This window comes from Kitasatospora sp. NPDC032757 (assembly GCF_055579305.1).
Genome location: NZ_JBVINN010000004.1, coordinates 377,788 through 435,458 on the forward strand (window position 1 = coordinate 377,788; position 57,671 = coordinate 435,458).

Here is a 57,671-nt window from a genome sequence, read left to right on the forward strand (position 1 = left end):
AAAAGAGCGGTCATCCGTATCCACCTGGGGAGAAATGTGAGGAGAGTCCTGTTCCCCGCCCCGGGGGGGGCCCCCCCCCCCCCCCGCGTTCAGGGCAGGTCTGCGGTCACGGCCCGCTCAGGAGCGGCCGCGCAGCCCGCGCAGGTGTTCGGCGACGGGGGCCAGCGCCTCGTACATCGCGTCGAGCTGCTCGGGCGTGAAGCGGTCGATGAAGTGTGCCCGCACGCTGCGCACGTGGTCCGGGGCGACCTTCTGCATGGTCGCCCAGCCCTGCTCGGTGAGGTGGGCGTAGAGCCCGCGCCGGTCGCCCGGACACTCCTGCCGCAGGACCAGCCCGGCCGTCTCCATCCGCGTGATCTGGTGTGAGAGCCGGCTCTTGGACTGGAGGGTGGCGGTGGCCAGGTCGGTCATCCGCATCCGCCGCTCGGGAGCCTCCGAGAGGACGACCAGGATCTCGTAGTCGTTGATCGCGAGGTTGTGCGGCTGGAGCTCACGGCCGAGCTGGTAGTCCAGCAGCTTGGCGACCTCCAGGTGGGCACGCCACAGCCGTTGCTCCCGGGCGGTCAGCCAGGGAGTCTCCTCCTCCGGGCCCGAGGGGGAGACGTCCGCGGCGTCGGCTGTGTGCGTATCCATGCGGACAGCATACCGTATTTAGTTAAATCTTGTACAAGTTCAGAGTCCGAAGCGCCGTCCGAGGTCGCCCAGGTTACCGAGCCCCGGCACGTTGACGTTGGGCAGCTGGCTGCCGTGGCCGGACGCGTGCTGCGACGGCACCCCGCCCATCGGCACGCCCGCCTCGGCGTGCACCTGGCCCACCGCGCGCTCGGCCATCAGCACCTCGGTCGACTGCAGCAGCACCTGGCCGGCGCCGATGAACTCGAACTGGTGCTCCTCGCCGGACGCCCCGCCCAGCCCGGTCAGCCGGCGGATGCCGCCGATCACCCCGTGCATGTAGTCGTGGTCGTAGTGGTGGCACGGCGCGGGGCAGTCCGCCCAGCCGACCAGCGCCTGCGGGTCCACCCGGATCGGCGGCTCGACGAAGTGCACCGGGCCGTTGGAGGCCGCCACGAACTTGCCGCTGCCGATCAGGGTGAGGAACCCGGGGATGATCGACTGCTTGAGCCGCAGCGTCGGCTCGTACGCCAGCAGGTTGCCCGAGCGGACCGTCAGGTTCCCCTCCTCCAGGTCGTAGGAGTTGAGGTCGAAGGCCCGGTCGGCCAGCAGCAGCTTGCCCCGGCCCTCGGCGACCACCCAGTCCGCCGCGTGCATCGGCGAGTTGAAGTGCTGGCCGAGCATCCGGTCGATCGCGCCGGCGCCGACGCCCTTGAAGGAGATGTCGCCGTAGTAGGCGATCATCTTGCCCTTCTGCAGGAAGTACGACCCGTTCAGGTTCACCGAGAAGGCGTACGGGTTGACGTTGTCGTTGACCGGCAGGCTGTGCGCGTCGTGCACCACCGGGCCGGAGCCGTCCTGCGCCTTGGGCAGCGGGGCCTGGGCGCCGCCGAACTGCTCCTGGGCGTACTGCTGCTGCGGCTGCTGTGCGGGGTAGCCCTGCTGGGGGTAGCCCTGCGGCGGCGGGGGCGGGTAGCCCTGGCCGGGCTGCTGGCCGTAGCCGGGCGGCGGGGCGGCCGGGAAGCCGGGCTGGGTGGGCTGGTTGTACGGCGACGGCTGGCCGTACGGCTGCTGGCCGTACGGGTCGTTCGGCTGCCCGTAGGGGGGCTGCGGCGGGTAGGACATCAGAGCTTCTCCTCGCTCGCCTGCACGAACACGGTGCCGTTGCCGGACAGCTCCAGCTGGAAGGCCTCGCCGGAGCCGCGTCCGATCATGTCGCGCCAACCCAGCGCGGTGGACAGCTTGTTCTGGACCTGGCCGCGGTGCGCGACATAGGCCTGGGGGTCGACGTGCACCGGCTGGTGCGGGGTGATCGGCAGCTCGAAGACGCCGCCGTGCGCCATCACCGCCACCGCGCCGTGGCCGTCCAGCTTGGTGGTGAACAGGCCCTGGCCGGTCACCTGGCCGCGGACCATGCCCATCACGCCGCCCTGCGAGCCCATGAACATGGTGGACTGCTGCAGCGAGCCCTCGAAGGCCAGCAGCCGGTCCGCCTCGACGTACAGGGTGTCGCCGGCCAGCTCGATCACGTGCACGTGGTGGCCGCCGTGGCCGAACATCACGGTGCCCTGGCCCTCGACGGTCATCAGCGGGGTGTCCTCGTTGGCCACCCGCCGGCCGATCATCGACATGACGCCGCCCTGCCCGCCGGTGATGTTCGGCGTGAACCGGACCTCACCGGTGTACGCGAGCATCGCGCCGCGCTGGCTGAACAGCCGCTGGCCGGGGACGACCCGGGCCTCGATCATCTTGTTGTTGATCCTGGTGAACGGCATCAGACGTCGCCCCCGACGGTCAGCTTCTCGGACGGCTGCACGTACACCAGGCCCTCGCCGGTGAACTCCACCTGGACGGCCTCGCCACCGCCCTCGCCGATGAACGTGCTCCAGCCGGCGCCGGACTTCAGGCTGCGGTTCAGGTTGCCGGTGTGCGCCACGTACGCCCCCGGGTCCACCCGCAGCGGCATGCCCTGGGTGACCCGCAGGATGATCGCCGGCCCCTTGGAGGTGACGGCGGCCCAGCCGCTGCCCTCGACCTTGGTGGTGAACAGGCCGTTGCCGGAGGAGATGCCGTTCAGACCGGTGAAGGTGGTGCCGGTCCGCAGCGTGCCCTCGGTGCAGAGCAGGTTGTCGGACTCGACGTAGAGCGTCTCACCGTTCAACCGGACGAGGTTGATCTCGGTGGCCTTGTCGGCGAAGTAGCAGGTGCCCTGCCCCTTCACCTCCATGACCGTCATCTGCTCGCCGGTCAGCCGGCGGGTGACCATGCCACGCAGGCCGTCACCGCCACCGCTGAGTTTCTTGAAGCTCATCTGGCCGCTGTACGCGACCATCGAGCCGTTTCTGGCTTTCACGCCGTCGCCCGTCATGTCGACGGCGAGCGTCTTGGACCCCTGGAGTCGAAACTGTGCCACGGGCGCAATGTAGCCGTATCGGGCGCGCGACGGGGAGGGGGCGTCGGCGTTCTGGTACGGGTCTGCGACAAATGCCCGGATCAGACCCGGGTCTGCACGCCCTGCGGGACGGCGCCCGCGGCCTGCTCCACCTCCAGCAGCGAGGCCGAGTGGCGCTCGGCCTCGAAGGCCACCACACCGCCGCGCAGCCCGAAGAGGCGCTTGGAGAGCAGGATCCAGAGCACCGCGACGATGTTCAGCACCAGCGTGCAGATCTTCAGGGCGCTGACGTGCTCGGTCAGCTCGTACACCTCCAGCGGGAGGAACGCCGCGGTGGCCACCACCGTCAGGTACTCGGCCCAGCGCCGGCCCAGCCAGAGCCCGTACGCCTCGACGATCTCGATCAGCGCGTAGACCAGGAGTGCGCCCGCGACGATCAGCAGGGTGCTGTGCTTGTAGTCGAAGGTCTTGCGGATGGTGTCGGCGATCGGGGAGTGTTCGAGGTCCCAGTGGAAGTGCTCGGTCACGGGCCGGAACACCGTCAGGTTCTCGTCGAAGACCCGGCGCACGGCGTCCTGGCTGTTGGAGAACTTCCAGACGCCCCAGGCCACCACGACGATCAGCAGCCCGCGCAGCAGCCGCTCGACGGCCAGGAAGCGGAGGATGAAGACGTCCCGCAGGGCCTTGCCTCGCGGCACCAGCGGTGCCTCGTCGGCCGGTCCGGAGCCGTGCGGGGCGCCGAGCGAGAAGTCGCCGCAGCGCAGGCAGCGCCAGGCGTCGCCGAGCGAGGTCGCGGCGTGCAGCCGGCGGTTCAGCTCGGGCTCGGTCGGCGCGTAGGTGACGTGCCCGCGCCGGGCGCAGGTCCTTCGGTCCCAGTCCAGCTTGAACATCGGTGGTACCCCCGTGGTGCTGCGATGCGGACGGCGCCCGGATCGCCGGGCCCGGCAGCAGGATAGGGGTGGTGGCCGGCCCGGCGCCGCGACCGGGGGCGATCTGCTGCACGGCTGTGACATCCGGCACGGGGGCGCACCCCGGACGCGGGCCCGGGCATGTGCTCGGTGATAATGGCGGGGATGCTTGTGAGCCGGTTCACAAGCAATCTCCGACTCCGGTATGAGGTACCCCATCGTGAACAGCAGCGCCGTCCACCGCCTGCGCCTGGTCTCCGGCCCCGAGGGCCTCTCCTTCCTCCTGCTCCTGGTCTGCTCGGTGCTCAAGCGCACCACCAGCTTCGACGCCGTCCCGGTGATGGGCATGGTCCACGGGATCCTGTTCATCCTCTACGTGGTGTTCTGGATCATGGCCTGGCAGGCGCAGAACTGGGACGTGAAGCGCGGCGTCCTGCTCTTCGTCCTCTCGGTGCTGCCCACCGGCGGGTTCTTCGCCGAGCGCATCCTGAAGAAGGAGGAGCTCGGCGGAGCGGCGCCGGTCCGCGAGCCCGCCGCGGCCTGAGCCGCACGCCGTCAACGGCCGACAGGCTGCCGGGGCCTCCTCTCCCAGAGGGCCCCGGCAGCCTGTCGCCTTTCCGGAGGTGGTTCAGGGGCGGCCCGGCCTCCCCGGGCCGGTTCTCGGGCGGTGAGGTCCCGACCGGCCCGCTCGTGCCGCGCGCGCGGCCGGCCGGACGGGGGCCCGGCCCTAGTTGACGTTGACCGCGCTCCAGGCCGCGGCCACCGCCTTGTACTCGGTGCTGGTCGCGCCGTAGAGGTCGGAGGCCGCCTTCAGGGTCGCCGTGCGGGCGGCCTTGTAGTTGGTGGTGGAGGTGAAGTAGACGGTCAGCGCGCGGTACCAGATGGCCGCGGCCTTGTTCCGGCCGATGCCGGTGACGGTGGAGCCGTTGGAGGTCGGGCTGTTGTAGCTGACGCCGTTGATGGTCTTGGCGCCGCTGCCCTCGGCCAGCAGGTAGAAGAAGTGGTTGGCCACGCCCGAGGAGTAGTGGACGTCCACGTTGCCGACCCCGGAGTACCAGGAGTCCTTGGACGCGCCGTCCTTGGAGGGCTTGTCCATGTAGCGCAGCGGGGTGCCGTTGCCGTTGATGTTGAGCTTCTCGCCGATCAGGTAGTCCGGCACGTCCACCGGCAGGTTGGCGTACCACTCGACCATGGTGCCGAAGATGTCCGAGGTGGCCTCGTTGAGGCCGCCGGACTCGCCGGAGTAGACCAGTCCGGCGGTGGCGGAGGTGACGCCGTGGGTCATCTCGTGGCCGGCGACGTCGATCGCGGTCAGCGGGTGGGTGTTGCCGGAGCCGTCGCCGTAGGTCATGCAGAAGCAGGAGTCGTTCCAGAACGCGTTGACGTAGTTGGAGCCGTAGTGGACCCGGCTGCTCGCGCCGACGCCGTTGTTCTTGATGCCGCTGCGGCCGAAGGTGTTCTTGTAGAAGTCCCAGGTCGCGCCGGCGCCGAACTGGGCGTCGACCGCGGCCGACTGGGTGTTGGAGGCGAGGCCGTTGCCCCAGACGTTGTCCGCGTCGGTGTACAGCGCGTTCCCGGACGCGGCGTTGCCGGTCCACTGGTTGCCCCGCGAGCCGTCCTTGAGCTGGTAGGTCGAGCCGCTCTGGGTGGTGGTCAGGGTGACCGAGCCGACGTTGACGCCCTTGCCGCTGCCGGTCGCGGTCTGGAACTCCTCGTGGGTGGAGAGCACCTCGCCGGTGGCCGCGTCGGTGACCAGCCGCTGGCTGCTCGGGGTGCCGTCGGCGCGCTGGCCCTGCACCACCGTCTGGTACGCGAGCCGCGGGCTGCCGTCGGCCGCCCAGACCACCAGGGTGGCCGCGCCGGCGCCGTCGACCCGGCTGATCGCCGACTCGTCCTTGTCGGCCGCGATGCCGACGGTGGCCCGGACGGCACCGAGCGCCTGGGCGGACGCCTTGTCGGCGGAGAGCGACGGGGTGAGGCTCGGCAGCGTCAGCTGCCCGGTGAAGGCCCGGTCCACCGAGGTGACGGAACCGTTGGCCTTCTGGTGCACCACCAGGTCGCCGCCGATCACCGGCAGGCCGCCGAGCGTCCGCTCGTAGCGCAGGTGGCGGTCGCCGTTGGCGTCCAGCACGGCGTCCTTGACGACCAGCCGCTCCTGGCCGCCGAGCGCGAGCGACTGCGCGAGCGGGGCGGCCTCGCCGCCGGCCAGGGCGATCAGCGCGTCGCGCTGCTGGGTGACGGAGGGGGCGGAGGCCTGGGCGGGTGCGGCGGCGACCTGGATGGCGCCGGCCAGCAGGGCGGTGGCGGAGAGTACGGCGCCGGCTGTCAGCTTTCGCTTCACGTACGGGGTTCCTTCCGGGAAACCGCGTGTGCGCGGTCACGCCGCATACCGGGGCGCCGGGGTTGGCGCCGTGGGGCGGTAGGGCGCTGACGTGCTGCTCCCGTGCGGTTTTGGACGGCCGGTCGGTGGGTGGGGGTGACGGCCGTCGAACGGGGCTTGGACATAAGCATGACAATCCGACAGGTGGAAAGGACAGGGCGCCGCCGGGGATTGGCCAGGTCTCGCCACTCGCCGGTACGGGTGGTCCGGGTGCGGCGGATGTCCGCTTCGGGCGTTTCGCCCCGCTGGCGGGATCCCGCCAGCGGCGGTCCTTGCCGGGCCCGCCGCCCCTTGCTACGCGGGCCCGGACGCGAGGGTGCGCCCCCGCCTCCGGACGAGCGCGTGCGCACATGCTCGTCCGGACGTGCCGGTGCGCACGCCTCCGGACGCGCGAACGCCCGGGGCCTCCCCTCCCAGTGAGGTCCCCGGGCGTCCGCAGGGCTGCCAGGCCCCGGGCGTGTTGCGTCAGTTGACGTTGACGCCACTCCAGGCGGCCGCCACCGCCTGGTACTCGGCGCTGGTCGCGCCGTAGAGGTCCGCCGCCGCGCTCAGCGTGCCGGTGCGGGCCGCCTTGTAGTTGGTGGTGGAGGTGAAGTAGACGGTCAGCGCGCGGTACCAGATGGCCGCGGCCTTGTCCCGGCCGATGCCGGTGACCGTCGAGCCGTTGGAGGTCGGGCTGTTGTAGCTGACGCCGTTGATGGTCTTGGCGCCGCTGCCCTCGGCCAGCAGGTAGAAGAAGTGGTTGGCCACGCCCGAGGAGTAGTGGACGTCGAGGTTGCCCACGCCGGACGACCAGGAGTCGGCCGAGCCGCCGTCCTTGGAGGGCTTGTCCATGTAGCGCAGCGGGGTGCCGTCGCCGTTGAGGTCGATCTCCTCGCCGATCAGGTAGTCCGGCGTGTCGGTGGCGAGGTTGGCGTAGAACTCGACCATGGTGCCGAAGATGTCCGAGGTGGCCTCGTTGAGGCCGCCGGACTCGCCCGAGTAGTTGAGGCCGGCGGTGGCCGAGGTGACGCCGTGGGTCATCTCGTGGCCCGCCACGTCGATCTCGGTCAGCGGGTGGGTGTTGCTCGCGCCGTCACCGTACGACATGCAGAAGCACTGGTCGCTCCAGAACGCGTTCACGTAGTTCTTGCCGTAGTGAACGCGGCTGGTGGCGCCGACGCCGTTGTTCTTGATGCCGTTGCGGCCGAAGGTGTTCTTGTAGAAGTCCCAGGTGGCCGCCGCGCCGTACTGGGCGTCCACCGCGGCGGACTGGCCGTTGGAGACGGTGCCGGTGCCCCAGACGTTGTCCGCGTCGGTGTACAGGGTGCCCGAGCCGGAGGTCCGGCCCTTGAAGTCGACGGTGGACTGGCCGCCGCGGGAGGCGTCCTTCAGCGAGTAGCCGCCGGAGACGCTGGTGGTGGTCAGCGGGACGGAGCCGACGAAGACGCCCTTGCCGCTGCCGGTCGCGGTCTGGACCTGCTCGTGGGTGGAGAGCACCTCGCCGCTGGCGGCGTCGGTGACCAGCAGCTGGCTGCTCGGGGTGCCGTCGGCGCGGACGCCCTCGACGGTCGTCCGGTACGCCAGGCGCGGGTTGCCGTCCGCGGCCCAGACCACCAGCTCGGCGGCGCCGGTCTGGTGGACCTCCTTCAGCGGGGACTCGTCCTTGTCGGCGGTGATGCCGACGGTGGCCTGCACGGCGCCGGAGGCCTGCGCGGCCGCCTTGTCGGCGGGGATCTGCGGGGTGAGGCTGGGCAGCGCGATCGTGGCGCCGACGGCCTTGTCCACGGCCTTCACGGCGCCGTCGGCGGCCTGGTGGACCACCAGGTCGCCGCCGAGGACGGGCAGGCCGGCGAAGGTGCGCTCGAAGCGGAGGTGACGGGTGCCGTTGGCGTCCACCACGGCGTCCTTGGCGACCAGCTTCTCCTGGCCGCCCAGCGCCAGCGCCTTCGCCAGCGGGTCGGCCTGACCCTTCGCCACGGCGAGGACGGCCTCGCGCTGCTGCGACGCCTGCGCCTGGGCCGAGGGGGCGGGGGTGGCCTGGGCGGCGGTGCTCACCTGGATGACGCCGGTGAGGAGCGCGGTGGCGGAGAGTACGGCGCCGGCTGCGAGCTTTCGCTTCACGTACAGGTCCTTCCGGGAAACCGCGTGTGCGCGGTCGCACCTCGTCCCGGGGTGCCGGGGTTGGCACCTGAGGGGCGGAACGGGCGCTGACGGGCTGCTCCGTGCGGTCGAGCGGCGAGCCACCGGTGAGTGGGGCGGTGGCTGCCGGACGGGGCTGGCCGAAAGCATGACAATCCAACAAGTGAAATGACAGGTCTTGTTCATCAATTGGCCAGGTCTCGCCAGTCCGGCGGATTGTGAACAGAGCGACAAATCAGTCAAATCGCCCCGTCTTGCAGCGGGTTACCGCCCGAACCGAGGCCTGATGGCGGGCCGGGCGCCGGGTCGGGAGCCAATGCCGAATCACCGTCGGCGGGTTGGCGGGCGTTCACACCCCTGCAATGTCCTGGTACGGACCTGGCCGCCCCAGTGGCGGGATCCCGCCACGTGTCTCACTTGTCCACCATCAGGACGCCTGATAGCGGCGGCCCCACCCGCCGGTACGGTAAGGAGGTGGCCAAGCCCCTCGCACTCGACTTCGACCCGATCGCCCGCGCCGACGAGCTCTGGGCCCGCCGCTGGGGCGGGGTCCCCTCGATGGCGGCGATCACCTCGATCATGCGCGCCCACCAGATCCTGCTCTCGCGGGTGGATACGGTGCTCAAGCCGTACGGGCTGACCTTCGCGCGCTACGAGGCGCTGGTGCTGCTCACCTTCAGTCGGACCGGCGAGCTCTCGCTCTCCAAGATCGGCGAGCGGCTGATGGTCCACCCGACCAGCGTCACCAACACCGTCGACCGCCTGGAGCGGGCCGGCCTGGTCGCCCGCCGGCCCAACCCGCTGGACGGCCGCGGCGTGCTCGCCTCGATCACCGACCGCGGCCGCGAGGTGGTCGAGGAGGCGACCCGGGAGCTGATGGCGATGGAGTTCGGCCTGGAGGAGTACGACGCCGGGCAGTGCCGCCAGGTGTTCGAGCTGCTCCGGCCGCTGCGGGTGGCGGCCGGCGACTTCACCGAGCCGGACGCGACCGCGACCGAGCCGGGCGCGACCGCGACCGAGCCGGACGGGGCCACGGCCGAGTAGCGCGCGGCCGCGGCCGGGCAGGCCGCTGCACGGCGCACCCGTAAGCGGCGGCTACCCTCGTGGGAGCGGTGCGCGGATCCGGGCGTACCGGCCGATCCCTGCCGAGCGAGGCGATGAAGAGTATGAAGGCGAACCCCCTGCTGGGCTGGTACCGGGCCCTGGCCATTGCGACCGGTGTGGCGCTGCTGGTGTTCTGCGGCTTCATGGTCGCGAAGTACGGCTTCGACACCGCCGAGGACGTCACCACCTACGTCGCGATGCTGCACGGCTACCTCTACATCGGGTACTTCGTGGTCACATTCCTGCTCGGCCAGAAGCTCAAGTGGCCGCTCGGCCGGATGATCCTCACCCTGGCCGCCGGCTGCATCCCGTTCGCCTCCTTCGTCGCCGAGCGCCGGGTGGTCCGCGAGGCCGCCGAGCAGCTCCCGGCCGGCGGTGCCGCCCGGCAGACCGCCGGCGTCTGAGCCCGGCCCCCGGCGTCCGATCGCAGAGCCTCCGCGAGCGCCCCTTCCTCGACCCGGGGGAGGGGCGCTCCGGCATTTCGGCCCGGCTTCCGTCGACAAGTACTAGGACGTCCGAGTAAATTAGTAGGACGTCCTAATAGCTGTGCCGTCCCGATGACGTGGCGGCCGTACGGAGCGGAGTTCGGGGTCATGGACGCCGAGGAGATCGAGCGCGGACGGCAGCGCTGGCAGCAGCGGTACGACAGCGCCCGCAAGCGGGACGCGGACTTCACCACCCTCTCCGGGGACGAGGTCGAGCCGGTCTACGGCCCGCCCGCGGGGCAGCCCGTCGAGGGCTTCGAGCGGATCGGCTGGCCGGGCGAGTACCCGTACACCCGTGGTCTGCACGCCACCGGCTACCGCGGCCGGACGTGGACCATCCGCCAGTTCGCCGGCTTCGGCAACGCGGAGCAGACCAACGAGCGCTACCGGATGATCCTGGAGGCGGGCGGCGGCGGCCTCTCGGTCGCCTTCGACATGCCCACCCTGATGGGGTACGACTCCGACGACGCCAAGTCGCTCGGCGAGGTCGGCCACTGCGGCGTGGCCATCGACTCGGCCGCCGACATGGAGGTCCTGTTCAAGGGCATCCCGCTCGGCGAGGTCACCACCTCGATGACGATCAGCGGCCCGGCCGTCCCGATCTTCTGCATGTACCTGGTCGCCGCCGAGCGCCAGGGCGTCGACCCGGCGGTGCTCAACGGCACCCTGCAGACGGACATCTTCAAGGAGTACATCGCCCAGAAGGAGTGGCTCTTCGCCCCGGAGCCGCACCTGCGCCTGATCGGCGACCTGATGGCGTACTGCGCCGAGGGCATCCCGGCGTACAAGCCGCTCTCCGTCTCCGGCTACCACATCCGCGAGGCCGGGGCCACGGCCGCGCAGGAGCTGGCGTACACCCTGGCCGACGGCTTCGCCTACGTCGAGCTGGGCCTCTCCCGCGGCCTGGACGTGGACGTCTTCGCGCCCGGGCTCTCCTTCTTCTTCGACGCGCACCTGGACTTCTTCGAGGAGATCGCCAAGTTCCGCGCCGCCCGCCGGATCTGGGCCCGCTGGATGCGCGACCGCTTCGGCGCCAAGACCGACAAGGCGCAGTGGCTGCGGTTCCACACCCAGACCGCCGGCGTCTCGCTGACCGCCCAGCAGCCGTACAACAACGTGGTCCGCACCGCCGTCGAGGCGCTCTCGGCGGTGCTCGGCGGCACCAACTCGCTGCACACCAACGCCCTGGACGAGACCCTGGCGCTGCCCTCCGAGCAGGCCGCCGAGATCGCCCTGCGCACCCAGCAGGTGCTGATGGAGGAGACCGGCGTCACCAACGTGGCCGACCCGCTGGGCGGTTCCTGGTACGTCGAGGCGCTCACCGACCGGATCGAGGAGCAGGCCGAGGCGATCTTCCAGCGGATCCTGGACAAGGGCCGCGAGGACCACGAGATCGGCCCCATCACCTCCGGCATCCTGCGCGGGATCGAGGAGGGCTGGTTCACCGGGGAGATCGCCGAGGCGGCCTTCCAGTACCAGCAGTCGGTGGAGAAGGGCGACAAGCGGGTCGTCGGCGTCAACTGCCACCCGCGCAGCGTCACCCCCGAGCTGGAGATCCTGCGGGTCAGTCACGAGGTCGAGCGCGAGCAGGTCCGCGTGCTGGCCGCGCGGAAGGCCGGCCGGGACGAGGCGGCGGTGCGGGCCGGGCTGGACGCGATGCTGGCGGCGGCGCGCTCGGGCGCGTCGATGATCCCGCCGATGCTGGACGCGGTGCGGGCCGAGGCCACCCTGGGCGAGATCTGCAACGCGCTGCGCGAGGAGTGGGGGATCTACCGCGAGACCGCCCGGTTCTAGGGCGCCTGCACGGCGCGGTCCCGGTTCCGGGGCGCGAGCACGCAGAGAGCCGCCCCGCACGTCCTCACGTGCGGGGCGGCTCCGTGCTGCGCCTGCGGGGGCCTGCGCGCTCAGCCCCCGGTCAGGCTGGGGAAGGGCCCGAGCAGCAGGTTGGTGAAGCGCCGGGTCCAGTCGGCGGTGATCGGCTCGCCGCTGACCAGCACCCGGTGCTCGACCGTCCCCGCGATCGTGTCGAAGATGATGTCGATCTCCTCGCCGGCGCTCACCTCGTCGTCGTCCGGGGCGAGCTCGCCGCGGGCCTGGGCCGCGGCCCGGCCCTGCCGGACGAGCCGCTTCTGCGGGTCGACGATCGCCTCCCGGATCCGCCGCCGCAGCTGACGGTCGCGGGTGCCCTCGGCGAACAGCGCGAGCAGCGCGGCCTGGGTCTCCGGACGGGCCAGCAGGTCGGCGAACTGGGAGACCACCGCTTCGATGTCGGCCCGCAGGCTGCCGAGGTCGGGCATCACCAGCTCGTCGAAGAGGCTGGCGACGGCGTCCACCACCAGCTCGTTCTTGGACGGCCAGCGGCGGTACAGGGTGGTCTTGGCGACCTTGGCGCGGGTGGCCACGTGGCCCATGGTCAGCCCGCCCCAGCCGAGTTCGGCGAGGGCTTCGCGGGTGGCGTCCAGGATGGCGAGGTCCGCGGCGGCGCTGCGCGGTCTCCCCTTGGCCCGGGTGGTGGTGCCGTCGGGGCCCTCCGGGGCCTGTGGGGGGTCTTCCCGGGGGGCCGGGCGCGCCGGGGTCAGGGGGGGCTGGGCGGCCGACACCGGGCCTCCTTGCGATTTACTGGTAAGTAACATGGGTGGGACCGGTAACGGTAGCGACTCCCCGCCGTCCAGGTCAGCCTGGCCACCCGGGAAAGTGGGACAGCTCACGTCCCGGGAACGCCGGATGGGGTTGCGGCGGGGGCCCTCGGTCCAGTTACGCTACGACTCGTAGCGAAAGCAGTGACAACCAGGCGCCGCGACCCCGTGGGACGGGGGCGGCGCGGGTGCGGGTGGGGACCCGCGCCGAACGGTTCAGGCTACCGGGGGACGGGCCGTCCGCCTCGGGATTCGGTACCGCGCAGCCCGCGCGGGGCGAGTTTCCGGAGGTTGGTGCCCGCCAGCAGCGCGGACGGGGGAGGATAGTGCCATGCAGCCACGGAATTCGCGTCTCAACAGCTCCGCTCTGCGCGGTGCGGTCGACCTCGCCGCAGTGAAGGCAGCCGGCGAGGCTGCCCAGAAGGCCGAGCAGGCCCGGGCCGAGCGGGCCCGTCAGGCGGCCGCCGCCGAAGCATCCGGCGTTGCGGCCCCCCAGGCCCCGTACGAGCTCGTCATCGACGTCACCGAGGACACCTTCGAGGCCGAGGTCGTCCAGCGCTCCACCGAAGTGCCGGTGGTCATCGACTTCTGGGCCGAGTGGTGCGGGCCCTGCAAGCAGCTCAGCCCGATCCTGGAGCGCCTGGCCGAGGAGTACGCCGGCCGGATCGTGCTCGCCAAGATCGACGTCGAGGCCAACCAGCTGATCGCGCAGCAGTTCGGCATCCAGGGCATCCCGGCCGTGATGGCCGTGGTGGCCGGCCAGCTGGTGCCGCTGTTCCAGGGCGCCGAGAGCGAGGCCAACGTCCGCAAGGTGCTGGACCAGCTGATCCTGGTCGCCGAGCAGCGCTTCGGCGTGGTCGGCGGCGCGGGTGCGCCGGCCGGCGAGCCGGGCGAGGCCGCGCCGTTCGTGCCGGAGGACCCGGCGCTGGAGGCCGCGCACGAGGCCCTGGACCGCGGGGACCTCGGCGGCGCGATCCAGGCGTACCAGAACGTGCTGGCCGATCAGCCGGGCAACGCCGAGGCCAGGCTCGGCCTGGCCCAGGCGCAGCTGCTGCGCCGCGTGGAGGGGCTGGACCTGCAGGCCGTCCGGGCGGCGGCCGCGGCCGCCCCGAAGGATGTCGGGATCCAGCTCCAGGCGGCCGACCTGGACCTGGTCGGCGGTCATGTCGAGGACGCCTTCGGGCGTCTGGTGGACACCGTCGGGCGCACCTTCGGCGAGGACCGGGACACCGTCCGGCTCCGGCTGCTGGAGCTGTTCGAGGTGATCGGCGCCGACGACCCGAGGGTGACGGCGGCGCGCACGGCGCTGGCCCGGGTCCTCTTCTGAGCCCGGTCGGAGCGGTTCTGCCGGTACGTACTGGCACGGCGGGTGACCTGCGGTGTCGCTGGAGATTTGGCGACAATCCGGTCATCGCGTAAGAGGTTTACCAAATCTTGACAACGCCCGTGGGCGGTCACTTCGCGTGATCGCCCACGGGTGTTTCGCTGGTGTTTCCGGCGGATTTCGCCGTCACGATTCCTTCATTTCGTCACTCAGGGTGCTCGACGGTCCATTTTCATGATCGTTGTCATTGGATGTTGGATTACCCGTCAGTAATGAACCCCTTGTGCTTCGCCCGGGATTCAAGCAGCATCGGCGACGCCCGGTCCCAGACTTCACCCCGCCGACAGCCGGTCGGCGGACGCAGCGAGGGATCCCCACCGGGCAAGCCGCCGGCCCCGGCCGTCGGCAGGGAGGGCAGGGGGGTATCCGCGGTCCCACGGCGGTTCCTGTCCTTCGATCCGGCCGCGCGGCCCGCGCGGTCGCTGGTTGTCGCTCGGGGGTGATCGCCGATGTCGTCGGTCCTGCCCGCCGCCCCGCCGGGGTGGTCGGTGAAGGGACGGGAGTGCCGCTGTGTGCCGGCCGCTCCCGCGTCCGACGACGCCCAAGGCGCTCTCCGCTACCGAGGACGTAGCTCTCTCCCATCCCAGGCCCCCACCGGTGCGGGACGCACCGCCGGGCGCCGGAGATGTACGTCCTAGAAGGAGGACTCGCATGTCCCAGACCTACGGCAAGACCCGCTGGAAGCGCTTCGCCCTGGTGATGGTGCCCGGCCTCGCCGCCACCGCCGCGGTCGGCGTCGCGATGGCGAACAACGCGCTGGCGGCTTCGTTCAGCGTCTCCGGCCAGAACTTCAAGGTCTCCACGCAGGAGCTGCACGGTACGAACTTCGCGCAGTTCGGTTCGATCGACGCCGAGTCCAACGGCACGCCGCACCCGGTCGCCGTCTCGGCGTTCGACGAGGCCACGATCAAGGGCCTGTGCCAGTCGGTGGTGACCGACCCGAACATCATCCCCGGCCTGCCGTGGAAGCTGCCGAAGATCACCCTGCGCCTCGAGGCCGGCCAGAGCGACGACGTCGCGAAGCAGGTCTCCGCGAAGAACCTGCTGATCGACCTCGACCAGCTGAGCGCGGACGCCACCTTCACCAACATCAACATCGGCCAGGACGCCTCCACCCTGAAGGGCAGCGCCACCCAGGGCTGGAAGTCCAAGCTCGGCACCGGCCTGCCCTCGGGCGGCACCGGCTTCGCCCAGGCCGCCGACAAGGCCGACCTGTCGAACGTGCAGCAGACCGCCTGGGCCACCTCGGCCGGCACCTTCAAGCTCCAGGGCCTGAAGCTCGCGCTGCACACCGACGGCGGGCACGAGTGCTTCTGAGTCGCTGACCGGCGGCGGGTCGTCCTGATCCGCCGCCGACCACGGCACCCGGGGGGTCGGGGGCGGCGCATGCGCCGCCCCGGGCCCTCCCCCTCCCGTTTTTCGCCTCGTTCACACCATCGAGGAGCTGCACCGTGTCCAGCGCCCTTGCCGAGCTGCGGCCCGCCGAGCACGAGAACACCGTCCACTGGGTGCTTCGGGTGTTCCGTCACTTCCGCCGGTCCCGCCCGTTCTGGGGCGGCCTCATGGCCATGATCGCCGGCGTCCCGATCATGTACTTCCCTTACGCCAAGCTGTCGTTGAACGGCATGACCGTCACCATGGCGACCACGGCCGGTGCCGGGTCATTGATCATCGGGGTCCTGCTGATCGTGCTGGGCCTGACCGCCTGGTTCCAGCCGGCCGTCCGCTTCTTCGCGGGCGTCGCCACCATGCTGCTGACGCTGGTCTCGATCCCGGTCTCCAACCTGTCCGGCTTCGGCATGGCGCTGCTGCCGGGCCTGATCGGCGGCGGGCTGATGCTCGCCTGGGCACCCAACCCGCCCGAGGAGGCCGCCGAGGCCGTCGCCACCGCCGAGTCGACCGCCACCGAGCCGGCCACCGCCACCGGGGCCCCGGGCGAAGCGGCCACGGTCATTGCTCCCGTCGCCCCCGCCGTGGAGGCCGCCACCGCTCCGCTGCCGGCCGTGCCGGGCCAGGGCGGCCCGTCGGCCCCGGCCCAGCGCAGCGCCCCGAAGCACGCCGGCGACCCCGAGGAGGCCCGGTGACCGCGCCACAGGGCCAGCCGGACCAGCAGGGCCAGCCGGACCAGCAGGGCCACCAGGACCGCCCGGCCCTGCCGGAGCAGCGCTCCGGACGGCACGCGGCGCGCCGCGTGCCGGTGCGGGTCCGGCTGAGAGGCCGCGCGCTGGCGATGGCCGCGGTGCCGACCGCACTGCTGATGGCCGCCACCTACACGCCGAACGCGGCGATCGCCGAGACCGCCGCCGGCAAGCCGTGTGCGACGGCGCCGGACGCCGCCCCGCAGCCACCGGTCGTGGCGGAGACGCCGGTGCCCAAGAGCGAGCTGCCCCCGCCGCTGCCCGGTCCGTCCGTGCCGCTCCCGGAGAGCCCGGCGGCCGCGGCGACGAGCACGCCCACGACCGTCCCGACGACCCCGGCCGTCCCCACGACCGCGGCGACCACACCGGCCCAGGCGCCCGCGTCGACGCCGGCCGGTGCCCCCGTGCGGTCTGCGGCCACCGGCACCTCCGGCGGGGTGGTCCAGGCGGGCCTGATCGGCGACATCGTCGGCGGGATCACCAACCTGATCCACCCGAGCGGTTCGCCGAGCCCGTCGGCCTCGGCCGGCACTGCGAGCCAGGCCCCGGCCGCGACGACCGCGCCCGCCGCGGGCAACCGCGCGGTGGCCCCGGCCGCCCCGGTCGCGGGTACCCAGGCGCCGGCCGCGGGCGCCCAGGCACCCGCCGCGCCCGCGCCGTCCACCGCAGCCCCGGCGCCCAAGACCGCCCCGTCGGGTGCGTCGAGCCCGTCGGCCGCCGCCCCGGCGAGCGGCCGGGCGAGCACGGCCGCCAAGCCGTCCGCCGGCGCCAAGGCCTCCGGTGCGGCCACGCCGTCCGGCTCGGCGACGCCGTCCGGCTCCTCCTCGCCGAGTGCCGACCCGAACTGCCTGGTGCCGATGAAGGGCCTCGCGGCCGGGAGCGGGGCGGACAACCCGATCCTGGTGCCGGACCAGAACTGGACCCTGCAGACCAGCCGGCTGACCCTGAACCACGCCGTCCTGATGGGCGTGGTCAAGGTCCAGACGCCGACCACCACCAAGCGCGTGCTGAAGTTCGTGGTCGACAGCGTGGACATCGAGAACCTCGACATGTCGACGCTCGAGGGCAACGGCAAGACCTTCCACGTGAAGGGCGCGCCCGGCTCGGTCTCCACCATGCGCCAGGGGCCGGTCACGATGTACGTCGAGCGGATGTCCGGCCACCTGTCCCAGGTGCTCGGCATCCCGATCCCGATCGACCTGGGCGAGCTCACCCTCACCCCGGACGGGCCGCTGCCGCAGTGGCTGTACGACCTGATCGGCAAGCTGGAGATCCCGCTCTGGATGCAGATGACCGGTGTCACCGCGGTCCAGTCCGGCCAGTTCGGCGGCACGCTGAAGATCCCCGGCATGCAGCTCTACAACGACGACAAGCCGTACGTCGGCAACAAGTAGGCCCGGCGGACATGCCCGTGGGGCGGCACCTCCTCGACGGAGGGACCGCCCCACGGGCGTTTTCCGGGGCCTTACTCGCTCCGGGTGCCCAGGTGGTGCACCTGGACCATGTTGGTGTTGCCGGGGATGCCGGGCGGGGAGCCGGCGGTGACGATGACGGTGTCGCCCTCGTTCAGCTCGCCGATGCGGAGCAGCTCGCCGTCGACCTGGGCCACCATCGCGTCGGTCGAGCCGACCTGCTCGGTGACGTGCGCCTCGACGCCCCAGCTCAGCGAGAGCTGGTTGCGGGTGGCGTTGTCCGGGGTGAACGCGATCACCGGGATCGGCGAGCGGTACCGGGAGAGCCGGCGCGCGGTGTCACCGGACTTGGTGAACGCGACCAGGGCCTTGCCGTTGAGGAAGTCGCCCAGCTCGCACGCGGCGCGGGCGATGGAACCGCCCTGGGTGCGCGGCTTGCGGCCCGGGTTGAGCGGCTGGAGGCCCTGCGAGAGCAGCTCCTCCTCGGCCTTCTCGGCGATCCGGCTCATGGTGCGCACGGTCTCGACCGGGTACTTGCCGACGCTGGACTCGGCGGAGAGCATCACCGCGTCGGTGCCGTCCAGGATGGCGTTGGCGACGTCGGAGACCTCGGCGCGGGTCGGGCGCGAGGCGTGGATCATCGACTCCATCATCTGGGTGGCGACGATGACCGGCTTCGCGTTGCGGCGGGCCAGGGTGATCAGCTGCTTCTGGACCAGCGGCACCCGCTCCAGCGGGTACTCGACGGCCAGGTCGCCGCGGGCCACCATGATGGCGTCGAAGGCGAGGACGATCTCCTCCATGGCCTCGACGGCCTGCGGCTTCTCGATCTTGGCGATGACCGGCACGCGGATGCCGACCTCGTCCATGACCGCGTGGACGTCCTTGATGTCGGCCGCGTTGCGGACGAAGGAGAGGGCGACCATGTCGACGCCCAGCGCCAGCGCGAAGCGCAGGTCGTCCTTGTCCTTCTCGGACAGGGCGGGCACGTTCACGGCCGCGCCGGGCAGGTTGATGCCCTTGTTGTTCGAGAGCACGCCGCCCTCGACGACGACGGTCTTCACGCGGGGGCCGTCGACGCTGACGACCTCCAGGGCGATGACGCCGTCGTTGATCAGGATCGGGTCGCCGGGCTTGACGTCGCCGGGCAGGCCCTTGTAGGTGGTTCCGCAGATGTGCTGGTCACCGGGGACGTCCTCGGTGGTGATGGTGAACTCGTCGCCGTTGTCGACGGTCACCGGGCCGTTGGCGAAGGTCGCCAGACGGATCTTGGGACCCTGGAGGTCGGCCAGGACGCCGATGGCCTTGCCGGTGTCCTCCGAGACCTGGCGGACCTTGCGGTACCGCTCCTCGTGGTCCGCGTGGGTGCCGTGGCTCATGTTCAGTCGGGCGACGTTCATGCCCGCCTCGACGATGGCCTTCAGCTGTTCGTAGGAGTCCGTCGCGGGACCCAGGGTGCAGACAATTTTCGCTCGGCGCATATCGATCAGTCTATCCGTTCGTGTTATAGGTGCATTCGGCACGAAACGTGAGGAATCGCCGACGAAGGATCCCGAGGACCGAGACGACGGGGTGTCAGTACCCGGACTTCACCGGCCGGGCTGCCGGTGCACCAGGGCGAAGGCCTGTCGCGCGATCTCCAGCTCCTCGTCGGTGGGCACCACGGCGACCGCCACCCGGGAGTACGCGGGCGAGATGATCCGCGCCTCGCCGGAGCGCACCGGGTTCAGCTCGGGGTCCACCGCGATGCCCAGCTCCTCCAGTCCGGCGGTGGCCGCCGCCCGCACCGGCGCCGCGTTCTCGCCGACACCCGCCGTGAAGGCGATCGCGTCCACCCGGCCCAGGATCGCGTAGTAGCCGCCGATGTACTTGCGCAGCCGGTGGATGTACGTGTCGAACGCCAGCCGCGCGTCGGCGTCGCCCTCCTCCGCGCGGCGCATGATCTCGCGCATGTCGTTGTCGCCGCACAGGCCCAGCAGGCCGCTGCGGCGGTTGAGCAGGCTGTCGATCTCGTCGATCGAGAGGCCGCCGACCCGGTGCAGGTGGAACACCACGCCCGCGTCGATGTCACCCGAACGAGTGCCCATGACGAGGCCTTCCAGCGGAGTGAGGCCCATCGAGGTCTCCACGCACCGGCCGCCGGCGACCGCCGAGGCGGAGGCGCCGTTGCCCAGGTGCAGCACGATCACGTTGACCTCGGCCGGGTCCTTGCCGAGCAGCCGGGCGGTGGCCCGCGAGACGTACTGGTGCGAGGTGCCGTGGAAGCCGTAGCGGCGCACCCGGTGCTCGTCCGCGACGGCCCTGTCCATGGCGTACCGGGCCGCGTACTCCGGCATGGAGGCGTGGAAGGCGGTGTCGAAGACGGCCACCTGCGGCAGGTCCGGGCGCAGCGCGCGGGCCACCTCGATGCCGGTGATGTTCGCCGGGTTGTGCAGCGGGGCGACCGGGATCAGCCGGCGGATCTCCCGGAGCACCTCGTCGGTGATCACGGTCGGTTCGGTGAACCGCAGGCCGCCGTGGACCACCCGGTGGCCGATCGCCGCCAGCTCGGGGGAGTCCAGCCCGACGCCGTCGGCGGCCAGCTCCTCGGCGACGGCCTTCAGGGCGGCGGAGTGGTCGGGGAAGACCTGGGCGGACTCCCGCCTCTCGCCGGCGCGCGGGGTGTGCAGCAGCCGGCCGCCCGCCTCGCCGATCCGCTCGACCAGGCCGGAGGCGAGCCGGGCGCCGTCCAGCATGTCGATCAGCTGGTACTTCACCGACGACGAGCCGGCGTTCAGGACGAGAACACGCGTGCCTTCACTCACCGTTGGACTCCTTGCGCTCCTGCGACTGGATGGCGGTGATCGCGACCGTGTTGACGATGTCCTCGACCAGCGCGCCGCGCGACAGGTCGTTGACGGGCTTGCGCAGGCCCTGGAGGACCGGGCCGACCGCCACCGCGCCGGCCGAGCGCTGGACCGCCTTGTACGTGTTGTTGCCGGTGTTGAGGTCCGGGAAGATCAGCACGGTGGCCCGGCCGGCCACCGGCGAGCCGGGCAGCTTGGTGGCCGCCACGTGCGTGTCCACCGCCGCGTCGTACTGGATCGGGCCCTCGACCAGGATGTCCGGCCGCAGCCGGCGGACGATCTCGGTGGCCTTGCGGACCTTGTCGACGTCCGCGCCGGAGCCCGAGGTGCCGGTCGAGTAGGAGAGCATCGCGACCCGCGGCTCGACGCCGAACTGGGCGGCGGTGGCGGCGGACTGGATGGCGATGTCGGCCAGCTGCTGGGCGTCCGGGTCGGGGTTGACCGCGCAGTCGCCGTAGACCAGCACCCGGTCGGCCAGGCACATGAAGAAGACGCTCGACACGATGGCCGCGCCCGGCGAGGTCTTGATCACCTCGAAGGCGGGCCGGATGGTCGCGGCGGTGGAGTGCACCGCGCCGGAGACCATGCCGTCGGCGATGCCCTCCTGGACCATCAGGGTGCCGAAGTAGCTGACGTCGGTCACCACGTCCAGCGCCAGCTCGACGGTCATGCCCTTGTGCGCGCGCAGCCGGGCGTACAGCTCGGCGAACTGGCGGCGCAGCGGGCTGGTGGCCGGGTCGACGATCCGGACCTGGGCGCGGTCGGCGGCCGGGTCTCCCCCGGCCCGGCGGCCGGGAGGTGCCCCCTCCGCGGGGAGGCCGATGCCGAGCGCGGCGGCCTTGCGGCGGACGGCGTCCACCTCGCCGAGCAGGGTGAGGTCGCAGATGTTGCGGCGGAGCAGGATCTCTGCGGCCCGCAGCACCCGCTCCTCGGTGCCCTCGGGCAGGACGACGTGCCGACGTGCCGATCGGGCCCGCTCCAGCAGCTCGTGCTCGAACATCATCGGGGTCACCCGCTCGGACCGGCCGACCTCGATCCGGGTGGTCAACTCGGCGGTGTCCACGTGCAGTTCGAAGAGGCCGAGGGCGATCTCGGCCTTTCTCGGGCTGGCCGCGGAGAGCTTTCCCTCCAGGTGGGTGAGGGCGGCGGCGGTGATCCAGCTGCCCTCGGGGACGACCGCGACGGGGGTACCGGGGGCGAGCCGGGCGGCCAGCGCCATCACGTTCGGGCCGGGGTGCTGGCCGAGCGTCAGCAGCACGCCGGCGATCGGCGGGGCGCCGGCGGCGTGCGCGGCCAGCGAGCCGATCACCAGGTCGGCGCGGTCCCCGGGGGTGACGACCAGGGCGCCTTCGGTCAGCGCGTCCAGGAAGGTCGGCAGCATGGCGCCGCCGAAGACGAAGCCGCGGACGTCCCGGGCCAGGCCGGCCGCGTCGCCGATGAGCACCTCCGCGCCGGTGGCCTCGACCAGCTGCGCGACGGTCGGCGCGGCCAGCGCCGGCTCCTCGGGGATCACGTACGCGGGGATCGGCAGCTTCTCGGTGAGCGTGCGCTGGATCGGCTGCTTGGCGCCGGGGGCGACCCGGTTGGCGATCATCGCCAGGGTCTCGCAGCCGAGGTCGGTGTACGCGCGGTGGGCGTTGCGGACCTCGGCGATCACGGCCTTGGCGTCCTCGGCGTGCCCGCCGACCACCGGGATGACGGCGGCGCCGAACTCGTTGGCGAGCCGGGCGTTGAAGGCCAGCTCGTCCGGGATGTTGGTGTCCGCGAAGTCCGTGCCCAGCACCAGCACGGCCTGGCAGCGCCGCTCCAGTGCGCGGAACCGGTCGACCAGGGTGGAGACCAGCTCGTCCTGCCCGTGGGCGGCCTGGAGCGCGGCCGCCTCCTCGTAGGTGAGCCCGTACAGCCCGGCCGGCGGCAGGTCCAGCCGGTAGCGGGTGCGGAGCAGCTCGACCACGTGGTCCGAGCCCGCTTCGCCGGGCGCGTGCGCGTGCACCAGCGGGCGGAACACCCCGACCCGGTCCACCTGGCGGGTGAGCAGTTCCATGACCCCGAGTTCGACCGCCTGCCGGCCGTCCCCCCGGTTGATCCCGGTCACGTACACGCTGCGCGCCACGGCGGCTGTCTCCGTCCCGTTGTCTCAGACAGTGGTCATGTCGACCATACCTTCGCATCGCGAACGCCCGTTCGCGAGCAGAGCCGACCGCCGGGGGCAAGGGACGAAGGTCACCGTGGGGCGGGGCCGGAGGCCGGGATCAGGTGTTGTCCGGGCCGTCGAACTCCACCGTGACGGCCTCCGGGCGCTCGGTGATGTAGAGCTCGGTCACGCGTTTGTCCAGAAGCCAGCCGTGCGGGTGGCACAGGCTGTTCCTCGGGCCCGCCGTCCAGCCGTCGGCGGCGAGCCCGGCGCGCAGCCGGCGGGCGATCTCGGCGGCCGGTAGGCCTTCGGTGCTGCCGATGGAGAGGTCCCGGATGCAGGCGTGCAGGCTGCAGCTGCGGTCGGGGCCGGAGTCGCTCTCGATGGTCAGACCGGGAGGTAGTCGGAGTTCGGCCAGGCTCGGGGAGAACGGCTCGAACTGTGCCGCCGAGTAGAGGAAGGCGATGACGGCCCCGATCAGCGCCTGGGCGGTGAGCGCGATGGACGCGGCAGCCTCGCGGTGGTGGGCATGGTCCTTCGGCCGCGGCCCGCGCAGCAGCCGTTCGGCCAGCGCGCCCACCGCGATCACCAGGGCCGCCGCGTACGGGTACCCGGCCTCCGCCTCGGCTGTGGCGCGGCTGAAGAACCACTCGTACTCCAGGCCGACGAGCACGGTCGCAAGCCCTGCCAGGACGGTGAGGACCGCCACCCCGACCACCCGGGTACGCGTCAGCACCGCCCAGCAGACGAGCGGCAGCAGGACGTAGACCCACCCCAGAACCGTGAACACGCGCAAGGCCCCCCGCCTGCTGATGATCAGTCTCGGGCGGGGAGCCTAGGGGCGGCCGTGGCCGGACGCAATGGTCCGGCCACGACCGGTGTGCCGCGGCGCCGGTCGGGCCGGTCAGGCCGGGCGGAGCCAGAGGGTGGCGAGCGGGGGGAGGATCAGTTCGGCGCTGCGGGGCTGGCCGTTCCACTCGACGGGCTCGGCCTTCACCGGGCGGGAGTTGCCGATGCCGGCGCCGCCGTAGGTCTCGGCGTCGGTGTTGAGCACCTCCTCCCAGAGCTGTTCGCGGCCGTCGAGGGCGGGCAGGCCGACCCGGTGGCCGTGGCGGACGACGGGGGAGAAGTTGCAGACCGCGACCAGCGGGGTGCCGTCGGCGGCGTAGCGGACGAACGAGAGCAGGTTGTCCTCGGCGGCGCCGCCGTCGAGCCAGCGGAAGCCGTCGGGGGTGGTGTCCAGCTCCCAGAGCGCGGGCGCGTCGAGGTACTGCCGGTTGAGGTCGCGGACGAGGCGGCGGACGCCGAGGTGGTCGCCGGCGGCCGGCCACTCCTTGTCGAGGACCCACCACTGCGGGCCGTGCTCGTGGTCCCACTCGGCGCCCTCGGCGAACTCCTGCCCCATGAAGAGGAGTTGCTTGCCGGGGTGGGCCCACATGAAGCCGAGGTAGGCGCGGTGGTTGGCGCGCTGCTGCCACCAGTCGCCGGGCATCTTGGCGACCAGCGCCTGCTTGCCGTGCACCACCTCGTCGTGCGAGATCGGCAGGACGTAGTTCTCCGAGTAGGCGTACACCATCGAGAAGGTGATCTCGTTGTGGTGGTACTTGCGGTGCACCGGCTCCTTGGACATGTAGACCAGCGAGTCGTGCATCCAGCCCATGTTCCACTTCAGCCCGAAGCCGAGGCCACCGCTGTCGGTGGGCCGGGTGACGCCGTCCCACGCGGTGGACTCCTCGGCGATGGTGACGACGCCGGGGCAGCGGCGGTAGACGGTGGCGTTCATCTCCTGGAGGAACGCGGCGGCGTCCAGGTTCTCCCGGCCGCCGTACTGGTTGGGCGTCCACTCGCCGCCCTCGCGGGAGTAGTCGAGGTAGAGCATCGAGGCGACGGCGTCCACCCGCAGGCCGTCGATGTGGAACTCCTCGCACCAGTACACGGCGTTGGCGACCAGGAAGTTGCGCACCTCCGTGCGGCCGTAGTCGAACTCCAGGGTGCCCCAGTCGGGGTGTTCGGCGCGCAGCGGGTCGGCGGGCTCGTACAGCGGCTCGCCGTCGAAGCGGGCGAGGGCGAAGTCGTCCTTGGGGAAGTGCGCGGGCACCCAGTCGACGATGACGCCGATGCCGTGCCGGTGCAGGGTGTCCACCAGGTACCGGAAGTCGTCGGGGCCGCCGAGCCGGGCGGTGGGGGCGTAGTAGCCGGAGACCTGGTAGCCCCAGGAGCCACCGAACGGGTGCTCCATGACCGGCATGAGCTCCACGTGGGTGAAGTTCAACTCCTTGAGGTAGCCGGGGAGTTCCTCGGCGATCGCACGGTAGGAGGTGAGGTCGGGCCGCCAGGACGGCAGGTGCAGCTCGTACACCGACATCGGCGCCCGGTGGTGTGCGGCGCGGGCCCGGCGGGCCATCCAGTCGCCGTCCTCCCAGCAGTACGAGGAGGAGGTGACCACCGAGGCGGTGCCGGGCGGGCACTGGGCGGCCCGGGCGAGCGGGTCGGCCTTGTCGAGCACCCAGCCCTGCCGGGTGTGGATCTCGTACTTGTACTGGGTGCCCTCGGCCAGGCCCGGCACGAACAGCTCCCAGATGCCGGAGGAGCCGAGCGAGCGCATCGGGTGCCCGGTGCCGTCCCAGTGGTTGAAGTCCCCGATCAGCCGGACGCCGGCCGCGTTCGGCGCCCAGACCGCGAAGGCGGTGCCGTGCACGCCTTCGACGATGCGCACGTGCGAGCCGAGCGCCCGCCAGAGCTGCTCGTGCCGGCCCTCGGAGATCAGGTGGAGGTCCAGCTCGCCGAGGGTGGGCGGGATGCGGTAGCCGTCGTACTGGGCGATCGGCTCGCCGCCGGCGTACGTCACCAGGAGCCGGTAGTCGGCCGGGCCGCACTGGTAGAGCTCGGCGCCGGCCAGCAGGCCGGTGAAGAGGCCGCCCTGCTGGTGGGTGAGTTCGGCCGGGCCGTGCGCGGTCTCCACGACGACGCGCTCGGCGAACGGGCGCAGCACCCGGATCGCGGTGCCGCCGTGCACCGGGTGGGCCCCGAGGAGGGCGTGCGGGTCGTGGTGCTGCCCGCCGACCAGCCGGTCCACCTCGGAGGGCGGCAGCGGCGCCTCGGGCAGCCGCAGGACGCCGCCGGGCACGCTGCTCGGCGCACCGCCGGGCGCATCGTCCGGCGAGGGGGTAGGGGCGGGGTGCGCCGCCGCGCGCGGCTCGGCCCGTCGGGGCGCCGCGGGCTCGCGCTGGGGGGAGTCCGCGTCCGCCAGGAAGGTGGCGGGCACGTTGCGGGTGGTGCGGCCGGGCGGGTCGAGCGGCGTCACGGCTGGTCCTCCTGCGGAATCGGGGTGGCCGCGGGAACGTCGGCGGCGGGGTGGGTCCGCTCCGGGTGCGGGAGCGGGGCAGGGCGGGAGCGGGGCGGGAACGGGGCAGGGCGGAGCGGGTCGGCGGCGGGTCGGCGGGGAGCAGGTGGGCAACGGAGCAGGTGGGCAACGGCGGATCGGCGGGGAGGGAGCGGGTCGGCGGCGGGGCGGGAGGTCAGACGGTGAGGGCGAGCCGGTTGATCGCGGCGAGCGGGATCGGCAGCCAGCCGGGCCGGTGCCGGGCCTCGTACACCACCTCGTAGACCGCCTTGTCGATCTCCAGCGCGCGCATCAGCTCCGGCGAGGCGGCCGGGTCGGTGCCCCCTCCGGCGGTGTAGCCGGCGCAGAACGCGGTGCGGTTGCGCTGCGCCCAGGCGGCGGCCAGGTGGGCCAGCTCCGGGTCGTGCGGGCCGCCGGCCAGCAGGTGGGCGGCGGCGTAGTCGAAGGACCGGAGCATCGCGGCGACGTCCCGCAGCGCGGTCTGCGGCTCGCGCCGCTCGGCGACGGACTTGGCGGGCTCGCCCTCGAAGTCCAGCAGCACCCAGCCGTGCGGGGTGCGCATGGCCTGGCCGAGGTGCAGGTCGCCGTGGATCCGCTGGACCGGCATGCCGTCCGGGTGGGCGTCGGCGAGCTGCTGGAAGGCGGTGCGCAGCGCGGCGCGGTAGCGCATCAGCCCGGGGACGACGGCCACCGCGCTGTCGAGCCGCTCGGCCATTGCGGTGGCCAGCTGCCGGGTCTGGGTGCGGTCCAGCCGGGCGACCGGCATCGAGCGGGCCAGCACCCGGTGCACCTCGGCGGTGGCCCGGCCGAGCCGGTGCGCCTCGATGGCGAAGTTGCCGGGCGACGGGTCGCCCTTGAGCCGGCCGACCTGGTCGAGTGCCAGCTCCCAGCCGTCCTCGGCCTCCGGCAGGTAGCGCTGGAGCAGTCCGAGGGTGGCCGGTTCGGCGCGTTCCAGCCGGCTCTCGAACCAGGCGGCGACGCGGGGGATCCGGGTGGAGCCGGCCCGGGAGAGGGCCAGCGAGAGCTCCAGGTCGGGGTTGGTGCCGGGGTGGATGCGGCGGAACAGCTTGAGAATGTACGAGGTGCCGTAGATGACCGAGCTGTTGGACTGCTCAGCGGTGGAGGCGCGCCCGGGCAGGCTGGCGGGCAGTCCGGAGCCGGGGGTGCGGCGGAACGACAGCGAGCCGAACCGGTCGCCGGTGGCCAGGTGTTCGAGCAGCCGCCCGGTCAGCTCGGGGTCGTGCACCGCGTCGTAGAGCGCCGCGCCGTCGTAGGGGCCCTGGGTGAGCCGGCCGAGCACCGCGGTGGGCTCGATGCCGGCGGGGCCCTGGGAGCGGATGCCGAGCAGCAGCTGGTAGATGTCCCCCTGCGGCGCGCCGGCGGTGGTGGCGTGCTCGACCCGCAGCAGCAGGTGGAGCAGGGCCGGGTCGCCGACCTGGAGCGGGGTGCCGACCACCGGGGTGAGGCCGGTGATGGGCCGTCCCTTTCCGGCGTACCAGCGCTGGGTGGGGAGCCACTCGGCGATCAGCGGCAGGGCTGCCTGGACGAGCTCGCTGACCCCCAGAGCGGTTCTCCGGGCCCCGGTACCGCGGGTGCCCACCGGCGCGGGGCCGGCGGGGGTGTCGCGGTGCACATGGGCTTGAGAACGGGAGGTTTCGGACATGACTCCCTTTCCCCGGAAGCGGGCGGACTGCCCGACGGGTCTGGCCGGGTCCGTCAGTCTTCCGGATTTCGGCGGCGCGGCGGCGACGGCACGCGAGCGGTGCTCAGGTGTCACGCCTTCGTGTGGGTGGCCGTTGGGCTGTTCTCCGTACGCGGTGGTGCAGAGACCTCCGGGGGCGCGGGGGGTTCAACTCGCGCCCCCGGAGGGTTTGGTGGTGCGGGTGGCGCCGGTGTGCCGGGGTGCCGGAGTGCGAGGTCCGGCGGATCGTTACTTCGATCGCCTGGTCCCGCTCAGTCGCGGGGGCTGGCGGAGCTGGAACCAGTAGAAGCCGTGGCCGGCGAGGGTGAGCAGGTACGGCCACTCGCCGATCGAGGGGAAGCGCACCCCGCCGATCAGCTCGACCGGGTACCGTCCGCCGTACTGCCGCAGGTCCAGCTCGGTCGGCTGCGCGAACCGCGAGAAGTTGTTCACGCACATGACCAGGTCCCCCTCGTGCTCGCGCACGAAGGCCAGCACCGCGGGGTTGCTGGAGGGCAGTTCGGTGTACGTGCCCAGGCCGAAGGCCGGGTTGAGCTTGCGGATCTCGATCATGCGACGCGTCCAGTGCAGCAGTGAACTCGAACTGCTCTGCTGCGCTTCGACGTTGGTCACCTGATAGCCGTACACCGGATCCATGATGGGCGGCAGACTGAGCCTGCCCGGGTCGGCGGAGGAGAAACCCGCGTTGCGGTCCGGGGTCCACTGCATCGGCGTGCGCACGCCGTCCCGGTCGCCCAGCCAGATGTTGTCGCCCATGCCGATCTCGTCCCCGTAGTAGAGCACCGGCGAGCCGGGGAGGGAGAGCAGCAGCGCGGTGAACAGCTCGATCTGGTTGCGGTCGTTCTCCAGCAGCGGGGCCAGCCGGCGGCGGATGCCCACGTTGGCGCGCATCCGGGGGTCCTTGGCGTACTCCGCGTACATGTAGTCGCGCTCCTCGTCGGTGACCATCTCCAGGGTCAGCTCGTCGTGGTTGCGCAGGAAGATGCCCCACTGGCAGCCGTGCGGGATGCGCGGCGTCTTGGCGAGGATCTCCGACACCGGGTAGCGGGACTCCCGGCGCACGGCCATGAAGATCCGCGGCATCACCGGGAAGTGGAACGCCATGTGGCACTCGTCGCCGCCGGAGGAGAAGTCGCCGAAGTAGTCGACGACGTCCTCCGGCCACTGGTTGGCCTCGGCGAGCAGCACGGTGTCGGGGTAGTCGGCGTCGATCTCCTTGCGGACCCGCTGGAGGAACTCGTGCGTCTCCGGCAGGTTCTCGCAGTTGGTGCCCTCGCGGGCGAAGAGGTACGGCACGGCGTCCAGTCGGAAGCCGTCGATGCCGAGGTCGAGCCAGAACCGGAGCCCGGCGATCATCTCGTCCTGGACCCGGGGGTTGTCGTAGTTGAGGTCCGGCTGGTGGGAGAAGAAGCGGTGCCAGTAGTACTGCTTGCGCACCGGGTCGTACGTCCAGTTGGAGGTCTCGGTGTCGACGAAGATGATCCGGGCGTCGGGGTACTGCTTGTCGTCGTCGGCCCACATGTAGAAGTCGCCGTACGGGCCGTCCGGGTCCTCCCGGGAGGCCTGGAACCACGGGTGCTGGTCGCTGGTGTGGTTCATGACGAAGTCGATGATCACGCGCATGCCGCGGGCGTGCGCGGCGTCCACGAACTCCATGAAGTCGGCGAGGTCGCCGAACTCCGGAAGCACCGACTTGTAGTCGGCCACGTCGTACCCGCCGTCGCGCAGGGGGGAGGCGAAGAACGGCGGCAGCCAGAGGCAGTCGACCCCGAGCCACTGGAGGTAGTCGAGCTTGGACGTGAGCCCCCTGAGGTCCCCGATCCCGTCGCCGTTGCTGTCCTGGAAGGACCGCACCAGCACCTCGTAGAAGACCGCACGCTTGAACCACTCGGGGTCAAGGTTCTTCTTCGAGGTCTCGGGGAAGGTGTCGGGGACGGGCTCGTTCACTGTCACGCTGGGTTCCTCCGAACCGTGAGGAGGTGAGCCGGCTCGGCTGAGGGATCGAGCCGGACGTAGTTGTGCCGGCCCCAGGTGTAGGCGGCGCCGGTGAGTTCGTCGTGCACCGCGAAGGGCCCGTCGCCGTCGAGGGTGACGGTGGCCTCCTGGGCGTGGTGCGGGTCCAGGTTGACCACCGTGACGACGTGGTCGGTGAGGCCGTCGGCCGTGGTGGCGGTCTTGGAGAAGGCGAGCACCTGGTCGTTGTCGGTGGGGTGGAAGCGCAGGCCGCGCAGCTGCTGGAGGGCGGGGTGCCGGCGGCGGAGCCGGTTCAGCACGGTGAGCAGCGGGGCCAGGGAGTCGGTGCGGCTCCAGTCGCGCGGGCGCAGCTCGTACTTCTCCGAGTGCAGGTACTCCTCGGAGCCCGGGTGGGCCGGCTCGTTCTCGAACAGCTCGTAGCCGGCGTAGACGCCGTAGCTGGGGGAGAGGGTGGCGGCCAGGACGGCGCGGATCGCGAACGCGGCCCGGCCGCCGGTCTGCAGGTAGGCGTGCAGGATGTCCGGTGTGTTGGCGAAGAAGTTGGGCCGCATGTAGGCAGCGGTGTCACCACTGAGTTCGGTGAGGTAGTCGGTGAGTTCCTGCTTGGTGGTGCGCCAGGTGAAGTACGTGTACGACTGGTGGAAACCGATCTTCCCCAGGGTCTGCATCATCGCGGGGCGGGTGAACGCCTCTGCCAGGAACACGACATCGGGGTCGGTGCGGGCGATGTCGGCCAGCACCTTCTCCCAGAACAGCACCGGCTTGGTGTGCGGGTTGTCGACCCGGAAGATCCGCACCCCGTGGGACATCCAGAACCGGAGGACGCGGATGGTTTCCTTGACGATTCCGTCCATGTCCTGGTCGAAGTTGATCGGATAGATGTCCTGGTACTTCTTCGGCGGGTTCTCGGCGTAGGCGATGGAGCCGTCGGCGCGGTGGCTGAACCATTCCGGGTGCTTGTTCACCCACGGGTGGTCCGGTGAACACTGCAGCGCGAAGTCCAGCGCCACCTCCAGGTGCAGCGCCTCGGCCTCGGCGACGAAGTGGTCGAAGTCCTCGATGGTGCCGAGGTCCGGGTGGACGGCGTCGTGCCCGCCCTCCGGCGAGCCGATCGCCCACGGCGAGCCGACGTCGTGCGGGCCGGCCGTCAGGGTGTTGTCCGGGCCCTTGCGGTAGGCCCGGCCGATCGGGTGGACCGGCGGCAGGTAGACCACGTCGAAGCCCATCGCGGCGACGGCCGGCAGCCGCTCGGCGGCGGTGCGCAGGGTGCCCGAGCGCGGCGGCTCCACGCCGGACGGGTCCACCACCGCGCCCTCCGAGCGGGGGAAGAACTCGTACCAGGAGCCGTACAGGGCCCGCTCGCGGTCCACCTGGAGCGGCAGCGGGCGGGAGGCGCTCACCAGTTCGCGCAGCGGGTAGCGGCGCAGCAGGTCCAGCACCTCGGGGGCGAGTGCGGCGGCCAGCCGGGAGAGCGGCGGCAGGCCGGTGTCGCGCAACGCGTCCACCGCGGTCAGGATGTGCGCCCGGCCCTCCTTCTTCGGCACGCCGCCGGCGGCCCGCTCCAGCAGCAGCGCGCCCTCCTCCAGCACCAGCGCGGTGTCGATCCCGGCGGGCAGCTTCACCGAGGCGGTCTTCCGCCAGGTGGCCAGCGGGTCGCTCCACGCCTCCACCAGGTAGGACCAGCGGCCGGGCGCGGTCGGGGTGACGTACGCGCCCCAGCGGTCGGTGCCCTCGGCGAGTTCGCGCATCGGTGTCCACGGGCCGCTGCGGCCGCGCGGGTCGCGCAGGACCACGTTGGCGTTCACCGCGTCGTGGCCCTCGCGGAACACCGTGGCGGTGACCAGGAAGGTCTCGCCGGTCACGGCCTTGGCCGGGCGGCGGCCGGCGTCTACGAGGGGGCGGACGTCCAGGACGGGGATGCGGCCGATCACGGTGTCGCTCTCTGTCGTCTTGCGGGCGGAGGGCTTGCGGGCAGTCGCGGTCCGAGCGGTCGCGTTCCGGGCGGCCGCCGGTCGGGCGGGCGCCTTGCGGGGTGCGGTGGCGGCCTCGGCGGGGCCGGCCCCGGCGCCGGCCTTCGTGGTGGCGGTGGCCTCGCCGGCGGCGTCCCCGGTGCCGGCCTTCGCGGTGGCGGCCGTGGTCGCGGTGGCGCTGCGCCGGGTGGTGGTGCGCTTGCGCGGTGCCGCGGGCCGGCTCTCCTCGGCCCCGGGTTGTCGGGCCGGTTCGGTCGGCTGCTCCGTACGGATAGCCCGGGTACCCCGGGGCGCCGGCATCGGCGCGTCTGTCCGGGTGTCAGAATCCATCCGTCCGGCGGATTCCGCGACCGCTGCGTCGAGGGTGTCGGCCACCGGTGTGGACTGGTCCCGCGTGTCGCCGTGCATGCCAAGCTCCTGCCCGAGATCGGCGGCAGCTCCCGCGGGCCGCACGGGCCGGGGGGAGTACCGGGAGGACTGCTGGGTGGGGAGGCCGTGCGACCGGAAGCCTGCCCGCGCCGCCGTCCCCGGCAACCTGCCCCGCGCCCGCCAAGCCCGAGACGGGGAGCCCGAGAGCCCGCGCGCGTCCCGGCGCACGCCTCTCGGGGCACACCCCTGGGCGACCCAACCCACCCGTGAACGAGCAGGCCGAGTTCGAAGACACGCATCGGTGCGCCGTGAGCGCCGAATGGGCTAAGGAGGTTGAGGAACGATCAACGCGAAAAGGATTCGGACATGCTGCTTCAAGGGGGGCGCCGCCCGTCGCCGCACTCCCCACAGCATCAACGACCTTGGTTCATAGTCGCACCGGGGACAAGACTTTCGCAGCGGTACGACAGCAGTTTCGAGTCTTTGTGGGGGCGGAGCCACGGCTGGAAATGGAGCTGTTCCGCGATGTTCACGTATTGGTAGCGCGTTCCCCCGGAAAGTGCGCCTCGCGCGCCCCCCGTGCAGCCCAATGCGCCGAATGCGATCTCACCAATAGGCCGAACGGAGGCCCAATAGCCCACTTGACGCACCATCATGACAGCGGCCGGGGCTACGCTTCACGCCGTGAAGGCAATCCGCAGATTCACCGTCCGCACCGTCCTGCCCGAACAACTCCAGCCGTTGCACGAGCTGGCCCTCAACCTGCGCTGGTCCTGGCACCCCGAGACCAGGGACCTCTTCCGGTCCGTGGACCCGGAGGTCTGGGCCGCGACCGGTGAGGACCCGGTGCGCCTGCTGGGGGAGGTCCCGGCCGCCCGGCTCGCCGCGCTCGCCACCGACCGGCGGTTCCTGCGCATGCTCGGCGACCTCGCCGACGACCTGCGGGAGTACCTGTCCGGTCCGCGCTGGTACCAGGCGGACCGGCACGGCCTCGACCAGGAGGCCGCCGGTGCCCCGCAGCCGACCGCCATCGCCTACTTCTCGCCCGAGTACGGCATCGCCGCGGCGCTGCCCCAGTACTCCGGCGGGCTCGGCATCCTGGCCGGCGACCACCTGAAGGCCGCCAGCGACCTCGGGGTGCCGCTCATCGGCGTCGGGCTGTTCTACCGGCACGGCTACTTCCGGCAGTCCCTCAACCGGGACGGCTGGCAGCAGGAGCGCTACCCGCTCCTCGACCCGGACGAACTGGCCGTCACCCTGCTCCGGGAGGGTGACGGCACGCCCTGCCGGGTCGACCTCGCGCTGCCCGGCGGCCGGACCCTGGCCGCACACGTCTGGAAGGCCCAGGTCGGGCGCGTCCCCCTGCTGCTGCTCGACTCCGACATCGAGGCCAACTCACCCGCCGAGCGCGACGTCACCGACCGGCTCTACGGCGGCGGCAGCGAGCACCGGCTGCTCCAGGAGATGCTGCTCGGCATCGGCGGCGTCCGCGCGGTGCGCGCCTACTGCCGGCTCACCGGGCACCCCGCCCCCGAGGTCTTCCACACCAACGAGGGCCACGCCGGCTTCCTCGGCGTCGAGCGGATCCGCGAGCTGATCGCCGACGGCGCGGCCGGCCCCGGCCTCGACTTCGCCGCCGCCCTGGAGGCCGTCCGGGCCGGCACCCTGTTCACCACCCACACCCCCGTCCCGGCCGGCATCGACCGCTTCGACCGGGACTTGGTCGCCCGGCACTTCGGCGGGGACGCCGCGCTGCCCGGCGTCCCCGCCGAGCAGGTGCTCGCGCTCGGCGCCGAGACCTGGCGCGGCGGGGACCCGAAGCTGTTCAACATGGCCGCCATGGGCCTGCGGCTCGCCCAGCGCGCCAACGGCGTCTCCACCCTCCACGGCGAGGTCAGCCGGTCGATGTTCAACGGCCTCTGGCCGGGCTTCGACTCCGCCGACGTGCCGATCACCTCCGTCACCAACGGCGTCCACGCCGCCACCTGGATCGACCCGGCGGTCGTCCGGCTCGGCGCCGCGGAGATCGGCGCCGACCGCGCCGAGTCCGCCATGACCACCGGCGACGCCAAGCGGTGGACGGGGCTGGAGCGGATCGGCAACACCGAGATCTGGGAGCTGCGCCGCACCCTGCGGGCCCAGCTGGTGGACGAGGCCCGCCGCCGGCTGCGCGCGTCCTGGCACCAGCGCGGCGCCGGCGAGGCCGAGCTCGCCTGGGTCTCCTCGGTGCTCGACCAGGACGTGCTGACCATCGGCTTCGCCCGCCGGGTGCCCTCCTACAAGCGGCTCACCCTGATGCTGCGCGACCAGGAGCGGCTCCGCTCCCTGCTGCTGCACCCCACCCGGCCGGTTCAGATCGTGGTCGCCGGCAAGGCCCACCCGGCCGACGACGGCGGCAAGCGGCTGATCCAGCAGATGGTCGCCTTCGCCGACGACCCGGCCGTCCGGCACCGGATCGTCTTCCTGCCGGACTACGACATGGCGATGGCCCGGCACCTCTACCCGGGCTGCGACGTCTGGCTGAACAACCCGCTGCGCCCGCTGGAGGCCTGTGGCACCTCGGGGATGAAGGCCGCGCTCAACGGCTGCCTCAACCTGTCCGTCCTGGACGGCTGGTGGGACGAGTGGTACGACGGCCAGAACGGCTGGGCGATCCCCACCGCCGACGAGACCGGCGGCGTCCTCGACCCGGAGAGCAGTGAGGCCGAGCGGCGGGACGACATCGAGTCCGCCGCGCTGTACGACCTGATCGAGCACCAGGTGGCCGCCCGGTTCTACGACCGGGGCGCGGACGGGCTGCCGCACCGCTGGATCGCCATGGTCCGGCACACCCTGGTCACCCTCGGGCCCAAGGTGCTGGCCGGGCGGATGGTCCGCGAGTACGTCGAGCGGCTGTACACGCCGGCCGCGCAGGCCCAGCGGGAGCTGGCGGCGGTGGTGCCGGGTCCGTCCCCGGCCGAGGGGGGCGTCGGCGTCGGGTCCGAGCGCCCGGAGGCGAGTGGGCCGGTGACGGGTCCCTACGCCGGGGCGCGGGAGCTCGCCGTCTGGAAGGCCCGGGTGCGGGAGGCCTGGCCGGCCGTGCGGGTCGAGCACGTCGAGGCGGACTGCCCGGACGAGGCGCAGGAGCTGGGCAGCTCGCTGGCGCTGCGGGTGCAGGTCGCGCTCGGCACGCTGGAGCCCGGCGATGTCGAGGTGCAGGCGGTCTCCGGGCGGGTGAACGAGTCGGACGGCATCTCGGAGGCCTGCCTGCTCGCCCTGAAGCCGGTCGGCGGGCCGGACCTCGACGGGCACACCCGCTACGAGGGCTCGCTGGAGCTCTGCCGGACGGGCCCGTTCGGGTACACCGTCCGGGTGCTGCCGGCCCATCCGCGGCTGGCCTCACCGGCCGAGCTGGGCCTGGTCGCCCTGCCGGCGGAGTCGGCGGGGATGGACGCGGGGCTGCTGCGCTGAGCGCCCGCCGAGGTGGGGAGGGCCGTCGGTCGGCCCTCCCCACCCGCGTGCTCAGCGGACGGCGGCGACCAGGGCGTCGGTGACGGAGCGCCAGGCCACTCCGGCCTCGCGGAACCCGGCCTCGACCAGCCGGGCGGTGTGCCAGCCGGCCGGGTGCGACGCACCGTCGGCGTGCGAGCCGTAGATCGCCTTGCGGGCGGCGACGTGCTCGGCGAGGAGCGGGTCGGCCTCGGCCGCGGCCCACCACTCGGCCCAGTCGAGGACGCCCTCGGCCTTCTCGCGGGCCTGGCGGCGCTGCTGGAAGGCCTCGTCCGCGGCGGTGAGCAGCGGGATCGACTCCTCCTCGGGGGCGTGGTCGGCGTTGAGGAGGACGCCGCCGGGGCGGACCAGCCCGGCGAGGTCCCGGTAGAGCCGGGTGAGGTCGGCCGGGGGCAGCCAGTGCAGGGCGGTGGCGGTCACCACGGCGTCGAACCGGCCGTCGGGGAGCCGGTCGGCCCAGTGCGGGTCCTTGAGGTCGGCGGTGACCAGGGTGAACCGGGGCTCGCCGGCGAAGAGGCCGCGGGCGATGGCCATCAGGGCCGGGTCCTGGTCGACGCCGACGCTGGTGGCGCGGGGCAGCCGGGCGAGCAGCCGCTCGGTGATGCTGCCGGTGCCGCAGGCCAGGTCGAGGACGCGCGGTGCGGGGCCGGTGACGGCCTCGACCACGTCGAGCATCACGCGGAACCGCTCCTCGCGGTCGGGCAGGTACCACTCCTGCTGGCGGTCCCAGCTGCGCTGCCAGTTCTGCCAGTGGTTCCGGTCGGTCATGTCCGCTCCCTCGCTCCTGGGCCCGGGCTGGGCATGCGCCGTGAGGCACGGCAACGACTCTAGGCCCTTTCGGTAATGGATGAAAGGGCCTAGAGGCTATTACGGGCGAGCGAGGTGGTCAGACCAGGCTGTCGCGCCAGGCCTGGTGCAGTTCGGCGAACCGGCCGGCGCCCGCGATCAGCTCCTCCGGGGTGCCGTCCTCGACGATCCGGCCCTGGTCCATCACCAGCACCCGGTCGGCGATCTCCACGGTGGAGAGCCGGTGGGCGATGATCACCGCCGTCCGGCCGGCCAGCACCGTCCGCATCGCCCGCTGGACGGCCTGCTCGCCCGGCACGTCGAGCGAGCTGGTCGCCTCGTCCAGGATCAGTACCGCCGGGTCCGCCAGGAGGGCGCGGGCGAAGGCGACCAGCTGGCGCTGGCCGGCCGAGATCCGGCCGCCGCGCTTGCGTACGTCGGTGTCGAACCCCTCCGGCAGCGCGGCGATGAAGTCGTACGCGCCGATCTCCCGGGCGGCCTGCTCGACCTCCTCGCGGCCCGCGCCGGGCCGGCCGATCGCGATGTTCTCGGCGACGGTGCCGGAGAACAGGAAGGACTCCTGGGTCACCATCACCACCCCGCGGCGCAGCTCGGGCGTGGCGAGGTCGCGCAGGTCCACTCCGTCCAGGGAGATCCGCCCGCCGGTCGGGTCGTAGAAGCGGGCCAGCAGCTTGGCGACGGTCGACTTGCCCGCGCCGGTCGCGCCGACCACCGCCACCGTCTGCCCGGCCGGCAGCACCAGGTCGAAGGCGGGCAGCACCTCCTTGCCCGTGCGGTAGCCGAACCGGGCCTTCTCGAAGTGCACCTCGCGCCCCTTGGTGCGGGACTTCGGCAGCTCCTTCGGCTCGGCCGGCTCGGCGACGGTCGGCTCGTGGGCGAGCAGGCCGGCGATCTTCTCCAGGGCGGCGGCCGCCGACTGGTAGCTGTTCAGGAACATCGCCAGCTGGTCGATCGGGTCGTACAGCCGGCGCAGGTAGAGCACGAAGCCGGTGAGCACGCCCAGCTCCACCGTGCCGTCGGTGACCAGGAAGGCGCCGAGCAGGACGACGCCGGTGGTCCAGACGTTGGCGGTGGTGCGGGAGAGGCCGACGTACCGGGCGATCTCCAGCAGGCCGTCGGCGGTGGCGGTGGCCGCCTGCCGGTTCACCACGCCGAACGCGGCGTCGTTGGCCCGCTCGCGGCGGAACGCCTGCACCGGGCGGATGCCGTTCATCGTCTCGGTGAACCGCACGATCAGCGAGGCGGCCGCGGTGCGCGAGCGGCGGTAGACCCGGCGCGAGCGGCGCCGGAACGAGCGGGCGATCAGGAAGAGCGGCACGAAGGAGCCCAGGGAGACCAGGCCGAGCCGCCAGTCCATCACCAGGAGCAGCACCGAGATGTAACAGAGCGAGAGGAAGACCGTCAGCAGCTCCTGGAGGCCCTCGGAGAGCAGCTCGCGCAGCGCGTCCACGTCGCTGGTGGCGCGGGAGATGATCCGGCCCGAGGTGTAGCGCTCGTGGAAGTCCAGGCTGAGGCGCTGGGCGTGGCGGAAGATCCGGCCACGCAGCTCCAGCAGGATGTCCTGGTTGATCCGGGCGCTGATCTTGATGAACGCCCACTGCAGCAGGGTGCTCAGCAGTGCGAAGGAGAGATAGGCGGCGATCACCGCGATCAGCGGGCCGGCGTCGTGGTCGCGCAGCGCCGGGATGCCCCGGTCCATCGCGATCGCCACCAGCAGCGGGCCGGACTGCAGGGCCGCCTGCTGGACCAGGATCACCACCATGGCGATGACGATCCGCGGCCGGTGCGGGCCGAGCAGCGAGCGCAGCAGCGCGCGGGGTGCGCCCGGCGGGACGGGGATGTCCTCCTCGTCGGCCGGCGGGGGCGGGAGCTCCGCCACGGCCTCGGCCGACGCCTTGGCGGCGGCCTTCTCGGCGGCCTTCGTGGCGGCCTTCTCGGTGGGCTCGATCGTGGTGGTCATCGGGCGGGGCTCCCCTCCGGTACGAGGGCGGCCTCGCCCGACATCAGTTCGCGGTAGCGCGCCGAGCCGCGCAGCAGTTCCTGGTGGGTGCCGACTGCCTCGATCCGGCCGTCCGCCAGTACGGCGACCCGGTCGGCGAGCAGCACGGTGCTCGGCCGGTGGGCCACCACCAGCGCGGTGGTCGAGCCGAGCACCTGCCGCAGCGCCTGTTCGACCAGCGCCTCGGTGTGCACGTCCAGCGCGGAGAGCGGGTCGTCCAGCACGAGGAAGGCCGGGTCGCCGACCACCGCGCGGGCCAGGGCGAGGCGCTGGCGCTGGCCGCCGGAGAGGCTCAGCCCCTGCTCGCCGACCTCCGTCTCCACGCCGTCGGGCAGCTTCTCGACGAAGCCGGCCTGGGCGGTGGCGAGTGCGGCGGTCAGCTGCCCGGCGTCGGCGTCGGGCGCGCCCATCAGGACGTTCTCCCGGACGGTGGCGGAGAAGAGGGTGGGCTCCTCGAAGGCGACGGCGACCAGCTCGCGCAGCCGCTCCCGGGACAGCTCGCGGATGTCCTGCCCGTCCAGGGTGATGGTGCCGCCGGTGGCCTCGTACAGGCGGGGGAGCAGGGCGGTGAGCGTGGTCTTGCCGCTGCCGGTGGCGCCGACCAGTGCCATCGTCTCGCCGCTGCGGATGTGCAGGTCGATGCCGCGGAGCAGCTCGGGGGTGTCGGGCGGGGCGTCCGGGTAGCGGAAACGGACGCCGGTGAGGCGGATGCCGTCGGCGGTGCCGCCGGGCGCGGCCGGTGCCTTCCCGGCCGGTGTCCCGTCGGCCGGAGTCGCGCCGACCGGTGTCCCGTCGGCCGGTGCCGCGTCGTCCGGCACCTTCTCGTCCAGTACCTCGAAGAAGCGGTCGGTGGCGGTGGCGGCCTCGTTGGCGTACGCGAGCAGCCAGCCGAGCGACTCCACCGGCCAGCGCAGCGAGAGCGCGGTGGAGAGGAAGGCGACCAGGGTGCCGGTGCTCAGCTCGTCGTGCGCGACCAGGTAGCAGCCAGCCGCGAGCGCGCAGCCGAGCGCCAGCTCGGGCAGCCCGACGATGACCGCCCAGAGGTTGGCCAGCAGGCCGGCCTTGCGCAGCTCGGTGCGGCGCAGCTGGTGCGCCTGGCCGTGGAAGCGCTCGGCCATCGAGCGGTGGCGGCCGAAGGCCTTGAGGATGCGGATGCCGAGGACGGACTCCTCGATCACGGTGGCGAGGTCGCCGTTCTGGTCCTGCGCGCGGCGGGCGGCGCCCGAGTAGCCGGTCTCGAACCGCCGGGTGAGCACCATCAGCGGCCCGGCGGGCAGCAGCACGATCAGGGCGAGCCGCCAGTCCTGGGTGAACATCAGCGCGGTGCCGGCCAGGAAGGTCGCCGAGTTCACGATCAGGAAGACCAGCGGGAACGTCAGGAACAGCCGCATGGTGAACATGTCGGCGGTGGCCCGGGAGAGCAGCTGGCCGGAGCCCCAGCGGTCGTGGAAGGAGACCGGCAGCCGCTGGAGACGGGCGAAGAGGTCCCCGCGCATCGCGGTCTCCACCCCGGCGAGCGGTCTGGCCAGAATCACCCGTCGGGCGTAGAACAGGCCTGCCTCGAAGAGGCCGAGCGCCAGCAGCAGGGCGATCAGCGGCCAGAGCGCGTCGAGGTCGTGGTCGGCGATCGGCCCGTCGACGATCCGGCCGAGCACGGTCGGGACGGCCAGCAGGCTGATCGAGGCGAGCAGGGCGGAGCCGACCGAGGCGGCCAGCCGCCAGCGGATCACACGGGCGTACGGCCACAGGCGCAGCAGCGAGCGGACGGTCGACCGGCGGGCGGGCGCGGGGGCGGGGGTCTGGTTCTCGGCCATCGCCGTGAGGGTAGGCCGGGCACCCGTCATTTCTCATCCGGTTTTTCGCACCTGTCGGCGAGAACCGGCCACCCGCGCGGGGATGATCCGCCGGGTGTCAGGCGGCGGGCGTGCGCAGCAGCCGCAGCGAGCGCCCGGGCAGGGTGACGGCCTCCTGCGGGTGGTGGCTGTGGGTGCCGTTGCCGGTCTCGTCGGCGGCGGTGTCGAGGACGGTCGCGTACTGGGCATCGGGCGCGGCCCAGGGCTCGCCGGGGAGGGTGAAGGGGACGGCGTCGGGGCCGGCGTTGAGCAGCAGCAGGAAGCTGTCGTCGCGCAACGGGTTGCCGTACTGGTCGCGTTCGGACATCGCGGCGCCGGAGAGCAGCATGCCGAGGCAGGCCGTCGGGCCGAACCAGTCGGCCTCGGTCATCTCCTTGCCGCGCGAGGTGAACCAGGCCAGGTCGGGCTGGCCGCCGGGGACGGCGGCCCGGCCGGAGAAGAACGCCCGCTGGCGCAGGACGGGGTGGGCGCGGCGGAGCCGGACCAGACGGGCGGTGAGGTCGCGCAGCCCGGCCCAGCGCGGGTCGTCCAGCAGCGACCAGTCGAGCCAACTGACCTCGCTGTCCTGGCAGTAGGCGTTGTTGTTGCCACCCTGGGTGCGGCCGAACTCGTCCCCGGCGGTGATCATCGGCACACCGGTGGAGAGCAGCAGCGTGGCCATCAGGTTGCGGAGTTGGCGCAGGCGCAGGGCGTTGACGGCCGGGTCGGCGCTCTCGCCCTCGGCGCCGTGGTTCCACGAGCGGTTGTCGTCGGTGCCGTCCCGGTTGGCCTCACCGTTGGCCTCGTTGTGCTTGCGGTTGTAGGAGACGAGGTCGCGCAGGGTGAAACCGTCGTGCGCGGTGACGAAGTTGACCGAGGCGTACGGGCGCCGGCCGCCGCGCTGGTAGAGGTCCGAGGAGCCGGAGAGCCGGTAGCCCAGCTCGCGCACGTCCGGGCGGGCCCCGCGCCAGAAGTCCCGGACGGTGTCGCGGTACTTGTCGTTCCACTCGGCCCACAGCGGCGGGAAGCCGCCCACCTGGTAGCCGCCCGCGCCGACGTCCCACGGCTCGGCGATCAGCTTCACCCGGCTGAGGACCGGGTCCTGCGAGACGGCGGCGAGGAACGGGTGGTCCATGTCGACGCCGTCGTTGCCGCGGGCGAGGGCGGCCGCGAGGTCGAAGCGGAAGCCGTCCACGCCCATCTCCGTCACCCAGTACCGCAGCGAGTCGGTGACCAGCCGCACGACGTGCGGCCGGCGGGTGTCCAGGGTGTTGCCGCAGCCGGTGTAGTCGGCGTAGCCGCGCGGGCGGTTCAGCGGGAGGCGGTAGTAGCCGGCGTTGTCGATGCCGCGGAAGGAGAGGGAAGGGCCGAGCTCGGCGGCCTCCGCGGTGTGGTTGTAGACCACGTCGAGGATCACCTCGATCCCGGCGGCGTGCAGCGCGCGCACCATCCGCTTGAACTCGCCGACCTGGCCGCCGCGGCCACCCGAGGAGGAGTAGCCGGCGTGCGGGGCGAAGAAGCCGATCGTGTTGTAGCCCCAGTAGTTGACCAGCCCGCGCGCCTGGAGGTGGTCCTCGCTGGCGTGCTGGTGGACGGGCAGCAGCTCGACGGCGGTGACGCCGAGGGCGGTGAGGTGGGCGATCGCGGCGGGGTGGGCGAGACCGGCGTAGGTGCCGCGCAGGTGCGGCGGGATCTCCGGGTGACGCATGGTGAAGCCGCGCACGTGCAGCTCGTAGAGGACGGTCTCGGCCCAGGGGGTCTTGGGGCGGTGGTCGTCGTACCAGTCGTCGTCGTCGTGGACGACCACCGATCTGGGCACGTACCGGGACGAGTCGCGGTTGTCCCGGACGGTGTCGGCGACGTCCGCCTCGGGCCAGTTGCGGACGGCGGCGCAGACCGCGTCGTGCGAGGTGTAACAGCCGTCGACGGCGCGGGCGTACGGGTCGAGCAGGAGCTTCGCCGGGTTCCAGCGGGCGCCTGTCCACGGGTCCCAGCGGCCGTGCACGCGGAAGCCGTACCGGGTGCCGGGGCGGACCCCGGGCAGGAAGCCGTGCCAGGTCTGGAAGTCCTGCTCGGTGAGGCGGTGTCTGCTCTCCAGGCCGTCCTCGTCGAAGAGGCAGAGGTCGACGGCCTCGGCGCCGGCCGCCCAGAGCGCGAAGTTGGTGCCCTGCCGCCCCTGGGCGTCCGTCCGGAAGCGGGCGCCGAGCGGCTGCCAGCTGCCGGGCCACGGCGGCTCGGCGGTCGGCCCGCCGCGCGGCCGCACTCCGGCTTCCAGCTCCTGCCCTGACGCCATGGCCGTACCCTCCCTGAACCGGGGTGTCCCGGACCCCGTTCACCTTCTCTTTCCCTGATCCCACGACCCGGAAGCCCGCTGAACGGAGGCTTACGGCCCGGGGGTGGTACGGGGCCGCCCCCGGCGCGGTGCGGCGGGCGGGGGAGCGGGGCGCCGGAGCCCGCTGAACGGGGGCTTGCCCCGGGGTGTCGCCGCGGGGGCGGTGGGCCGGTGTGGTGAGGATTCCGGGGGTGAGGGCGTGTCCTGCCGGGATCACCCTCGTTGTGGGGGGTGTCGGACGGGAAAAGGCGGGAGGCCCCGGAATGCGGCCCCGAGGACGGGTTTGGGCAGGGCGCGCGGGGGCGTTGGCCTGGTGCCTGGCGGTGTTGACGGGTTGCTCCGGCGGCGCCCCGGAGAGCGGCGACGCGGCCTCTCCGGGCCCGGGCCACGCCGCCTCGGCGGGACCGGGCCACGTGGCGCCGCCGCCCGCCTCGCGGGCGGCCGTCACCGCGCTGCCCGCGGACGACGCGCAGGACGTGCCGCCGGAGGGCCCGGTCCGGGTCACGGTGGCGCAGGGCAGGCTGGTCTCGGTCCGGCTGGCCGATACCAAGGGCACCGAGGTGGCCGGGACGATCTCCGCGGACGGCTCGACGTGGAGGCCGGACGGCCTGCTGGCGCAGGGCACCGCGTACACCCTGGATGCGGTGGCCGAGGACGGGCAGGGCCAGAAGGCGGCCCACCACACGGACTTCTCGACCGTCGCCCGCGCCCACACCTTCGTCGCCTTCTTCACCCCGGAGGACGGCTCCACGGTCGGCGTCGGCATGCCGGTCTCGCTGCGCTTCAGCCGGCCGATCACCGACCGGGCGGCCGTCGAGAAGGCGGTCGCGGTGACCGCCGACCCGCCCGTGGAGGTGGCCGCGCACTGGTTCGGCAACCAGCGGCTCGACCTGCGTCCGCAGAAGTACTGGGCGGCGGGCACCAGGGTGTCGGTGGCGCTGCGGCTGAAGGACGTGCAGGGGGCGCCGGGCGAGGTCGGCACCCAGACGAAGGACGTCCGCTTCACGATCGGCCGGGCACAGGTCTCCACGGTGGACCTCGACGCCCACACCCTGACCGTGCGGGCCGGCCAGGGCGGCAGGGTGGTGAAGGCGCTGCAGGTGTCCGGCGGCGATCCGAAGCACTCGACGTACCGGGGGGTGCTGGTGGTTTCCGAGAAGTACAAGGTCACCAGGATGAACTCGAAGACCGTCGGGATGGGCGACGAGTACGACATCAAGGACGTCCCGCACGCGATGCGGCTGACCAACTCCGGCACGTTCATCCACGGCAACTACTGGGCCGACCCGGAGGTGTTCGGCACCGCGAACACCAGCCACGGCTGCATCGGCCTGGCGGACGCCAAGGGCGGGGCGAGCAAGGACACCCCGGCGGGCTGGCTGTTCGAGCACACCATCCCGGGGGACGTGCTGGAGGTGAAGGCCTCGACGGGGGAGGTCGTCCCGCCGAACAACGGCCTGAACGGCTGGAACCTGCCCTGGGACCAGTGGCTGGCCGGCAGCGCCGTCCCGCACGGGACGCCCTGAGCCCGGCGGCCCTCCCGGCCCGCCCGGTCGCCCGCCCCCCGCCCCCGTCCGGGCCCCTCCCTTCACCCCGAGTCCACCTCCGGTCCACGGACCTCCCCCCGAGATTCACTCATTCGGCTTAGCTATCCTGCTGTCCGCGCCGAAGCCCGGCGCGAAAGATCGCCGGTCAGGTGCAACCCGTCCGGGTAGATGCGCGTCCATCAGGATGGACACCGGGAGGGGAGAAACCGTGAAGCCGGTTTTGGCGGCCGACGCCGCAATACGCACCACCACCATCAACCGTCGCAACCGTGGCCTGCGCCGCAGTGCGGTGGCACTGGCGATGGGAGGGGTGCTGCTGCTCACCGCGGCATGCAACGACGACAAGGGCGGTGGGACCGGCGGTGGTGACGCGGCCGCGACGGCGGGGGCCGGCGGCGCCCCGGCGCCGGGCCAATCCTCGGCGGCGCCGAAGCCCTCGGCCGCGGTGCTGACCGTCGACCCGAAGGACGGCGCCCAGGACGTCTCGCCGACCAACGGGCTGAACGTGTCGGTGGCCAACGGCCAGCTCACCACGGTCGAGGTGACCGACAAGGAGGGCAAGCCGGTCGCGGGGGCGATCACGCCGGACGGCACCGGCTGGAAGCCGAGCGCCGCGCTGGCCGTCGGCATGGTCTACAAGGTGAACGCGCAGGCCAAGGACGCCGAGGGCCTGGTGACCGCGTCGACGACCTCGTTCACCACGCTGACGCCCGAGAAGAAGATCTCCACCAACGACAACATCGCCGACAACGCCACCTACGGCGTCGGCATGATCGTCTCGGTGGAGTTCAACAAGGACGTCAAGAACAAGGAAGCGGTCGTCAAGGGGATCACCTTCGAGACCGGTGACGGCGCCGCCACCGAGGTGAAGGGCCACTGGTTCGGCAACCGCCGGCTGGACTTCCGCCCGGCCGAGTACTGGAAGCCCGGCACCAAGGTCACCATCAAGTACCGGCTGAAGAACGTCGAGGTCGCGCCGGGCATCTACGGTGACGTGGACAAGGACGAGCCGTTCACCATCGGCCGCTCGCAGGTCGCCACCGCGGACGCCAAGACCCACCAGATGACGGTGGTCCGGGACGGCCAGAGCTCGACCGTGCCGGTCACCCTCGGGGCGGACGCGACGCCGTCCTGGGGCGGCACCATGGTGATCATGTCCAAGGAGAAGGTCACCCGGATGAACTCGCAGACCGTCGGTCTCGGCGGCGAGTACGACATCCAGGACGTTCCGCACGCCATGCGGCTGACCACCTCCGGCACCTTCGTGCACGGCAACTACTGGGCCAGCCCCTTCGGCAAGACCAACGCGAGCCACGGCTGCATCTCGATGGCGGACGTGAAGGGCGGCAGCGACACCTCGGTGGCGGGCAAGTTCTTCAACGACTCGATCGTGGGCGACGTCGTCACCATCGTGAACACCAAGGAGAAGAACGTCTCGCCCGACAACGGGCTGGGCGGCTGGAACATCGCCTGGGCGAACTGGTAGCCGAACCGGCGGCCCTCGGGGCGCCCCGACCGGTACTCCCGGCGACGTGCTCTACCCAGGTAGCGGCCTTGTCAGTCCCGGTTCGATAACGACCGGCCCGATCCTCACTCGTTGGGGTCGGGCCGGTCGTCGTTCGTGGGGTAATTGCCCCTCGAATGGCGCAACCTTTCCGTTGGCTGCGGCGTGTATCAGTCGAATCCCGCCGGGATCAGGGACGGGATCGAGGGAGGGAGTCGACGTGAGGTCGATACGCAAGGTGGTGGCCGCCGGCGTTCTCGGCGGCGCGATGGTGCTGACCAGCGCCTGCGGCGGCGGTGGCGGCAGCGGGAGCGCGGCCAAGGCCGATCTGGGGGGCGGGGCGGCCGCGGGGGCCGCGTCGACCGCCTCGGCGTCCGCGACCGGGTCGGCGTCCGCGCCGGGGTCGGCTCCGGCGGCCGCGACGCCGAAGACGTCCGCGGCGGTGGTGGACATCCAGCCGAAGAGCGGCGCGGTGGACGTGGCTCCGAGCGGTGCGCTGAAGGTCGCGGTGGCGGGGGGCAAGCTCACCACGGTCAAGGTGAGCGACAAGACCGGCAAGGAGGTGGCCGGCACGATCGCCGCCGACGGGAGCAGCTGGACCCCGTCCGCCGGCCTCGTGGTCGGCACCGCCTACCAGGTGAGCGCGATGGCCGCGGACGCCAACGGCGTGGTCGCCTCGGCGGACAGCAGCTTCACCACGCTGACGCCCGAGCGCGAGGCGAAGGCGAGCGACAACATCGAGGACAACGCCACCTACGGCGTCGGCATGATCGTCTCGGTCGACTTCGACAAGGACGTGAAGAACAAGGACGACGTCGCCAAGGGCATCTCCATCGAGACCGACAACGGCACGGTGGTGAAGGGCCACTGGTTCGGCAACCGCCGGCTGGACTTCCGCCCCGAGGCCTACTGGAAGCCCGGCACCAAGGCCACCGTCCACTACCGCCTGAAGAGCGTGGAGATCGCCCCCGGGGTGTACGGCGGCGTGGACCGGGACGAGCCCTTCACGATCGGGCGATCGCAGGTCTCGACGGTTGACGCCAAGACCCACGAGATGACGGTGGTGAACGACGCCAAGACCTCCACCATCGACATCACGTCCGGCTCGCCGGAGCACCCGACCTGGAACGGCACCATGGTCGTGATGTCCAAGGAGGGCGTGGTGCGGATGCAGTCCAGCAGCATGCCCGGCATGACCGGCGCGCCGTACGACCTGCAGGTGCCGCACTCGATGAGGCTGACCACGTCCGGCACGTACGTGCACGGAAACTACTGGAGCAACGCCTTCGGCGAGGACAACGTCAGCCACGGCTGCGTCGGTCTCAAGGACGTCAAGGGCGGCGGCGACTCCACCTCGGCGGGCAAGTTCTACGACGACTCGCTGATCGGCGACATCGTGACCGTGAAGAATTCTTCACGCGGCCAGGTGGAGCCGGACAACGGCCTCAGCGGCTGGAACCTGGCCTGGAGCGCCTGGTAGGAGCCGGTTCGTGGCAACCCGGGCTTGACGGCGGGCCGGTCCGGGTTGCACGGGGCATATGCCGATCGGGTCGTGATCGTTTGCTCATTGTCCGTACGCGGCTGCTTGCGTTCCGCAATGATGGGTCGCATGGCGGGTTGGGGCGAAACAGATCAGTCATCACTTCCTGGGTCCAGCTTGGTTGCTGACACGTCGTGGATGTGCTTCCAGGACACGCTCGCGGCCCTGGAGCGGCTCAGCTCGGAGGACCTGGAGCGGATGTATTCCGGCAGGCTCGGCGATCAGTCGGAGCCGGGCGAGGTGCGGTTGCCGTCCCGGCCGGAGTCCGGCCCGGTGGCCCGCCGGCTGGTGCTCTCCGTCCTCGAATCCTGGGACCTGCACCAGCAGTTGGAGGTCGGCGAACTGCTGACTGGCGAGCTGGTCGCCAACGCGGTGCGGCACGCGGCCGGGCGCACCATCGGCCTCCAGGTGATGCGCAAGCCGGGCTGGCTGCGGGTCGAGGTGCGGGACTCCTCGCGGTCCCTGCCCTGCCTGATCCTGGCCGAGCCGCTGCCGGTCAACGAGCGCGGCCGCGGCCTCAGGATCGTCGACGACCTCTCCGACCGCTGGGGCGCGGACCTGCTGCCGCGCGGCAAGGGCGTCTGGTTCGAGCTGAAGGTCCGCGAGCGGCACTGAGGCTCCTGGCGGGGCGCGTGGGGCCCGGAAAACACGCAGGGCCCCCGATGGCGCCGTGGTCCGGCGGCTGGGGGCCCCTGCAAGTCATCGCGCCGGCCAAGGGGGTGCGTGCCGCGCGATGGGCGACGGCCGTGCCAGGTCGGGCCAGCCGTAGTCGGTGTGTCCGCGGCGGAGGCGAGGGAATCTCGCTGGCGTCCGCCCTCGGACTCCTCGACTATCGCACGGATCTCAGCATGTGGGCAAACCGAGAATCTTGGATTACAAGGTTTGTAACCTGGTTCACCTTTGGATTTTGCATAGGTTAACGCCATCGCCTGAGATTATTCATGATCGATGCAAAACCGGCCCGTGTGCGGGCGGCCTGGCGGCGCACCACTGCGGGGGCCGGTCGCGGGGGTGCCGGCGGTGCGGCGGGGGCGCCGGCGCGGCAGGCCCCGCGGAGGCCGCCGAGCACCGCCCGGGGCCGCGCCGGGACGAAATCTCGTTGACTTCGAGTGGGCTTCCGGTTTTACGGTGCCCCTGGTAAGTGATCGTCCACGGGGGAAGTTCATGACGAACCAGCAGGCCCACGAGGCCCTCATCGCGTTCGACCGGGCCCGGCGGGCCGACTTCGGCTTCAGCCGGCCGCAGCTCCGGCTGCTGCGCCATCTGTCGCAGCACGACCTCTCGCCCGACGGCCGCGGCCTGACCGTGGCCGAGCTCCGGGAGGCCATGCGCTCCCACCTCGGACCCGGGGACGACCTCGGGGCCGATGCCGCGGTGCTGCTGGAGCTCGGGTGGCTCACGGGGGACGGCGAGGGGCGGCTGTGGATCACCGAGTCGGGCGAGGCGGCCCGTGCCGACCTCGCGCGACATGCCCCGGTCGGCCGCGAGCAGATCCACCACGGCGTCGACGACGCCGGCCACGTCACCGCCCCGAAGGTGCCGCGGCAGATGATCCGGGACGCCGGCGGCCGGCCGGCCAGGACCTAGCCGTTCCCGGTGCCCGCCGCACGGGAGGTCGGCCGGTCCGACGTCCTGTGCGGGCGGCCGGGCCGAGGCCGGCGGCCGATGCCGTGGCTCGGTGATCAGGCGCCTGAGGTCCGGCCCCCGGTGCGACGGTCCTCCGGGCGAGATCCGTCCCGCCCGGGTCATGCGCTCCGGAGGCGCAGGGCCAGGCCGTCCAGGACGACGTCCAGGCCGTAGGTGAACTTGGCGTTGCGCAGGGCCACCGGGTCGACGTCCACGACCGCGTCGTACGCGTGGGCGAGGTGCTCGCTGCCGGCCACCGCCTCCCGGGCCGCGGGCATCAGACGGGCGATGAAGTCGGCTTCGGTCTCGCCGGAGCGGGCGACGGTCATCAGCCAGGCCGCCTCCGTCGTACTCATGCCGATCGCGTACGAGAGCACCGTCTCGATCGCGCGCGCCGGCTCGGGAAAGCCGGCGAGGGTGAACAGGGAGGCCAGCCGCTCGGAGTAGGTCATCAGGTTGGGGCCCAGGTAGGCGAGCCCGGCCTGGCCGAGGACCGAGGCCAGCCAGCGGTGGCGCAGTGTCGTCGCGCGGAAGGACTCGGCCGCCTCGGTGACGGCCGCCCGCCAGTCGGGGCTGTCGGCGGGCGGGATGGTGATCTCGCCGAAGACCTCGTCCACCGCGAGCTCCATCAGCTCGTCCTTGGTGGCCACGTGCCGGTAGAGCGAGGTCGCACCCGCGTTCAGGCGGGCGCCGAGCTTGCGCATGGAGAGCGCCTCGACGCCGTCGGCGTCCAGCATGGCGACGGCCTCGCGGACGATCGCGGTGCGGCTGAGTGCGGGCTGGTCGGGCTCGCGCTGCTGGCGGGCCCAGACGGACGGGATCGGGTTCTGGCTGGTCCTGGTGGCCATGGGATTTCCTCACTCTCCTGCGTACACCGTGCGCATCCAGCGTACATGCGCAAGGGGTTGCGCACACCGTTCCGCTCTGCGTACAGTGTGCGCATCGAAGGAACAGCGTGCGCAAGCCGAAAGGGAAGACCCATGGAAACCCGCAACCCACGTCGCTGGTGGATCCTCGTCGTGCTCTGCCTCAGCACGCTGGTCCTGGTGATCGACAGCATGGCGCTCACCGTCGCCGTCCCGTCCATGACGGAGGACATCGGCGCCAGCACCCAGGACATCCAGTGGATCCTGGACTCCTACGTCCTGGTGTTCGCCGGACTCCTGCTCACCTCGGGCAGCCTCGGAGACCGGTTCGGACGCCGCAAGGTGATGATCATCGGCCTGCTGCTCTTCGGAGCCGCCTCACTGGCCGCGACCTTCTGCACCAACCCCGGTGAGGTCATCGCCTCCCGGATCGCGATGGGCGTCGGCGGTGCGCTGATCATGCCCTCCACCCTGTCGATCCTGATCACCGTCTTCGAGGAGGACGAGCGCAGCAAGGCCATGGCCGCCTGGGGTTCGGTGTCGATGCTCGGCCTGGTCGGCAGCCCGGTGCTCGGCGGCTTCCTGATCGACCACTTCTCCTGGCACTCGATCTTCTTCATCAACGTCCCGGTCGTCGTCCTCGCCGTCCTGGCCGGCCTCACCCTCATGCCCGAGTCCAAGGGCCCGTGGCAGAAGCCGGACCCGCTGGGCGCGATCCTCTCCGCCGCCGGTATGACCGCCCTGATCTGGTGGATCATCGAGATCCCGCAGCACGGCGCCTTCGAGGGCAAGTCGCTGATCACCCTGACGGTCGCCGTCGTCGCCCTCGGCGGGTTCGTGATCTGGGAGAACGTCACCGAGTCGCCGATGGTCCCGCTGGTCCTCTTCAAGCACCGCAACTTCAGCGGCGGCTCGCTCTCGCTGACCCTCGTCCAGATCGGCAACGGCGGCCTGCTCCTCGTCCTCACCCAGTACCTGCAGTTCGTCCTCGGCTACTCGCCCGTCAAGGCCGGCCTCGCCTTCGTCCCGCTGGCCGTCGCCGCCCTCATCGGCAACGGCGCCGGCGCCGGCCTCGCCGCCAAGATCGGCAACCGGGTCCTGATCCTGGGCGGCATGCTGATCATGGCCTCCTCGTTCGCCATCCTCACCACCGTCACCGCCGACGGCGGCTTCACCCTCCCGGCCGTCGCCCTCGGCCTGCTCGGCCTCGGCGCCGGCCTGGCCATGCCGGCCGCCGTCGGCGCGCTGATGGGCACCATCCCGGCCGACAAGGCCGGTGTCGGCTCCGCGCTCAACGACACCATCCAGCAGGCCGGTACCGCGCTGGGCATCGCCATCCTCGGCTCGCTGCTCTCCAGCCGCTTCGCCCAGGAGATGCCGGCCGGTGCGCCGGAGCAGGCCAAGCGCTCCATCGGCGACGCGCTGGCCATCGCCAACGGCGACGCAGGCCTCGTCCACGCCGCCCGGGAGGCCTTCACCTCCTCGATGTCCACCACCTTCACCATCAGCGCGGTCAGCATGCTGTCCGCGGCCGTCCTGGCCACCCTGGTCATGCGGAACGGCCGGCCCGATGCCGCGCAGGCCGCCGCCAACGAGGCGGAGCTCGTCGCCTGACCTCCGCCCGGACCCGAAGGCCGGCACCCCCTCCCCGGGGTGCCGGCCTTCGTCGTGCCTCGGAGGGCCGGGCCCGCGGCAGCGCAGCCGCTGATCAGCCGGTCACTCGTCGACGTGGGTGGGGGCCCAGCCGGTGTGCTCGTCCTTGTAGAAGTACCCCGGCGCGCCCTTCAGGCCGACGGTGCGGAAGGGCTTGCCGTGGTCGTTGACGGGGAGGGTGCCGTGGCGGTCGCCGCTGCTCCAGGCCAGGACGAGGTTCCAGCTGACGTCCTGGGAGGTGGTGCGGGCGTCGATGTTCAGCACCTGCGGATCGGTGGCCGACACCGAGTAGGGGAAGGTGGAGGTCCTGCCCTTGACGGCGCCCTCCAGCGCCGGGACGGGCACCGGGCGCGGGGCCGCGGAGTCCAGGTCGACGGCGAAGGCCGACGGGGTGATCTCGCCGCCGCAGCCGGAACCCAGGGTGTAGGCGTTCCCCTTCGGGGCCGGCCGGGTGCTGACCACCTCCACGTAGAGGGCGCTGAGGACGACGGGCTTGGCGTTCTCGCCCTGCGCCGTCAGCTGCAGCCGCAGATGCCCGCCGGGGAGGGCCTGCTGGTCGGCGGCCCAGCTCTCCGTCCGCTGGTTCGAAGGGGGTGCGGCCACGGCGCGCGGGGCGCGGGGGGTCAGGAACCACTGGCCGCAGGCGTTGCCCCAGTTGTCCGTCAGGACGTTGACGTGGAAGGGCGGTGCGTCGTCCTCGGGCGTCGACGAGGCCGGCCCGGTGGCGGTGGCGGTGGCGGTGGCGGTGGTGGCCGTGGCCGGGGCGGTCGGGGCGGGTGCGGCCGGGGTGGGGGGCGCCGGCTCGGTGGCCGGGGGAGTGGCGGCGGAGGAGGAGGCGGTGGCGGCCGGAGGCCGGCGGCTCGCGAGCGGGGTGTCGGTGCGGCCCGCCAGATCGAGGACGGGGATCGCGGCCACGGCGACGACGGCCACGGCGGCGGCGCTCAGCAGGATCCGGGTGTCCGGCAGCCGACGGCGTTGCCGGTCGTCGGCAGGCTGAGGCTGAGACTCCGGTTCCGGTTCCGGCGCGGGCTCGGGCGCGGCTTCCGGGGCCGGGTGCGGTGCCGGCTCCGGCGCGGGGGCCGCCGCGCGGGCCGGTTCGGGAGCGGGCCCGGCCGTGGGGGCGGGCGGGCCGGACGGCTCCCGGCGGCGGGCCGCGTCCGCCAGGATCCAGCGGCGGTGCAGCTCGACCAGTTCGTCGGCGCCCGCCCCGCAGACCCGCGCGAGCCGCTCCACCGGCGCGTACTCGTTGGGGACGGCGGCGCCGTTGCAGTACCGGTGCAGCGTCGAGGTGCTGACGTGCAGCCGGGCCGCGAGCGTGCCGTAACTGCGGCCCGAGCGGTCCTTCAGCTCGCGCAGCATCGCCGCGAATTCCTCGGTCTCCACGCTCATGTTCGAATCCCCCTCGTCCCGGTACGGCGTTCCAGGCTTCCCCGAATCCGCAGCTCACGGTACCTGTCGGCGTTCCGGCGTCCCGAACCGCCCGGCAGGGCTGGCGGCCGGGACGGACCGGGAGCCAGTCTGCGGTTCGGCGGCGGCCCGTCCCTCGACGGCGCGGTGCCGCAAGCGCCCCTCAGCAGTGGTCCCGCAGTGGTCCCGCAGTGGTCCCGCAGTGATTCCCGCCCGTCACCCCCAGCGAAAGCGAGTCCCTCCGCATGCGTACGCCCAAGCGACGTCACATGAGCATCCCGTTCGCCGCCGCCGGTCTGCCGGCGGTCGCCGCCGGGCCGGCCGCCGCGTGAACGGCGTGGTGACCGGCAAACGGCAGAGCCCCCGGAACGGTCGCGTTCGTTCCGGGGGCTCGGGCCTACCGCGGCGGGATCAGCACTCGATGACGTTGACGGCGAGGCCGCCGCGGGACGTCTCCTTGTACTTGATCTTCATGTCCGCGCCGGTCTCCTTCATGGTCTTGATCGCCTTGTCGAGGGAGACGTGGTGGCGGCCGTCGCCGCGCAGCGCCATCCGGGCCGCGGTGACGGCCTTCACGGAGGCCATGCCGTTGCGCTCGATGCACGGGATCTGGACCAGGCCGCCGACCGGGTCGCAGGTGAGGCCCAGGTTGTGCTCGATGCCGATCTCGGCGGCGTTCTCGACCTGCTCGGGGGTGCCGCCGAGGACCTCGGCGAGGCCGCCGGCCGCCATCGAGCAGGCGGAGCCGACCTCGCCCTGGCAGCCGACCTCGGCGCCGGAGATGGAGGCGTTCTCCTTGAAGAGCATGCCGATCGCACCGGCGGCGAGGAGGAAGCGGACGATGCCCTCCTCGTCGGCGCCGGGGATGAAGTTCAGGTAGTAGTGCAGGACGGCGGGGATGATGCCGGCCGCGCCGTTGGTCGGCGCGGTGACGACGCGGCGGCCGGAGGCGTTCTCCTCGTTGACGGCCATCGCGTAGAGGGTGACCCACTCCATCGCGTTGGCCGGGCCGATGCCCTCGGCGCGCAGGGCGCGGGCGCCGGAGGCGGCGCGGCGGCGGACCTTGAGGCCGCCGGGGAGGATGCCCTCGCGGGACATGCCGGCCCGGACGCACTCCTGCATGACCCGCCAGATCTCCAGCAGGCCGGCCCGGATCTCCTCCTCCGTCCGCCAGGCCTTCTCGTTCTCCAGCATCAGGCCGGAGATGGAGAGGCCGGTCTCCCGGCTGAGCCGGAGCAGTTCGTCGCCGGTGCGGAAGGGGTACTTCAGCGCGGTGTCGTCGGGCTTGACCCGGTCGGCGCCGATCGCGTCCTCGTCGACGACGAAGCCGCCGCCGACCGAGTAGTACGTCTTCTCCAGCAGCGGGGAGCCGTCGGCGGCGAAGGCCCAGAGGGTCATGCCGTTGGCGTGGTACGGCAGCGAGCGGCGGCGGTGCAGGATCAGCTGGCTGTCGGGGTCGAAGGCGATGGCGTGGCTGCCGAGCAGGTTGAGCCGCTTCTCGGTGGTGATCCGCTCGACGTCCGCGTCGGCCTGGTCGACGTCGACGGTGCGCGGGGAGTTGTTCTCCAGGCCCAGCAGGACGGCCTTGGGGGTGCCGTGGCCGTGGCCGGTGGCGCCCAGCGAGCCGAACAGCTCGGCGCGCACGCTCGCCACGTCCGTCAGCAGGCCCTCGGACTTCAGGCGGCGGGCGAACATCCGGGCGGCGCGCATCGGGCCGACGGTGTGGGAGCTCGACGGGCCGATGCCGATGGAGAAGAGGTCGAAGACGCTGATGGCCACGGAGGACGTCCTTGTCTGGTCTCGTGGAAGGACAAGCAGGCGGGGTGCCGGCACGGAACGGGGCACCGCGCGCACTGTCCAGTGTGCGCGGTGCCCCGGAATCCCAGGTGGCCCGGCGGGGTGAGGCCGGTCACCTACGACTGAATTACAGGTTCGGGTACAGCGGGTACTTCTCGGCGAGGGCGGTGACCCGGGCCTTCAGCGCGGCGGCGACGGTCTCGTCGAAGGCGGGCTTGAGCGCCTCGGCGATGATGTCGGCGACCTCGCGGAAGTCCTCGGCCTGGAAGCCGCGGGTGGCGAGGGCCGGGGTGCCGATCCGCAGGCCGGAGGTGACCATCGGCGGGCGCGGGTCGTTCGGGATGGCGTTGCGGTTGACCGTGATGCCGACCTCGTGGAGGCGGTCCTCGGCCTGCTGGCCGTCGAGCTGGCTGTTGCGCAGGTCGACCAGGACGAGGTGGACGTCGGTGCCGCCGGAGAGCACGGAGGCACCGGCCTCGGCGACGTCGGCCTGGAGCAGACGCTCGGCGAGGATCCGGGCGCCGTCCAGGGTGCGCTGCTGGCGCTCCTTGAACTCCTCCGAGGCGGCGACCTTGAAGGCGACGGCCTTGCCGGCGATGACGTGCTCCAGCGGGCCGCCCTGCTGGCCGGGGAAGACCGCGGAGTTGATCTTCTTGGCCCACTCGGCCTTGGAGAGGATGACGCCGCCGCGCGGGCCGCCCAGGGTCTTGTGGGTGGTGGTGGTGACCACGTCCGCGTACGGCACCGGGTTGGGGTGCAGGCCCGCGGCGACCAGGCCGGCGAAGTGCGCCATGTCGACCATCAGCAGGGCGCCGACCTCGTCGGCGATGCGGCGGAACTCGGCGAAGTCGAGCTGGCGCGGGTAGGCGGACCAGCCGGCGATGATCAGCTTCGGCTGGTGCTCCTTGGCGAGGCGCTCGACCTCGGCCATGTCGACCTTGCCGGTCTTGTCGTCGACGTGGTACGCGGCCACGTTGTAGAGCTTGCCGGAGAAGTTGATCTTCATGCCGTGGGTCAGGTGACCGCCGTGGGCCAGGCTCAGGCCCAGGATGGTGTCACCCGGCTGGATCAGCGCGAACATCGCGGCGGCGTTGGCCTGCGCGCCGGAGTGCGGCTGGACGTTGGCGTGCTCGGCGCCGAACAGGGCCTTGATCCGGTCGATCGCGATCTGCTCGACCACGTCGACGTGCTCGCAGCCGCCGTAGTAACGGCGCCCGGGGTAGCCCTCGGCGTACTTGTTGGTCAGCACCGAGCCCTGGGCCTCCATGACCGCCACCGGGGCGAAGTTCTCGGAGGCGATCATTTCCAGGGTGGTCTGCTGGCGGTGCAGCTCGGCGTCGACCGCGGCGGCGATCTCGGGGTCGAGCGAGTGCAGGGACTGGTTGAGAACCGTCATGGTGTGGTCTTCCCGGAGAGGAGAGAAGGAGGTGCCGCGCGTGGCGCGCCCTCGGAAGGGTGGCGGCGGGCGACGGGAGGGCGGGGCGGCCGCCGCGCTGCGGCCGCCCCGACGGGTGGCTCAGGCCGGGTTGGTGAGGGCGTCGTACTCGGCGGCGCTCAGCAGCTCGTCGGTCGACTCGACGCGCACCTTGAACAGCCAGCCACCCTCGAAGGGGGCGCTGTTGACCAGCGAGTTGTCGTCCAGGACGTCCTGGTTGACCTCGGTGATCTCACCGGTCACCGGCGAGTACAGGTCGCTGACCGACTTGGTGGACTCGAGCTCGCCACAGGTCTCACCGGCGGTCACGGTCTCGCCGACCTCGGGCAGCTGCACGTAGACGATGTCACCGAGGGCGTCGGCCGCGTGGGCGGTGATGCCGACCGTGGAGACACCGTCCTCGGCGGCGGTCAGCCACTCGTGCTCCTTGGTGTACTGCAGGTGCTGGGGGTTGCTCATGGCGTCATTCTCCAGGATGGGAAGCGGGTACGACGAAGCGGCCCGGCGGCCGGGCATGCCTCGGGAGGGCGAACGGTCAGCGGGCGCGCTTGTAGAAGGGCAGCGCCACGACCTGGACCGGCTCGTGCTTGCCGCGCACGTCCACGGCGACGGTGGTGCCGGGGGTGGCGTGCGCCGCGTCCACGTAGGCGATCGCGATCGGCTTGCCCAGGGTGGGGGAGGGCGCGCCGGAGGTGATCCGGCCGATCGGGGCGCCGTCGGCGGAGACCACGGTGTACTCGGCGCGCGGCACCCGCTTGCCCTCGGAGACCAGGCCGACGAGCACCCGCGGCGGGTTGGCCTCGGCCTCGGCGGCGGCCTTCTCCAGCGCCTTGCGGCCGACGAACGCGCCCTCGTTGGTGGTCTTGTCGAAACGGACCACCCGGCCGAGGCCGGCGTCGAACGGGGTCAGGTCGGTGGAGAGCTCGTGCCCGTACAGCGGCATGCCGGCCTCCAGGCGCAGCGTGTCGCGGCAGGACAGGCCGCAGGGGACGAGCCCGCGGCCGGAGCCGGCCTCGGTCAGCGCCTGCCAGATCTGCTCGGCGTCGCCCGGGTTGCAGAAGATCTCGAAGCCGTCCTCGCCGGTGTAGCCGGTGCGGGCGAGCAGCACGTCGCGGCCGGCCACCTGGGCCGGGAGGATCGCGTAGTACTTCAGGCCGGGCAGGTCGGCGTCGGTGGTGGCGGTGAGGATCGCGGTGGCCTCCGGGCCCTGGACGGCGATCAGCGCGTAGGTGTCGCGGTCGTCGGTGACGACGGCGTCGTAGCCCTTGGCGCGGGCGATCAGCTCGTCGAGGACCAGCTGGGCGTTGGAGGCGTTGGCGACGACCAGGAAGGCGTCCTCGCGCAGGCGGTAGACGATCAGGTCGTCCAGGATGCCGCCGTCCTCGGCGCAGATCATGGTGTAGCGGGCGCGCAGGACGCCCAGCGCGGAGACGAAGCCGACCAGCGCGTGGTCCAGCATCTCGCCGGCCTGCGGGCCGGTGATGGTGATCTCGCCCATGTGGGAGAGGTCGAAGAGACCGGCCTTGGTGCGGACGGCGAGGTGCTCCTCGCGCTCGCTGCCGTATCGCAGCGGCATGTCCCAGCCGGCGAAGTCGGTCATGGTCGCGCCGAGGGCGCGGTGCAGCGCGTCGAGCGCGGTGAGGCGGAGGGACGACATGGCCTGGAACTCCTCGGTCTGGGCACTCAGGGGTGCGCACGCCGGACCGGTCCCGCTCGGTGAGGGACCTGGCCTGCGCGCGGGCATGCGGCGGCTGGGTCTCCCCATCTGTCGTCGTACCTGAGAGCTTCACCGCACGCGGGCCCGCAGCTCTTACAGCTAACAGGACAGCATGGCGGCTTGCACCGTGGGTGGGCGCGCGACCGGGCCGTGCGCCGCTTTCCAGATGTGCCTAATCCGTGCGGTAGGGGTGCCTGAGAGATTCCGGGG

General features: G+C 72.2%; 41 protein-coding genes and 1 riboswitch (1 of these 42 running past the window's edge). Of the genes, 15 read left to right on the forward strand and 26 right to left on the reverse strand.

Annotated features, from left to right (window positions below; all coding sequences use genetic code 11):
• Positions 1-117 precede the first annotated feature (117 nt).
• From ACZ5WK_RS09345 to ACZ5WK_RS09365, 5 genes are all read right to left on the reverse strand, one after another.
• Positions 118-633, reverse strand: a complete 516-nt coding sequence (locus ACZ5WK_RS09345; RefSeq protein WP_465546470.1) for a MarR family winged helix-turn-helix transcriptional regulator — start codon at positions 631-633, stop codon at positions 118-120.
• Positions 634-672: 39 nt separating this feature from the next.
• Positions 673-1,485, reverse strand: a complete 813-nt coding sequence (locus ACZ5WK_RS09350; protein ID WP_465546608.1) for an AIM24 family protein — start codon at positions 1,483-1,485, stop codon at positions 673-675.
• Positions 1,486-1,736: 251 nt separating this feature from the next.
• Positions 1,737-2,387, reverse strand: a complete 651-nt coding sequence (locus ACZ5WK_RS09355; RefSeq protein ID WP_396320870.1) for an AIM24 family protein — start codon at positions 2,385-2,387, stop codon at positions 1,737-1,739.
• Positions 2,387-3,025 (reverse strand): AIM24 family protein, encoded by a 639-nt coding sequence (locus tag ACZ5WK_RS09360; protein ID WP_465546472.1) that lies wholly within the window; start codon positions 3,023-3,025, stop codon positions 2,387-2,389. Before ACZ5WK_RS09360 ends, ACZ5WK_RS09355 begins: the two co-directional genes overlap by 1 nt.
• 80 nt (positions 3,026-3,105) lie before the next feature.
• Positions 3,106-3,894 (reverse strand): DUF2127 domain-containing protein, encoded by a 789-nt coding sequence (locus tag ACZ5WK_RS09365; protein ID WP_465546474.1) that lies wholly within the window; start codon positions 3,892-3,894, stop codon positions 3,106-3,108.
• A 223-nt stretch (positions 3,895-4,117) separates the two neighbouring features.
• Between ACZ5WK_RS09365 and ACZ5WK_RS09370 the strand changes: the two genes are divergently transcribed.
• Positions 4,118-4,456, forward strand: a complete 339-nt coding sequence (locus ACZ5WK_RS09370) for a DUF3817 domain-containing protein (protein ID WP_465546476.1) — start codon at positions 4,118-4,120, stop codon at positions 4,454-4,456.
• 183 nt (positions 4,457-4,639) lie between these two features.
• Here the strand turns inward: ACZ5WK_RS09370 and ACZ5WK_RS09375 are convergent, their stop codons facing one another.
• Positions 4,640-6,253 (reverse strand): M4 family metallopeptidase, encoded by a 1,614-nt coding sequence (locus tag ACZ5WK_RS09375; RefSeq protein WP_465546478.1) that lies wholly within the window; start codon positions 6,251-6,253, stop codon positions 4,640-4,642.
• Between the two features lie 504 nt (positions 6,254-6,757).
• The gene (locus tag ACZ5WK_RS09380; protein ID WP_465546480.1) at positions 6,758-8,395 is read right to left on the reverse strand and encodes a M4 family metallopeptidase; all 1,638 of its coding nucleotides are present in this window, start codon (positions 8,393-8,395) and stop codon (positions 6,758-6,760) included.
• A gap of 492 nt (positions 8,396-8,887) precedes the next feature.
• Between ACZ5WK_RS09380 and ACZ5WK_RS09385 the strand changes: the two genes are divergently transcribed.
• From ACZ5WK_RS09385 to ACZ5WK_RS09395, 3 genes are all read left to right on the forward strand, one after another.
• Positions 8,888-9,457: a MarR family winged helix-turn-helix transcriptional regulator gene (locus tag ACZ5WK_RS09385; protein WP_465546482.1), complete on the forward strand. Its 570-nt coding sequence runs from the start codon at positions 8,888-8,890 to the stop codon at positions 9,455-9,457.
• 122 nt (positions 9,458-9,579) lie between these two features.
• The gene (locus ACZ5WK_RS09390) at positions 9,580-9,921 is read left to right on the forward strand and encodes a DUF3817 domain-containing protein (RefSeq protein ID WP_376154994.1); all 342 of its coding nucleotides are present in this window, start codon (positions 9,580-9,582) and stop codon (positions 9,919-9,921) included.
• A gap of 189 nt (positions 9,922-10,110) precedes the next feature.
• Positions 10,111-11,796, forward strand: coding sequence for an acyl-CoA mutase large subunit family protein (locus ACZ5WK_RS09395; protein WP_465546484.1), 1,686 nt, complete (start codon positions 10,111-10,113; stop codon positions 11,794-11,796).
• Between the two features lie 110 nt (positions 11,797-11,906).
• Here ACZ5WK_RS09395 and ACZ5WK_RS09400 read toward each other — a convergent pair whose 3' ends face one another.
• Positions 11,907-12,602, reverse strand: a complete 696-nt coding sequence (locus ACZ5WK_RS09400; protein WP_465546486.1) for a TetR/AcrR family transcriptional regulator — start codon at positions 12,600-12,602, stop codon at positions 11,907-11,909.
• Positions 12,603-12,969: 367 nt separating this feature from the next.
• Between ACZ5WK_RS09400 and ACZ5WK_RS09405 the strand changes: the two genes are divergently transcribed.
• The 4 genes from ACZ5WK_RS09405 to ACZ5WK_RS09420 all read left to right on the forward strand — a co-directional run bounded on the left by ACZ5WK_RS09405 (position 12,970) and on the right by ACZ5WK_RS09420 (position 17,554).
• Positions 12,970-13,965, forward strand: coding sequence for a tetratricopeptide repeat protein (locus tag ACZ5WK_RS09405; protein WP_465546488.1), 996 nt, complete (start codon positions 12,970-12,972; stop codon positions 13,963-13,965).
• Between the two features lie 708 nt (positions 13,966-14,673).
• Positions 14,674-15,339: a DUF6230 family protein gene (locus ACZ5WK_RS09410; protein ID WP_396320879.1), complete on the forward strand. Its 666-nt coding sequence runs from the start codon at positions 14,674-14,676 to the stop codon at positions 15,337-15,339.
• A gap of 134 nt (positions 15,340-15,473) precedes the next feature.
• Positions 15,474-16,106: a DUF6114 domain-containing protein gene (locus ACZ5WK_RS09415; RefSeq protein ID WP_465546491.1), complete on the forward strand. Its 633-nt coding sequence runs from the start codon at positions 15,474-15,476 to the stop codon at positions 16,104-16,106.
• Positions 16,103-17,554 (forward strand): hypothetical protein, encoded by a 1,452-nt coding sequence (locus ACZ5WK_RS09420; protein WP_465546492.1) that lies wholly within the window; start codon positions 16,103-16,105, stop codon positions 17,552-17,554. The genes ACZ5WK_RS09415 and ACZ5WK_RS09420 overlap by 4 nt, the downstream gene beginning before the upstream one ends.
• Positions 17,555-17,625: 71 nt before the next feature.
• On the opposite strand, the gene pyk is transcribed toward ACZ5WK_RS09420, so the two are convergent.
• The 8 genes from pyk to ACZ5WK_RS09460 form a co-directional block, all read right to left on the reverse strand.
• Entirely contained in the window at positions 17,626-19,053 is a 1,428-nt protein-coding gene (pyk, locus tag ACZ5WK_RS09425; protein WP_396320882.1) for a pyruvate kinase, read from the reverse strand.
• Positions 19,054-19,161: 108 nt separating this feature from the next.
• Positions 19,162-20,376, reverse strand: coding sequence for an acetate kinase (locus ACZ5WK_RS09430; protein ID WP_465546494.1), 1,215 nt, complete (start codon positions 20,374-20,376; stop codon positions 19,162-19,164).
• Positions 20,369-22,531: a phosphate acetyltransferase gene (gene pta / locus ACZ5WK_RS09435; RefSeq protein WP_465546496.1), complete on the reverse strand. Its 2,163-nt coding sequence runs from the start codon at positions 22,529-22,531 to the stop codon at positions 20,369-20,371. The genes ACZ5WK_RS09430 and pta overlap by 8 nt, the downstream gene beginning before the upstream one ends.
• Positions 22,532-22,670: 139 nt before the next feature.
• The gene (locus ACZ5WK_RS09440) at positions 22,671-23,342 is read right to left on the reverse strand and encodes a hypothetical protein (protein WP_465546498.1); all 672 of its coding nucleotides are present in this window, start codon (positions 23,340-23,342) and stop codon (positions 22,671-22,673) included.
• Between the two features lie 114 nt (positions 23,343-23,456).
• Entirely contained in the window at positions 23,457-25,856 is a 2,400-nt protein-coding gene (gene glgB, locus ACZ5WK_RS09445; RefSeq protein ID WP_465546500.1) for a 1,4-alpha-glucan branching enzyme, read from the reverse strand.
• 214 nt (positions 25,857-26,070) lie between these two features.
• Entirely contained in the window at positions 26,071-27,558 is a 1,488-nt protein-coding gene (locus ACZ5WK_RS09450; protein ID WP_465546502.1) for a maltokinase N-terminal cap-like domain-containing protein, read from the reverse strand.
• 267 nt (positions 27,559-27,825) lie between these two features.
• Positions 27,826-29,550 (reverse strand): maltose alpha-D-glucosyltransferase, encoded by a 1,725-nt coding sequence (gene treS / locus ACZ5WK_RS09455; protein WP_396320892.1) that lies wholly within the window; start codon positions 29,548-29,550, stop codon positions 27,826-27,828.
• A complete protein-coding gene (locus tag ACZ5WK_RS09460; protein WP_465546610.1) occupies positions 29,547-31,502 on the reverse strand; it encodes an alpha-1,4-glucan--maltose-1-phosphate maltosyltransferase in 1,956 nt (651 codons plus the stop codon). The genes treS and ACZ5WK_RS09460 overlap by 4 nt, the downstream gene beginning before the upstream one ends.
• Positions 31,503-32,594: 1,092 nt before the next feature.
• On the opposite strand from ACZ5WK_RS09460, the gene glgP reads away from it, so the two are divergent.
• Complete coding sequence (glgP, locus tag ACZ5WK_RS09465; protein ID WP_465546504.1) at positions 32,595-35,360, forward strand: alpha-glucan family phosphorylase; 2,766 nt, start codon at positions 32,595-32,597, stop codon at positions 35,358-35,360.
• A gap of 51 nt (positions 35,361-35,411) precedes the next feature.
• Here the strand turns inward: glgP and ACZ5WK_RS09470 are convergent, their stop codons facing one another.
• The 4 genes from ACZ5WK_RS09470 to glgX form a co-directional block, all read right to left on the reverse strand.
• Positions 35,412-36,167 carry a class I SAM-dependent methyltransferase gene (locus tag ACZ5WK_RS09470; protein ID WP_465546506.1) on the reverse strand — a complete coding sequence of 252 codons (756 nt, stop codon included), beginning with the start codon at positions 36,165-36,167 and terminating at the stop codon, positions 35,412-35,414.
• Positions 36,168-36,285: 118 nt separating this feature from the next.
• Complete coding sequence (locus ACZ5WK_RS09475; protein WP_465546508.1) at positions 36,286-38,166, reverse strand: ABC transporter ATP-binding protein; 1,881 nt, start codon at positions 38,164-38,166, stop codon at positions 36,286-36,288.
• Positions 38,163-40,019 carry an ABC transporter ATP-binding protein gene (locus ACZ5WK_RS09480; protein ID WP_465546510.1) on the reverse strand — a complete coding sequence of 619 codons (1,857 nt, stop codon included), beginning with the start codon at positions 40,017-40,019 and terminating at the stop codon, positions 38,163-38,165. Before ACZ5WK_RS09480 ends, ACZ5WK_RS09475 begins: the two co-directional genes overlap by 4 nt.
• A gap of 97 nt (positions 40,020-40,116) precedes the next feature.
• Complete coding sequence (gene glgX / locus ACZ5WK_RS09485; RefSeq protein WP_465546512.1) at positions 40,117-42,330, reverse strand: glycogen debranching protein GlgX; 2,214 nt, start codon at positions 42,328-42,330, stop codon at positions 40,117-40,119.
• A 302-nt stretch (positions 42,331-42,632) separates the two neighbouring features.
• Here glgX and ACZ5WK_RS09490 point away from each other — a divergent pair, with 302 nt between their 5' ends.
• From ACZ5WK_RS09490 to ACZ5WK_RS09510, 5 genes are all read left to right on the forward strand, one after another.
• The gene (locus ACZ5WK_RS09490) at positions 42,633-43,895 is read left to right on the forward strand and encodes a L,D-transpeptidase (protein ID WP_465546514.1); all 1,263 of its coding nucleotides are present in this window, start codon (positions 42,633-42,635) and stop codon (positions 43,893-43,895) included.
• 229 nt (positions 43,896-44,124) lie between these two features.
• Complete coding sequence (locus ACZ5WK_RS09495) at positions 44,125-45,402, forward strand: L,D-transpeptidase (RefSeq protein WP_465546516.1); 1,278 nt, start codon at positions 44,125-44,127, stop codon at positions 45,400-45,402.
• A 238-nt stretch (positions 45,403-45,640) separates the two neighbouring features.
• Positions 45,641-46,900 carry a L,D-transpeptidase gene (locus ACZ5WK_RS09500; RefSeq protein ID WP_465546518.1) on the forward strand — a complete coding sequence of 420 codons (1,260 nt, stop codon included), beginning with the start codon at positions 45,641-45,643 and terminating at the stop codon, positions 46,898-46,900.
• Positions 46,901-47,017: 117 nt separating this feature from the next.
• Positions 47,018-47,575 (forward strand): ATP-binding protein, encoded by a 558-nt coding sequence (locus ACZ5WK_RS09505; protein ID WP_465546520.1) that lies wholly within the window; start codon positions 47,018-47,020, stop codon positions 47,573-47,575.
• Between the two features lie 549 nt (positions 47,576-48,124).
• Positions 48,125-48,547 (forward strand): MarR family transcriptional regulator, encoded by a 423-nt coding sequence (locus ACZ5WK_RS09510; protein WP_465546522.1) that lies wholly within the window; start codon positions 48,125-48,127, stop codon positions 48,545-48,547.
• A 158-nt stretch (positions 48,548-48,705) separates the two neighbouring features.
• Here ACZ5WK_RS09510 and ACZ5WK_RS09515 read toward each other — a convergent pair whose 3' ends face one another.
• Positions 48,706-49,434 (reverse strand): TetR/AcrR family transcriptional regulator, encoded by a 729-nt coding sequence (locus tag ACZ5WK_RS09515; protein ID WP_465546524.1) that lies wholly within the window; start codon positions 49,432-49,434, stop codon positions 48,706-48,708.
• Between the two features lie 132 nt (positions 49,435-49,566).
• Between ACZ5WK_RS09515 and ACZ5WK_RS09520 the strand changes: the two genes are divergently transcribed.
• Positions 49,567-51,066, forward strand: a complete 1,500-nt coding sequence (locus ACZ5WK_RS09520; protein WP_465546526.1) for an MFS transporter — start codon at positions 49,567-49,569, stop codon at positions 51,064-51,066.
• Between the two features lie 102 nt (positions 51,067-51,168).
• Here the strand turns inward: ACZ5WK_RS09520 and ACZ5WK_RS09525 are convergent, their stop codons facing one another.
• The 5 genes from ACZ5WK_RS09525 to gcvT form a co-directional block, all read right to left on the reverse strand.
• A complete protein-coding gene (locus tag ACZ5WK_RS09525; protein ID WP_465546528.1) occupies positions 51,169-52,494 on the reverse strand; it encodes a helix-turn-helix domain-containing protein in 1,326 nt (441 codons plus the stop codon).
• Positions 52,495-52,923: 429 nt separating this feature from the next.
• The gene (locus ACZ5WK_RS09530) at positions 52,924-54,291 is read right to left on the reverse strand and encodes an L-serine ammonia-lyase (RefSeq protein ID WP_396320910.1); all 1,368 of its coding nucleotides are present in this window, start codon (positions 54,289-54,291) and stop codon (positions 52,924-52,926) included.
• A 145-nt stretch (positions 54,292-54,436) separates the two neighbouring features.
• A complete protein-coding gene (glyA, locus tag ACZ5WK_RS09535) occupies positions 54,437-55,705 on the reverse strand; it encodes a serine hydroxymethyltransferase (protein ID WP_465546530.1) in 1,269 nt (422 codons plus the stop codon).
• Between the two features lie 120 nt (positions 55,706-55,825).
• Positions 55,826-56,203 carry a glycine cleavage system protein GcvH gene (gcvH, locus tag ACZ5WK_RS09540; RefSeq protein WP_396320912.1) on the reverse strand — a complete coding sequence of 126 codons (378 nt, stop codon included), beginning with the start codon at positions 56,201-56,203 and terminating at the stop codon, positions 55,826-55,828.
• 76 nt (positions 56,204-56,279) lie between these two features.
• Positions 56,280-57,401 carry a glycine cleavage system aminomethyltransferase GcvT gene (gcvT, locus tag ACZ5WK_RS09545; RefSeq protein ID WP_465546532.1) on the reverse strand — a complete coding sequence of 374 codons (1,122 nt, stop codon included), beginning with the start codon at positions 57,399-57,401 and terminating at the stop codon, positions 56,280-56,282.
• Positions 57,402-57,633: 232 nt separating this feature from the next.
• A riboswitch (glycine riboswitch) is annotated at positions 57,634-57,671 on the reverse strand (it continues 69 nt past the right edge of the window).

Bases quoted from the DNA above. Each gene is read 5' to 3' on its own strand.
- ACZ5WK_RS09345 (WP_465546470.1), bottom strand. From the start codon at position 633: ATGGATACGCACACAGCCGACGCCGCGGACGTCTCCCCCTCGGGCCCG.
- ACZ5WK_RS09355 (WP_396320870.1), bottom strand. From the start codon at position 2,387: ATGCCGTTCACCAGGATCAACAACAAGATGATCGAGGCCCGGGTCGTC.
- ACZ5WK_RS09365 (WP_465546474.1), bottom strand. From the start codon at position 3,894: ATGTTCAAGCTGGACTGGGACCGAAGGACCTGCGCCCGGCGCGGGCAC.
- ACZ5WK_RS09370 (WP_465546476.1), top strand. From the start codon at position 4,118: ATGAGGTACCCCATCGTGAACAGCAGCGCCGTCCACCGCCTGCGCCTG.
- ACZ5WK_RS09390 (WP_376154994.1), top strand. From the start codon at position 9,580: ATGAAGGCGAACCCCCTGCTGGGCTGGTACCGGGCCCTGGCCATTGCG.
- ACZ5WK_RS09395 (WP_465546484.1), top strand. From the start codon at position 10,111: ATGGACGCCGAGGAGATCGAGCGCGGACGGCAGCGCTGGCAGCAGCGG.
- ACZ5WK_RS09405 (WP_465546488.1), top strand. From the start codon at position 12,970: ATGCAGCCACGGAATTCGCGTCTCAACAGCTCCGCTCTGCGCGGTGCG.
- ACZ5WK_RS09410 (WP_396320879.1), top strand. From the start codon at position 14,674: ATGTCCCAGACCTACGGCAAGACCCGCTGGAAGCGCTTCGCCCTGGTG.
- pyk (WP_396320882.1), bottom strand. From the start codon at position 19,053: ATGCGCCGAGCGAAAATTGTCTGCACCCTGGGTCCCGCGACGGACTCC.
- ACZ5WK_RS09450 (WP_465546502.1), bottom strand. From the start codon at position 27,558: ATGTCCGAAACCTCCCGTTCTCAAGCCCATGTGCACCGCGACACCCCC.
- ACZ5WK_RS09470 (WP_465546506.1), bottom strand. From the start codon at position 36,167: ATGACCGACCGGAACCACTGGCAGAACTGGCAGCGCAGCTGGGACCGC.
- ACZ5WK_RS09475 (WP_465546508.1), bottom strand. From the start codon at position 38,166: ATGACCACCACGATCGAGCCCACCGAGAAGGCCGCCACGAAGGCCGCC.
- ACZ5WK_RS09480 (WP_465546510.1), bottom strand. From the start codon at position 40,019: ATGGCCGAGAACCAGACCCCCGCCCCCGCGCCCGCCCGCCGGTCGACC.
- glgX (WP_465546512.1), bottom strand. From the start codon at position 42,330: ATGGCGTCAGGGCAGGAGCTGGAAGCCGGAGTGCGGCCGCGCGGCGGG.
- ACZ5WK_RS09490 (WP_465546514.1), top strand. From the start codon at position 42,633: ATGCGGCCCCGAGGACGGGTTTGGGCAGGGCGCGCGGGGGCGTTGGCC.
- ACZ5WK_RS09505 (WP_465546520.1), top strand. From the start codon at position 47,018: ATGATGGGTCGCATGGCGGGTTGGGGCGAAACAGATCAGTCATCACTT.
- ACZ5WK_RS09510 (WP_465546522.1), top strand. From the start codon at position 48,125: ATGACGAACCAGCAGGCCCACGAGGCCCTCATCGCGTTCGACCGGGCC.
- ACZ5WK_RS09515 (WP_465546524.1), bottom strand. From the start codon at position 49,434: ATGGCCACCAGGACCAGCCAGAACCCGATCCCGTCCGTCTGGGCCCGC.
- ACZ5WK_RS09520 (WP_465546526.1), top strand. From the start codon at position 49,567: ATGGAAACCCGCAACCCACGTCGCTGGTGGATCCTCGTCGTGCTCTGC.
- ACZ5WK_RS09525 (WP_465546528.1), bottom strand. From the start codon at position 52,494: ATGAGCGTGGAGACCGAGGAATTCGCGGCGATGCTGCGCGAGCTGAAG.
- glyA (WP_465546530.1), bottom strand. From the start codon at position 55,705: ATGACGGTTCTCAACCAGTCCCTGCACTCGCTCGACCCCGAGATCGCC.
- gcvH (WP_396320912.1), bottom strand. From the start codon at position 56,203: ATGAGCAACCCCCAGCACCTGCAGTACACCAAGGAGCACGAGTGGCTG.
- gcvT (WP_465546532.1), bottom strand. From the start codon at position 57,401: ATGTCGTCCCTCCGCCTCACCGCGCTCGACGCGCTGCACCGCGCCCTC.